The following is a 46,293-nucleotide window of genomic DNA, read 5'->3' as shown; positions in this document are numbered from 1 at the left end:
CCCTGCGGTCGAACGCCAAGGCCCATCAGGCCATGCACGAGCAGATGACCAAGGGCGGCATGCCGTCCGCGTGGCCGGACCGGCTGGCCGTCCAGCAGAAGGTTCTGGAGACCCGGCTCGACGCCATGAAGGCTATTGAGGCCGCCGCCAAGCCGCTCTATGCCGTGCTGACCGACGACCAGAAGAAGGCCGCCGACCGGCTGTTCGCCAGCCCGATGGGAATGATGTGAGAGGCCGCCCGGCACGGGTCCGTCGCCGCGGTTGGGGCGAGGACCCGGAAGCCGTTACGGTCGTCATGGTCGATGCAGGGATCGAGCAGCATGCCGATGGTCCGTCTCAATGAACGGCAGCGCCGCCGCCACAAGTTCCGGAATCTGGGGCAATCCATCCTGCTGGTGGGCAGCCTGGGTCTGCTCGTGGCGGCGATCGGCTGGCTGCTCTCCGGATGGTTCGGCGTCGTCTGGTCAGCCATCCTCATCGGTGCGACGGTGGCGTTCAGCCCGACCGTATCGCCGCGGACGATCCTGCGGCTCTACGGAGCCCGGCGCCTCGGCCCTTACGACCTTCCCGAGGTCCAGCAGGCCACCCGGCTGCTGGCCCGGCGCGCCGGGCTGCCCAGCGTTCCCGAGTTGCACTATCTGGCGACCCCGGTGCCGAATGCCTTCACGGTCGGCTCCTCGCGCGGCAGCGCCATCGTCCTGACCGACGGGTTGCTGCGAACGATGAGCCTGCGTGAACTGGCGGGGATCCTGGCCCACGAGATCAGCCATGTCCGCAACCACGATCTCTGGACCATGGGTTTGGCCGACATCATCAGCCGGGTCACCAGCGCCATGGCGACGACCGGAGTCGTCCTTCTGCTCCTGAGCCTGCCGCAGACGATGGAGCGGCACGGCACGGTCAACTGGCCGCTGATCGTGCTTCTTTGGGCGGCACCCCCCATCAACACGCTCATTCAACTGCGGCTCTCGCGCACTCGGGAGTTCGACGCCGATCTGGATGCCGCCGACCTGACCGGCGACCCGGAGGGTCTGGCATTTGCCTTGGCGAAGCTCCAGCGATACGATCCCGGCTTCTGGGAGCGTATTCTCTGGCCAGGACGGCGAAATCCGCATCCGTCCGTGCTGCGCACCCATCCCGAAATCGAGGAACGCATCGGGCGCCTGCTCTCGCTTCAGCAGGCCGACGAGGCGTTCCCCACCTCCGAAGCCCGCATGGTCGGGCTCCCCACCCATTGGGCGCGGCCGGCCCATCGGCCCCGCTGGCGCGCATCCGGTCTTTGGCATTGAGGTTCAACATGCGTTTTTCCAGAACGGCGGCGATCGGCATCGGCTTTGCCTTGGCCGCCGTGGTCGCGGTGGCCGGCGCGATCATGCTCGTCGGCCCGAAGGCGGGCGCCGACCCGGCGGATGCCGCGCAGGTCGCCCGCGGGAAGGTTGTGTATGCCGACCAGTGCGCGTCGTGCCACGGGGCCCGGCTCGAAGGCCAGACGAACTGGCAGAGCCGCAAGGCCGACGGCCGTCTGCCCGCGCCGCCTCACGATGCGTCCGGCCATACGTGGCACCACCCGGACGCGGATCTCTTCAAGATCACCAAGCAGGGCATCGCGGCGTTCGCCCCGCCCGGCTACAGCAGCGATATGCCTGCGTTCGGCGCCAAGCTGAGCGACGCCGACATCTGGGCGGTTCTCGCCTTCATCAAAAGCTCCTGGCCGGAAGACATCCGCCGCCGCCACGCCGCCATGAGCGAGCGGTCGAAGAACTGAGGAGAGGCAGCGCAAACAGAAAGGGCGGAGCCTTTGCGGCCCCGCCCTCTTCTTGCTCTCCGGTTACGGAGAGCGAACCGACCGCACCACCCGCATCACACGTCCAGGTTCGACACCTTCAGCGCGTTGTCCTGGATGAACTCGCGGCGCGGTTCGACGATGTCGCCCATCAGGGTGGAGAAGACCTCCTCCGCCTGATCGGCATGGCTGACGCGGACCTGCAGCAGCGAGCGCTTGGTCGGGTCCAGCGTGGTCTCCCACAGCTGGTCCGGGTTCATCTCGCCCAGGCCCTTGTAGCGCTGGATGGTGACGCCGCGGCGGCCCAGTTCCATCACCGTGTCGAACAGGGCGACGGGGCCGGTCAGGGCGCGGGTTTCCTTCTGCTTTTCGAAGGCCTTGCCGGCGGTGCCGAACACCCGCTTCAGGTCGGCGGCCAGACCGTCGAGACGGCGGGCCTCGCCGCTCTTCAGCAGGTCGGCGTCGAACAGGTGGCGATGGGTGACGCCGCGCCGGGCGCGGATCACGGCATAGCCGCCCTGGGGCAGCGCCTCGCCGCGCCAGCCGCCGTCGGCGTCCATCGTGTTCATCCGCTCGGCGACCGCCTTGGCCGCGGCCTCCGCCGCCGCCTTGTCGTCGGCCAGGGCGGCGGACAGGGCGCCGGCGACCGCCGCCTGTTCCACCACCATGGCGCTGCCGACCTTGCGCGACAGCGTGTCGATCGCCGGACGCGCGGTGCGGGCCTGATCGACCAGGCCGGACAGCTGATCGCCGATCAGCAGGGTGCCGTCGGACAGCTGGACCGACAGGTCGCTCAACGCGGCCTCGACCAGATACTCTTCGAGCGCCCGGTCGTCCTTCAGGTAGCGTTCCTTGGCGTTGCCGCGCTTGATGCGGTAGAGCGGCGGCTGGGCGATGTAGAGATAGCCGCGCTCGATCAGGTCGGGCATCTGCCGGAAGAAGAAGGTCAGCAGCAGGGTGCGGATGTGGCTGCCGTCCACGTCCGCGTCGGTCATGATGATGATCTTGTGGTAGCGCGTCTTGTCGGCGTTGAACTCGTCGCGGCCGATGCCGGTGCCGAGCGCCGCGATCAGCGTGCCGATCTCCGCCGAGCCCAGCATCTTGTCGAAGCGCGCCCGTTCCACGTTCAGGATCTTGCCGCGCAGCGGCAGGATGGCCTGGAACTGGCGCGAGCGGCCCTGCTTGGCCGAGCCGCCGGCCGAGTCACCCTCGACGATGAACAGCTCCGACGACGCCGGGTCGCGTTCCTGGCAGTCGGCCAGCTTGCCGGGCAGCGACGCCATGTCGAGCGCGCCCTTGCGCCGGGTCAGCTCGCGCGCCTTGCGGGCGGCCTCGCGGGCGGCGGCGGCTTCCACCACCTTCTGGACGACGCGGCGGGCGTCGGCCGGATGCTCCTCGAAATACTGGGCCAGCGCCTCGCCCACCACCGCCTCGACGACGGGACGGACCTCCGACGAGACCAGCTTGTCCTTGGTCTGGCTGGAGAATTTCGGATCGGGCACCTTCACCGACAGGACGCAGGTCAGGCCTTCACGGGCGTCGTCGCCCGACAGGTTGACCTTCTCCTTCTTGGCGATGCCGGATTCGTTGGCATAGTTGTTGATGGCACGGGTCAGCGCCGCGCGGAAGCCGGCGAGGTGGGTGCCGCCGTCCTTCTGCGGGATGTTGTTGGTGAAGCACAGCGTCGTCTCGTGGTAACTGTCGTTCCACTGCAGCGCGCATTCCACCGTCACCACGCCGCCATGTTCGGTCGGGCGTTCGTTCTTCAAGGTGATCGCCGGCTTGTGCAGCGGCGCCTTGGAACGGTCGAGCCAGTTGACGAAGGCTTCCAGGCCGCCTTCGTAATGCAGGTCCTGCACCTTCGGCTCCACCCCGCGCGCGTCGGTCAGAACCAGACGGACGCCGGAGTTGAGGAAGGCCAGTTCGCGCAGCCGGTGTTCCAGCGTGGCGTAATCGAACTCGATGTTGGTGAAGGTCTCGGCCGAGGGCATGAAGGTGACTTCGGTGCCCGACAGCTGCTTGCCCTTCTCCGGCACCATCGGCGCCTCGCCGACATCGGCCAGCGGCGCCTCGGCGACGCCGTGGCGGAAGCGCATGGTCCAGGTGCGGCCGCCGCGCCAGATGCGGAGATCCAGCGTTTCGGACAGCGCGTTCACCACCGACACGCCGACGCCGTGCAGGCCGCCGGAGACCTTGTAGCTGTTCTGGTTGAACTTGCCGCCGGCATGGAGCTGGGTCATCACGACCTCGGCCGCCGAGACGCCTTCCTCCGAATGGATGTCGGTCGGGATGCCGCGTCCGTTGTCGCGCACCGTGACCGATCCGTCGGCGTTCAGCAGAACCTCGACCTTGTCGCAATAGCCGGCCAACGCCTCGTCGATGGCGTTGTCGACCACCTCGTACACCATGTGGTGCAGGCCGGACCCGTCGTCGGTGTCGCCGATGTACATGCCGGGGCGTTTGCGCACGGCATCGAGCCCGCGCAGAACGGTGATCGACTCCGCCCCATAGTCCGCCTGTTGGGGCTCCGACTGCGGGAGGTCGTTCTTCAGTGCTTCCTGTGCCATGCGTCGACTATAACAGATTCGGTTGTGGATTCGGCGGTTTAGCGTGCGTGAACACGGCTTTTTTTTGGGTCTTGGCCCGAATTTCCACCCCTATCCGGGGCGGATGTGGGCGTCTTCGATGCGGAACCGGCGGGCATCCTCGCCAAGCGGGTCGAAAACCCCCTCGTCGGTGCCGGTCATCCAGGCCTGGGCGCCCAATGCCAGGATTTCGCCGAACAGCGCGGCGCGCCGTTCGGGGTCGAGATGGGCGGCCACTTCGTCCAGCAGAAGGATGGGTGCCGCCCCGCGTTCGGCCGCCAGCAGCCGGGCGTTGGCCAGCACGATGGCGATCAGCAGGGCCTTCTGCTCGCCGGTGGAGCAGAGCGCCGCCGGCATGTCCTTGGGCGCGTGGCGGACGGCGAGGTCGCTCTTGTGCGGTCCCGCCAACGCGCCGCCGCCATCGGCATCGGCGCGGCGGCCGATGCGCAGACTGTCGCGCAACGCATCCTCCGCTGCCAGCGCCGGGCCTTCGTCCAGCCAGCGCTCCACCGTGCCGGCGACGGCAAGGTCGGCGCCGGGAAAGGGACCGACCGAGCGGGCGCAGGCGGCACGGAGCCGCTGCACCACCTCCCGCCGGGCCGCGGCGACGGCGATGCCGGTGGTCGCCATCTGGTCCTCAAGCGCGCCGAGCCAGCCCTCGTCGAAGCGGCCGTCGCGCAGCAGCCGGGCGCGTTCGCGCAGCGCATGTTCATAACGGGACAGCCGCCCGGCATGGGCGGGATCGAAGCCGAAGACCAGCCGGTCGAGGAAGCGCCGCCGTCCGCTCGATCCTTCGAGGAACAGGCGGTCCATCTGCGGGGTCAGCCAGACCATGGCGACATGGTCGGCGAGTGCCGTCTGGCCTTTGGCCGGATGGCCGTCGATGCGGACCAGCCGGCGGTCGCGGTCGGAGGTGCGATTGCCGTCATGGGGTTCGCGGCCGGTGCCGATCTCCACCGGACCCATCGGGGTGTCGAGCATGGCCGCCACCGCCCAGCCGGCGCCGGGGGGCGATCCCAGCCGCTCCACCTCGGCCAGCCGGGCGCCGCGGATGCCGCGGCCGGGGGCGAGGAAGCTGACGGCTTCCAAAAGGTTGGTCTTGCCGGCCCCGTTCGGGCCGATCAGGGCGACGGGCCGGCGGTCGGGCTCCAGCCGCGCGGAGTCATAGCCACGGAAGCGCGTCAGCGTCATCCGCCGCACCGCCAAAGCGGGGGCCAAAGCCTGGGTTGGGGCGGACACCGGGGTACCGCCGCTCATCGAAACTGCCGTGTGCTGCAACTGGTCCGTTCCGCCTGGGGCGGGGACGATCCCCGCAGCCCCATCACACACGCATCGGCATCAGGACATAGAGCGCGGTGGAGTCGGCAACGTCGCGGATGATGGTCGGCGACGCGGCGTCGGCCAGCGTGAACTGGGCGCCCTCGCCCTCGATCTGCTGCGTGATGTCCAGCAGATAGCGAGAGTTGAAGCCGATTTCCAGCGGGGACTCGGCGTAATTGACCTCCAGCTCCTCGGTGGCGCTGCCCGATTCCGGGCTGGTGGCCGACAGGGTCAGGGCGCCGCGGACCAGGGACAGCTTCACCGCCCGGCTCTTTTCGGTGGAGATGGTGGCGACACGGTCGACGGCGGCGGCGAACAGCTTGGCGTCCACCTCCATCACCTTGTCGTTGCCGACCGGGATCACCCGCTCATAGTCGGGGAAGGTGCCGTCGATCAGCTTGGAGGTGACGACGACGCTGTCGAAGCCGAAGCGGATCTTGTTGTCGGACAACGACAGCTCGATGCGGTCGGCGGCCTCGTCCACCAGCTTGCGGATTTCGGTGACGGTCTTGCGCGGGATGATGACGCCGGGGATGCCCTCCGCCCCGTCCGGCAGCGGCATCTCGACCCGGGCCAGCCGGTGGCCGTCGGTGGCGACGGCGCGCAGCACCGGCGTCTCCAGGCTGCCCATCTTGCTCTTGGCGGCGTGCAGATAGATGCCATTCAGGTAATAGCGCGTCTCCTCGGTGGAGATCGCGAAGCGGGTGCGGTCGATCAGCCCGCGCAGATCGGCGGCGGCGACCGAGAAATTGTGCTTCAGCTCGCCGCTGGACAGCTGCGGGAAATCCTCCACCGGCAGGCAGGACAGCTTGAACTGCGACCGGCCGGCGCGCAGCGTCAGGATGGTCCCGTCGCCGCCGATGTCCAGCTCGACCTGGCTGCCGTCGGGCAGCTTGCGGACGATGTCGAACAGGGTGTGGGCGGGGGCGGTGGTGCCGCCGGGGCGCCCGACCGTCGCCGGGACGGTCTCGACGATCTCCAGATCCATGTCGGTGGCGGCCAGCGACAGTTCGCCGTCGCCCGCGCGCAGCAGGACGTTGGACAGGATCGGAATGGTGTTCCGCCGCTCGACCACACTCTGCACGTGACCCAGGGAACGGAGAAGGGCGGCGCGTTCGATGGTGATGTTCATGCTGGCGTCGTCTCGGCGGGAGGAGTGACTGAAAAGCGGGACCACCGGGGTTGCGGGCCGTTGTCCGGCCGTCCCGCCCCGAGCGGGCGCGCATCATACCACATCGATGGTTGCGTCGAACCAAATTGTTGCGGCCAAGGCCTTCGGCCGAGAGGGAGTCAGCCCTCCCCCCGCCGCCTGCCCTCATGCAGCCGCAGGATGTCGACGAAATCCGCGCTCTGCCAGTTGCGCGACCGGCTCAGTTCGCTGCGGACGCTGGCGACGAAGGCGTCGATCACCGCCCATTCGTCGTCGGCGATCTCCCCGACATCCTCAAGATAGCGGAAGACGACCCGGTGCAGGCCCTGGCTGACCGGGCTGATCCAGCCGTCCACCGTCTCGCCCATCGCCGCCATCAGCCGGCGGATGCGCAGCATGTGCGCCATGCGGTGGGCGGGCTTCTCCTGCGGTTCGGCCTTCATTGCCTGGATGAAGGCGAGGCGGCCGGTCTCCACCGCATAGAGGCGCAGCGACTTCAGCTCCGGGTTGGCGTAGCCGGCATTGCCGAGATAGCGGCCCCAGCGCCAGACCAGTTCCAGCAGCCAGACGATGTCCTCATGGTCGGGCACCGGGGCATGGCGGGCGTTCATCGCCGCCTGCAGCCGGGCGGCCAGCGCCGGCATCACCGTGCCGGTCAATTCGCGGCTGACCGCCGCCAGCTCCGCCCGCAGCGCCGGGCCGGTGGAGCGGCTGGCGAGGAAGCCGGTGCCGGACAGCGCCGTCAGCGCCCGGTCGAAGCGCTCCACCGCTTCGTGCAGCAGGGCGCGGGTCGGGGCGGGGGCGGACAGAACCCCGCCGTCCTGGATGTCCATGTCGCCGAACATGCCGTCCACCACCTCGCGGATGGTGGTGCAGGCGGCGTTGAAGTGGCAGAGCAGGGCGCGCAGCAGCGGGTGCGACTCGCGCACCGCCGGGCCGCCCGAACCGACATGCTCGCGCACATGGCGCAGGAACACGTCGTAGCGGCGCTTGAAGTTCAGCCCGTAGAGCGGGGCGAACCAGGCCAGCACCTGCGACTGGTCGCGGAAGGGCAGGCCGAGATCGCGCACCCGGCGGACGAAGCCGACCATCAGCGCCGACTGGCAATCGACCTCGGCGGACCGGGGATCGCCGGCGCCCTGCATCTCCTCAATGTCGCGGCGCATCCGCTCGGTCAGCGGCACCAGCACCTCGTTGTGCTCCAGCAGGGCGCGGACGAAGCCCAGCAGGTCGCCGTCGATCGGCGCCTTGCGGCCGAGATACTGGGTGCGCAGCCGGGCGTCGTGGTGCGCCTCCTCATTCGCCAGCGCCAGGAAGCGGTCGGTCAGCTTGCGGTCGCCGACCATGGTGTAGAGGAAGTCCAGCGCCTCTTTACGCATCAGTTCGCGCATCACCATGGCGTCGGGGCTGGCCAGCACGGCGTCCAGCATCGCCTCGCGCGCCATCGCGTCCAGCCGGCTCTGCACCTCCGCCGCAAGGCCGGGAAAGGCATAACGGGTCAGCGCCGCCCAGATGCCGCCCATGTCCACCCGCTGGATCAGCGCCGGCACCGACTCAGGCGAGCGGTAGAGGATCGGGTCGTCGACCAGGAAGGGTTCGAACAGGCTGGTGAACAGCCGCCGTGCCTTCATCGGCCGCAGCCGGTTGAAATGGTCGACCAGCGCGTCGCGCAGATGACGTGCCCGCTCGCCGTTCGGGCTGGGGGCCCCTTCAACCGCGTCCAGCACGGATCGGATGGCGTGCATGGGGATGCGGGCGACGACCTCGTCCATCTGGCGGCGGAAGGCGGTGGCATCCATCATGTCCCTGGCCGCCATGTCCCTGGCCGCCGGAAGACCGGCGGAGGGGAGGGAGGTCGTGACCGTCGGCGTGCTGCTCATGCGCCCAACACCTCGCAGGATCGTCGTCGCCTGGACGCTCATGATCCCGGGAGATTATTAAATAACCTTTGCTATTTCCATGCGTGTCTTCGGCCGAGTTTTATGATTATCGGAATATGACGGGCAATTGCTTTGTAATCTCAGGTTTACCTTTTTCCCGAGTCTTCGACTAAAGCCCGGCCGCCAGCTGCGCCTCCAACCCGGCGCGGTAGTCGGGATAGGTCAGGGTGACGCCAAGCTGGCGCTTGATGCGGTCGTTCTTCACCCGACGGCAATCGGCGTAGAAGCTGGCGGCCATCGGCGACATTTCCGCCTGATCGAAGGGCACCAGCGGCGGCGGCTCCACTCCCAGCAGGCGGCAGGCATATTCCACCACCTCGTGCGACGGGCTGGGCAGATCGTCGGCGACGTTGTAGATGGCGCCCAGCGTCGGCCGCGCCATCGACGCGCGCAGCGTGTTGGCGATGTCGTCGACATGAATGCGACAGAAGACCTGACCCGGCTTGTCCACCCGCTTGGCGATGCCGTCGCGCACGGAATCGATGGCGCTGCGGCCGGGGCCGTAGATTCCGGCCAGCCGGAACAGATGCATCGGCACGCCATACTGGCGGTACAGGTTCAGCCAGCCGCGCTCCGCCTCCACCCGCCGCTTCTGCCGCTCGCCGGTCGGCTTCAGCCAGGACGCCTCGCTGACCCACTCGCCGCCGGTGTCGCCATAGACGCCGGTGGTGGACAGGTAGCCGGCCCAGTCCAGCGTGCGCAGGTCGGCCAGATCGCGGGCATGCTGGTCCAGCACCGGGTCGCCCTTGCCGTCGGGCGGGATGCTGACCAGCAGATGGGTGGTGCCGGCCAGCGCCGCCTTGGCATCGGCCAGCGGCCGGCCGCGGTCGAACAGGAAAGGCTCGATGCCGTGGGCCTCCAACTCCGCCTTCTTCTCCTCGCTGCGGCAGGTAGCGGCGATGCGCCATCCCTCGGCGCGCAGCCGGTCGGCGAAGACGCGGGCGGTATAGCCGGGGCCGAAGACGAACAGGCGGGGATCGGTCATCACGGGCGTTCCGGTTGGGGCGGTGAACGGTGTAACGCCGGGCTCGGCCACCGAATTGGTGTGGGGGGCTTGCACCCTGCCCGGCGATGGCGGAGTGTAAAGGCACCATGACCCGACGCAATCTTTACCTTTCCGCCGCCCTCGCCCTGGGGCTTCTCGCCGTCCTGCTGGCTCCCTCGCCGGCCGCGCAGGCGGCCTCCGCCGGGCCGTCCTCTGGGCCGTCCTCCGGCCTCGACCGCAACCGCGAGCTTCAGGCCTGCGCCGCCAAGGCGGAGGCCAATCCCGACGGCGCCAAGGCCGACGCCAAGCGCTGGCAGGAGCAGGGCGGCGGCGACTTCGCCAAGCTCTGCTACGCGCTGGCGCAGTTCCATGCCGGCGAGTTCAAGGCGGCCGGAACCCAGATGGAAGCGCTGGTGCCGACGCTGGGCAAGGACGACCCCAGGGCCGCCGCCTCGCTGCTCGGCCGGGCCGGCTGGGCATGGCTGCGTGCTGGCGACCAGGGGAAGGCGGAGCGGCTCTACAGCGCGGCGCTCGACAAGACGCCCGGCGACGTCGACCTGCTGATTGACCGCGCCTTCGCCCGCGCCGAGGGTGAACGCTTCTGGGACGCCATCACCGACCTCGACGCCGCGCTGGCCCGCGATCCCCGCCGGGCGGACGCCTATCTCTACCGCGCGACCGCCAATAAGGCGCTGTCCAACTACCGGCAGGCGCTGTCCGACATCGACCATGCGCTGGAACTGAAACCCGGCGATCCGGAGGCGATCCTGCTGCGCGGCAACGTCAAGGCGCTGGGCGGCAACCTGCCGGCGGCGCGCGACGACTGGTCACTGACCCGCCGCGTCTCCCCCGACAGCGAATGGGGCCGCGCCGCCGCCGACAACCTCGCCCGCACGGCGGAGCTTGCCGGGGGCAAAGGCAAGGACGCAGGTAAGGATACGGGAAAGCCAAAGTCTCCCTGATATGAAGTCTCCCTGGTAAGGGGCGTCCGCTGAACGACGGGTGGCCTCAAGGCTTATCCGATGCAGGCACGGGCTGTCGGAGACCTTCCGGCGGCCCGTTTTGCCGTCCGGCCTTGCCACCGTCCTGACCGAGCCTGCGGGAGGAACCCCGCCGCCCATGCCGCGGTTCTCCCAGGCAAAGCCGGGGAGGGCACGATGTTCGAAGGATTCACGCTGGAGACCGTCGAACTGCCGGACGCGACCCTGCGGGTCCGTCATGGCGGGCAGGGGAGTCCGGTCCTGCTGCTCCACGGCCATCCGCGTACCCATGCGACCTGGCACCGGGTCGCGCCGCTGCTGGCGGCCTCCCACAGCGTGGTCTGCCCCGACCTGCGGGGGTTCGGCCGGTCGTCGAAGCCGGCGGACCGGCCCGACCATGCCAACTCCTCCAAACGGGCCAAGGCGCTGGATTGCCTCGCCCTAATGCGGCACCTCGGTTTCGAGCGCTTCGCCGTCGTCGGCCACGACCGTGGCTCCTACACCGCGTTCCGTCTGGCGATGGATCATCCGGCCGCCGTCACCCGCCTCGCCCTGCTCGACGGCGTGCCGATCCTGGAAGCCCTGGAGCGGTGCGATGCCCGCTTCGCCCAGGCATGGTGGCACTGGTTCTTCTTCGCCCAGCCGGACAAGCCGGAACGCGCCATCCTGGCCGATCCCGACGCCTGGTACGGCGGTTCGGCGGAGGCGATGGGGGAGGAGGCCTACCGTGATTTCCGCGCGGCCATCCATGATCCGGCCACCGTGCATGGCATGCTGGAGGATTACCGCGCCGGGCTGGGCATCGACCGCGACCATGATGCGGCCGATCGCGCGGCCGGCCGGCGGCTGAGCTGTCCGGTGCTGGCCTTATGGTCGTTGCGGGACGATCTGGAGGAACTTTACGGCGACGTTCTGGCGGTCTGGCGGCCCTGGGCGCCGGACCTGCGCGGGCGCGGCCTGGATTGCGGCCACCACATGGCGGAGGAGGCGCCCGAAGAGCTGGCGCGGGAGCTTCTGGAATTCCTCGGCACCTGACCGGACAAACGAAAAAGCCCCGCCGCGGTGACCGCGGGCGGGGCTTTTCCTTGAGCTGGACCTGTATCCGGACCTGTCGGACCGCTTACAGCGCCGAGTCGACCCACTGGAACAGCGCACCCTTGGGCAGGGCGCCGATCTTCGTGGCGGCGACGCTGCCGCCCTTGAACAGCATCAGCGTCGGGATGCCGCGCACGCCGTACTTGGTCGGGGTGTCCGGGTTCTCGTCGATGTTCAGCTTGGCGACGGTGACCTTGCCGTCATACTCGCCGGCCAGCTCGTCGAGCGCCGGGGCGATCATCTTGCAGGGGCCGCACCATTCCGCCCAGAAATCGACCAGGACCGGGCCGGTGGCCTTCAGGACGTCCTGCTCGAAGCTGTCGTCGGTAACCTTGATGGTGGTGCTCATGTGACCTCTTGCCTGGATTCGGAAGCGCCGCGGACCGGTTGTGGAAGGCCGGCGGCCATCGCCCCGTCAGTGGAATTGAGCAAAATGTAGGGCGGAGGCGCCCGGCCGGTCAAGTCACCCCATCTTTCGGGGGACCCGCCGGCCGCTCCTCATCCCACCCTTGGTGCCAATCCGGCCGCCGCCGCGTCCAGCACCGAGGGCGGCAACTCCATGGTGTAGGGGCCGTCGGTCCACAACAGCACGCAACGCACCCGGCGGCCTGGGTAAACGGCGCGCAACGCCTCGCGGTAGGCCGCCATCTGGCGCCGGTAAACCATTGGCACGTCTTCCAGATCCCGTGGCGGCGGCCGGTTGGTCTTATAGTCGACGATCCACACCGTATCGCCGGTCAGCGCCAGCCGGTCGATGCGGCCGGCCAGCGCCCGGCTGCCGTCGCCCAGCGCCACCACGCCGACCAGCGGCACCTCCGCCCGCGAGTCCGGGCCGAACAGATGCGCGAACTCCGCATGGCTCAGCACCGCCAGCGTCTCGCGCGCGATGGCGTCCTGCTGCTCCGGCGTCAGCTTGTGCGCCGGCCGGGCCAGGAAGCGGCGGCAGGCGGCATCCCGCGCCTCCCCGGCCAGATTGGGCAGGGTCTGCAACAGCCGGTGGACCAGCAGGCCGCGGCGGAAGCGCTGGCCGTCGTCGTTGCCGAGCGGGGAGCGCACCGCCGGTTCCTCGCCGTCCGGCCGGGACGGAGTCAGCGGCCGCGACGGTTCCGGCTCGCCCGGCGCCGGTTCGGCGATCCAGGGCGGCGGCGGCTCGGCCGATGCGCTTTCCTCCGTCTCGACATGGCGGGGCACCGCGGCGGTCTGGGGGCCGATCAGCCGCCAGCCATCACCGGCCCAGCCGTCGGGGCAGAGGCCGGTGAAGTCGAAGTCGTGCGGCACGCCGTTCTCGCGCATCGCCTCCTCGACCAGCCGGTACCAGCAATCGTCGGACGGCTCGCGCTTGCCCTGATGGCCGCAGATGTAGAGCCGGTCCTCCGCCCGTGTCAGCGCGACATAGAGCAGCCGGCGGTATTCCTGGTCGCGCCGCCGGTTGGCCCGCGCCCGCGCCTCGGCGCATAGCGCGTCCTCCTGGGACCGCCGGGCGGCGAACAGCGGGACCGGGCAGTCGTCGTCCGGCCACAGGATCGGTGGGCTCTGGGTCGGGCTGCCCAGCGTGTCGGGGAGGAAGACGATCGGAGCCTGCAACCCTTTGGAGCCGTGGACGGTCATGATCCGCACGGTGCCGCCGCCCTGTTCCAGCTCGCGCTTGATCTCCGCGTCGCTGGCCGCCAGCCAAGCCAGGAAATTCTGCAGGGACGGCGGCTCGGTCTTCTCGAAGGCGAGGCAGACGGCCAGGAACTCCTCCAGCGGATCCTGGGCGTCGGGGCCTAGCCGCTTGAGGATCGCGCGCCGTCCCGAGCGGTCGTCGGCCGGGCAGGGCCGGTTCAGCAGACCGGCGAACAGCTCGTACGGTGCCGAGAAGTCGGTGCGGGCCAGCAGATCGCCCAGATAGCGCCGGGCCGGGCGGAACTCCGGCTCGGTCTCCGCCAGGGCCACCAGCGAGCGCCACAGCGTACCGCGCCGGCCGTGGGCGACGCGGAACAGCTCCTCCTCCGTCAGCCCGATCAGCGGCCCCTTCAGCACGGTGGCGAGCGTCAGATCGTCGTCGGGCAGCAGCAGGAAATCGGCCAGCGCCACCAGATCCATCACCGCCAGCTGTTCGGTCAGCACCATGCGGTCGACGCCGGCCACCGGCACGCCGCGGTCCTTCAGCGCGCGCACCAGCTCGGTGACGAAGGCGGTGCGGCGGCGGACCAGCACCATGACGTCGCCGGGCTGCACCGGCCGTCCCTTGGCCTCCAGCGTCTCGCCGCTGTCGATCCAGCGATGCACCGTCGCCGCGATGACCGAGGCGAGGCGGGCCGACGGCGAATCGGCGGACTCGCGCGCCACCGGCGGCGCCCAGGCCGGCGCCTCGATGGCCTCGGCCGGCTTCACCGGCGGCCACAGCTCGACCAAACCGGCCTGCCCGCGGCGGAAGGCGCGGTGGCGGATGACCGGGCTGGCGTCGGACGCCACGCCGTCGCGGGCGCGGTCGATGGCGAAGACGGCATCCACCGTTTCCAGCACCGCGGCGGTCGAGCGGAAGGAGATGTCGAGATCGACCCCGGCCCACAGCCGCTCGGCCGATTCCGCCTTGTCCTGGAAATGGCGGCGCATGCGGGCGAATTCGGCCGGATCCGCGCGCTGGAAGCTGAAGATCGACTGCTTCTCGTCGCCCACCGCGAAGACGGTGCGGATCTTGCCGTCGGGGGCGGCGGCCTCCAGTTCGGCGAAGAACTCGCCGGCCAGCGACGCGACGATGGACCACTGGTCGGGGTTGGTGTCCTGCGCCTCGTCGATCAGGATATGGTCCAGGCCGCCGTCCAGCTTGTACAGCACCCAGGGCACCCGCGGTGCCATGCCGTCGCCGCCGCTCAGCAGCCGGTTGGCCGCCAGGATCAGGTCGTCGTAATCCAGCAGCGCGCGCGCCGCCTTGCGGTCGCGATAGGCGTCCAGCATCGCCTGCGCCAGCGTCAGCAGCGCGGTGGTCGAGGCGGCGACCCCGGCGGCCTTCACCCGCTCCGAAATCTCCACCAGCCGCTCCGCCTCCTTCTGCAGGGACAAGAGCGCCTGCGGGTAGGCGGTGGCCGGCTTCTTGGTCATCAGCGTCTTGCGCGGGCTGCCCTCGGTGGTCAGGAACAGGCGCTTGTAGGCCTCGAAGGCGCGCACCCGGCGGTCGGCGGCGTCGAGCCAGTGCTGGATGGCGATGCCGCGCTCCTGGTCGCCGGCGCTGCCGCCCGACAGCGCCCGGCAGGCCTCGCGCAGGGCCGGCGGGTCGCACTGGTCGTCGTGGCAGGCGTGGGTCAGGATCGACTCCTCGGTCACGCCGGGGGGCACCCCCAACCTGTCGTGGATGGCGTCGATCAGCCCATCCAGCCCGTGGAAGTCCTTGAGCAGCCGTTCCACCTGCCCGCGCTGGCTCGCCAGCTCCGCCAGCAGCCCGGCGAAATCCTCGGCGTTCAGGTCGCCGGTCAGCCGGCCCATGGCGCGGCCGAGCGGGCTGTCCGGTTCGGTGCGGCCGGCATGCAGCACGGCGTCGCGCGCCTCGGTCAGCAGCCCGTCGGCGGTGCGGTCGTCCATGACGTCGAAATGCGGCGCCAGTTCGGCTTCCAGCGGGAAGCGGCGCAGCAGCGACTGGCAGAAGGCGTGGATGGTCTGGATCTTCATGCCGCCGGGGCAGTCCACCACCTGGGCGAACAGGCGGCGCGCGTTCAGCCGCGCCTCCATCGACGGGCGCTCGCCGCACAGGTCGGCCAGCCGGTCCTCCAGCGCCTCGTCGGGCAGGGTGGCCCACAGGCCGAGCGTCCGGTTGATGCGGATCGCCATCTCCGCCGCCGCGGCCTTGGTGAAGGTCAGGCAGAGGATGCGCGCCGGCGGCGTGCCGGACAGCATCAGCCGCAGCACCCGGTCGGTCAGCACCTTGGTCTTGCCCGAGCCGGCGGACGCGCCGACCCACACCGACGCCGTCGGATCGGACGCCCGCCGCTGCGCCACGTTGGGATCGAGCGGCAGGGTACGGGGGGGCAGGTCGGTCATGGTCATGGGTGATGCTTCCGGTGCCGGGGCAGGGCCGGATGCTGGTCCAGATGCCGGGGGCAGGGCAAGGGCGAAAGATCAGGTGGTTGGGTCGGGCGCCGAAAGGGCAGGGTTGCCGCCTTTCATCACGGTGCCGCGGGCAAACATTTCGCCGGTGATTTCTGGTATTTCGTCGTATTCAGAAAGCTGGATGACGTGCCTATCGATCTTCGCCAAATCACTTCCCAGATCACGCTTGGTCTCGGTCATTGGGCTTCCTCATCGAAATAATGCGACGCCTGCCAAGATCGGATCGCCGTCGGAAATGTCTATGATCCAATTGGTGAAGAAGTGGCCAGCGCTTCTCACTCCCTCTCCCGTCCCGGGAGAGGGAAGGGGCCCATGGCATCGCCATGGGAAGGGTGAGGGGTGAGGCAAGGAGCCATGCGGTTCTCGCCTTTTGGGCCACCCCTCACCCTCCCCACGCCTGCAGCGCGGGTCCCCTCCCTCTCCCGGGGCGGGAGAGGGAGGTTTCACGCCAACACCACCCTGCCTCACTCTCCCTCTCCGCCGCCCGACGACCATTCCTGGACGCGGGCGAGATGCGCATAGTCGGTGTAGCGCGGCGCCATCGCCGGGCGCGGGCGGGAGCGGTAGGGGGTGTTGGGGTCGTCGAACTGCGCGATCAGCGCCTCCAGCCCGGCCCGCGCTTCTTCGCCCAATACAGCCGGGTCGCCCTTCACAGGCTTTTCCTCGCCGGCCGGGTCGCCGCCGGACAGGCGCCAGAAGGTCAGCTCCGCCACCTCGCCCTTGTCCACCCCGCTGAACCCGCCGGTTGCCGCGATGGCGGCCTCCAGCGGCAGCTGCGGGGCGAAGCCAAGCTCGATCTCCCGCGTGCTCGGCGGGGTGCCAGTCTTGTAGTCGATCACCACCAGCCCGTCGGGGCCACGGTCGACGCGGTCGGCCTTGGCGGTCAGGGTGAAGGGGCCGCCGGGGCCGGACAGCTCCAGCCGGCCCGGCACCTCGGTCGCCAGCGGACGCAGGCGGGGACGGCGCTCGCGCTCCAGATCGACGAACCAGCCGGCCACCCGCTCGAAGCGCGGCCACCAGAAGGCCCAGACGTCGGGATGGCTGCGCAGCAGCGGCCCGAAGCGCTCCCGCCCCAGCGCGATCAGCCGGTCGAGCGCGTCATGGGGCAGCGGGCCGGGATACTCGCGGACGAAGGCGTCGAGCGTGTCGTGGATGATCTGGCCGCGGTCCGACGCCCCCGGATCGGCGGCGATGGGATCGAGCGCCCGCAGCCGCAGGGCGTGCCGGGCATAGATGGCGTAGGGGTCGCGCATCCAGGTCTCGATCTCGGTCACCGACAGCTTGCGCGGCCGGGCGGTCAGCGGCGGGCGCGGCTCGGGCGCCGCCACCGGCTGCACCCGCTCCGGCTCGTCCAGCCCGCGTGCCCAGCCGAGCCAGCAGGCGCCACGGTCCTCAATGGCGCCGTCCAGCCCCAGCGCCTTCAGCACGGTTTCCAGCCGCAGGAGCCAGCGCGACGGCACGGTCGGCGTGCCCTCCACCCGCGCGGCGCGGGTCAGCACCACCTCCGGCGCGCCGCAGGCGTGGGCGAAGTCGTGAGCCGACATGCCGACCAGCCGTTCCGGGCTGGGCAGACCGAAATCGCGCCGCATCGGCCGCGACATCCACGGATCGGCGGATGCCGCCGGTGGCCATGTCCCCTCGTTCAGCCCGCCCAGGATGGTCAGGTCGAGATGCTGGAGACGCGCCTCCATCGGACCCAGGATGAACAGGCGCGGATGCAGGCCGTAGCGCGGACGCACCGCCCGCGCGCTCATCAGCGCATCGAGCAGCGCCGGGTAATCCTTGGCCGGGATCGCCGGAAAGCCTTCCGCCGCGTCCAGCAGGTCGTGGACGAAGCGCGCCGCCTCCTCGCCGTCGTCCTGGCGCCACAGCCGCTCCGCCCCGGTCAACTCATCGTCGGCGGCCAGCGATTCGCAAAAGGCGACATGGGCGCGGACGAGGTCGGCCAGCGGGGTGTCGGTGGTCAGCGCCTCCAGGAACGGGGCGGCGCGCTGGCCAATGTCGACCAGCCATGTGCGCAGGAACTCCTGCTGTTCCTCATGGTCGAAGCGGTCGGCCTGCTCCAGCGCCGCCAGCACGCCGTCGAAGCCCTCCGCCGGGCGGGGGCCACGCAGCACGATGCGTTCCAGCGCGCGGGCGGCGGCGCGGAAATCCGCCGAGTCGCGGCCGCCTGCCGCCATCGGATGCTTGGCCAGCGCCAGCAGGGCCAGCGGATGAACGCGGCTCGCCACCAGTTCCGCCGTCAGCCGCAGATAGGTGCCGACCGCGGTGTGGGCGAGCGGCTGGCCGCCCGAGTCGTTGACCAGGATGTCCCAGCGCGCCAGCGCCATGGCGACGCGGCGGCCCAGGTTGCGGTCGGGGGTGATGAGGGCGGCGGTCTTCGTCGGCGTTTCCAGGGCATGGCGCATCAGCAGCGCGATGACCTGGGCCTCCTCCTCCGAGGTCGCGGCGTCGATACGGGTCAGCCCGTCCAGCGCGGAAGCATCCACCCCGGACAGCTCGCGCCATCCCTCGGTGGTCGCCGCCGGGCGCATCGCTTCGGCGATCAGGCGGGCGCGGGCGCCGCGCGGCTCGGTCGCGTCGGTCCAGGGCTGCACCTCGGCGCGGGTGACGCCCAGCAGATGGATCAGTTGCGACAAGCCGTGCTGCGGATGGGATTCGTCTTCCGCGATGGCGTCCCAGATGACGTCGTCGGCGCCGGTGTCGAGGCCCGGCAGCACCACCGCCCCCTGCGGCAGCCGGGCGATGACCGCCAGCAGTTCCGTCGTCGCGGCGATGGAGCCGGTGGAGCCGGCGGCGATCACCATGCCCGGCGGCGGGGCGGCCTGCCAGAGCGCGGCCTGCGTCTCCAGCGCCAGATTGCGGCGTTTGGCCGGGTCGGTCTCGCCGGTCGACTCGAGGATGGCGGGCCAGACCTCGGTGATGATGCGCAGGAATTTCAGGGTGACCTGCCAATGCTCGGCATAATCCTCCGGCACCAGCGACTCGAGCTTCTCGAAGCCGGCGCGCTCGGTCCACACCGCGTCGATCAGCCGGCCCAGATCGGCGCCCAGCCGCACCGCCTGCGCCGTGGTCGCCGACAGCCCGTCGGCGCCCAGGATCAGCCGCGCCAGCGTCATCTGCCGGTTCAAAGGCGAGATCGCTTCCGGCAAATCGAGCGGGACGTCGGGCAGTTCCTCCTCGGTCAGGCTGAGGTCGCCGGCATCCAGTTCGCCCAGCGGCGCCATCCGCGGCAGCAGGGTCGGCTGTCCGCCCGACCGCCGCAGGAAGGCCGCCTGCAGCGCCCGGCAGGCGCGCCGCGTCGGCAGCAGCACGGTGACCCCGGCCAGCGCCATCGGGTCGCCGCCCACCCGCTCCATGATCCCCGCCGCCAGCATGTCGACGAAGGGCGCACCCGCGGGGATGCTGTAGACTTTGGGGGTGGAGCTATCGGGAAGCATGAAAGGTCCGTGTATCGCTTGCCCCCACCCCAACCCTCCCCCGCTCTCGCGGGGGAGGGGGTAAGTGCTTGGGCGGGAGAGTGGCGGCAGTCTCCTCCCCCGCCCAGCGGGGGAGGATCAAGGTGGGGGCAAAACTCCCCATCGATTGTACCTTATTCTACTCCCTCAATGCGCCACCGCCCGCACGCCGCCGATGGCCAGCAGATCCTCCGCTTCCCGAAGTCCGGCGGGCGTGCCGATGTGGAACCACAGCCCGTCATGGGCAAGGCCGAACAGCCGCCCCGCCGCCTGCGCGCGGTCCCAGATCAGGTTGGTGGAGAAGGCGCCGTCCGGCGTGTCGGCCGCGAACAGCTCCGGCTTGACGATCTGCACCCCGGCATAGACGAAGGGCGCCAGCTCGCGCTCGCCGCGACGGGTCAGGCCGCCCAGCGGGTCCATGTGATAGTCGCCGAGCCCGTCATAGCCGACCGACTTGGTCGTCGCCATCAGCAGGAGCAGCGCGTCCATCTCCGCCGGGTTCCAGTGCGCGGCGAGGCGGCGCAGAGCGGGCACCGGCCCGTCCAGCCAGAAGATGTCGGCATTCACCGTATAGACCGGCGCGGTGCCGAGATGGGACAGGGCCTTCTTCACCCCGCCGCCGGTCTCCAGCAGCGTGTCCTCCGGCGACAGGGTGATGGCGGGGGTGGTGCGGTCCTTCAGATGCTCGCCGATCATCGCGCCGAGATAGTGGCTGTTGACCACCGCGCGGCCGACGCCGGCCGTGGCCAGCCGGTCCAGCGCATGGTCCAGCATCGACTTGCCCAGCACCGGGATCAGCGGCTTCGGGCGGTCGTTGGTCAGCGGGCGCATGCGCAGGCCCTGGCCGGCGGCCAGAACCATCGCTGTCTGGGGAATGGTCACGGTCATCTCAGATCGTCTCCGGTACGACGAAGGCGGCACGGGTGTCGGGCGGCAGATGGCGGTCGAACCAGGCGGCGACCGGCGCCAGCTCCGGCTTCGCCAACTGGGCCTCCAGCAGGCGCCAGACCCGCGGCAGATGGACAAGGTAGGATCGCCGCCCCTGGCTCAGCGCCAGACGGACGAAGATGGCGACGATCCGCGTGTGGCGGGCCGCCCCCAGCACCGCCATGGCACGGCGGAAGGCGGCGGCATCGGTATCGGGGCAGGCGGCGAGATAGCGCGCGACCATCGCCTCGGCCAGATCGGGCGCCACGTCGCGCCGCGCATCCTCCAGCAGGGAGACGAGGTCGTAGGCCCGTGGTCCCCAGCCGGCGCTCTGGAAGTCGATCAGCCCGGCGGCCTTCCCCCCCGGCCGATCCAGCCGCATCAGGTTGTCGACGTGATAGTCGCGCAGCAGAAGCGACGGTGCACCGGCGCAGACCGGCTCCAGCACCGTCCGCCAAGCCGTTTCGAAGGCCGAACGATCCGCATCGCTCAGGGGCCGCCCCAGCGCCACCGGCACATAGGCGTCGATGAACAGGCGGGTCTGTGCGATGAACAGCGCCGGATCGTAGACGGGCAGGGCCAGCCGCTGCGCCGCTCCCTCCGGCCAGCCGCGGTGGATGGTGATCAGCGCGTCGGTCGCCATCTCGTAGAGCGGCTGCGGATCGGCGCCGTCGGCCAGCAGGCGGGAGAATGTTTCGCTTCCGAAATCATCCTGGATCGCCAGTCCCCGCTCCACATCCGCCGCAAGCACGGCGGGAACCGACAGCCCGATGGCCGCCAGTTCGGCGCCGATGGCGATGAAGGGCACGAGGTCGTCGGCGGGGGCGGGCGTGTCGACCAGGATCAGGGTTTCGCCATCCGCCTTGCGGAGGCGTTCGTAGCGGCGGGCGGAGGCATCGCCGGCCAGCGGCTCCCGCGCCGCGCCGGACAGGCCGTTGGCGGCGAGGAAGACAACGATCTCCGCTTCCCGCGCAGAAGAGACGACGGACATTACAGGGGGCATCACAGCGTCCAGTCGGCGGCGGCCACCCGCGCCGCCAGCGCGCCATGGCCGGTCAGCGTGGCGCGGCGGGCGTCGGGGCCGTCATGCTCCATCGTCACCTCGATCCGGTCGGGCGGCAGCAGCGGACCCAGCCGGTCCGGCCATTCCACCAGCGCCACAGCCTCGGCCCGCGCGTCGTCCCAGCCCAGCTCATACACCTCGTCCGGCCCCGACAGGCGGTAGAGGTCGAAATGCCAGACCGGGCCGATGGCGGTGTCGTAGGTCTGCACCAGGGTGAAGGTGGGGGACGGCACCTCGGCGTCCTCATGGGTGACGCTGCGGATCAATGCCCGCGACAGCGCCGACTTGCCGGCGCCGAGGTCGCCGCGCAGGGCCACGAGGTCGCCCGGCCGCAGCATCGCGCCCAGCCGGCGGCCCAGCGCCGCGGTGGCGGTCTCGTCCGGCAGCGGAAGGGTGACGGTATGGTGGGGAGTGTCCGACATGGCGCGGATACTGTGCGAAGCCGCCGCCCGCCCGCAAGCCGGAAAGAGGGGTGGGTCGGCGGCAGGCCTACCGGCCGATCCTTACCGGCCGATCCGCCGCTTGGGCGACAGCCGGTCGGCCGCTCCCGATCCGGCGCCTTCTGCCGCGCCGGCCACCACCAGCCGCGGCGCCTTGTTGAAGTTCATGGTGATCATCAGCGTCAGCGCGCCGTTGATCAGGTGCAGCATCTTGTCGGACGCCACCGGCAGGGGGATGCGCCGGCCCATGCAATAGCCGACCAGCGCCGCCGTCACCTCGGTTTCGGCCAGCACCAGCTCGGTCACCGCACCGTCGTCGTCGGTGATGCTCAGGCGGGTTTCGATGCCCTCCTGCTCCGGCCCCTCGTTGCGGTGATAGACGATCTTGGACACGGTGCCGACCGGCAGTGTGTCCTTCACCCGCCGCCGGCGGTCCAGCACCGCCCGCACCACCTCCTGGTCGGTGAAGACCAGACACCGAAGTTCCTTCATTCCGGGCCTCCACCCGACCGGCCTCCAGGCAAAGAAAGCCCGGTCATCCGCCGCCGACCTTCACTTTCCGCTTCGCCACCGCCGCGTGCAATCGACAAATTTAAGCGAATTTATGCGAAATTGTTGCTCGGCTTCGACGGTCCGTCGTTCTGCCTCGCACGCGACACAGCACCGCTTTCCCCTTGCGGGGGGTTGACCCGGCCGGGAAATGCGGACAATGGAAGGACCGTTCGCCGACCATTCCGCATCATCCTCCACCCGGCACCCCGTCTCAAGGAATTGGCTTTCATGTCGCAGACCGCCTCCAGCCACGATGTCCTCACCACCGATGTCGTCATCGTCGGCGCCGGCCCCGTCGGGCTGTTCGCCGTGTTCGAATGCGGCATGCTGAAGATGCGCTGCCATGTGGTGGACGCGCTGGACATGGTAGGCGGCCAGTGCACGGCGCTCTACCCGGAAAAGCCGATCTACGACATTCCGGCCCATCCCTCCATCGAGGCGGCCGACCTGATCGACCGGCTGGCGGAGCAGGCCGCCCCCTTCTCGCCCACCTATCACCTGGGCCAGCAGGTGGAGAAGCTGACCCGCCAGGACAGCGGGCGCTGGCTGGTGGAGACCAGCATCGGCACCAAGATCGACACCCAGGCGGTCATCATCGCCGCCGGCAGCGGCGCCTTCGGCCCCAACCGCCCGCCGCTCGACGGGCTGGAGGCGTATGAGGGCAAGTCGGTCTCCTACATGGTGCGCCGCCGCCAGGACTTCGCCGGCAAGAAGGTGGTGATCGCCGGCGGCGGCGACAGCGCCGTCGATTGGGCCATCTCGCTGGCCGACGTGGCGGAGCGCGTCTATGTCGTCCACCGCCGGCCGAAGTTCCGCGCCGCGCCCGAAAGCGTCGCCCGCATGGAAGCGTTGGTGCGCGAGGGGCGGGTCGAGAAGGTGGTGCCCTACCAGCTGTCCGGCCTGGACGGCGAGAACGGCCAGCTGAGCGCCGTGCGCGTCGCCACGCTGGACGGCGAGGAAAAGGCGCTGCCGGCCGACGCGCTGCTCGCCTTCTTCGGACTGTCGATGAATCTCGGTCCCATCGCCGACTGGGGTCTGGATCTGGAGCGCAGCCACATCGCGGTGGCGCAGCCCGGTTGCGCCACCAACGTTCCGGGCGTCTTCGCCATCGGCGACATCGCGACGTATCCCGGCAAGCTGAAGCTGATCCTCTGCGGCTTCGCCGAAGCGGCGCAGGCTGCTCACGCCATCCGCCCGCTGGTCTATCCCGGCGAGGCGCTGCACTTCGAATACTCGACCTCGAAGGGCGTGCCGGGCGCCGCGTGAGTGAAATGCCCTCTCCCGTCCCGGGAGAGGGAAGTATCTTACTCCGCCTTCACCCCGTTCACCGGGGCCCGCACCGGCATGATGCAGCGGACATGGGCGCTGCGGTAGACCCCGGCGGCGCCGGTCTCGTCCAGCTCCAGCCGGCCGCCATGCAGTTCCACCACGTTGCGGGCCAGCGACACGCCCAGCGCCGCCGCCCCCTGCGGGTCGGCGTCGGGCGCGGCGGCGCCGCTGACCGACAGGGTGATGCTGCCGTTCAGCCGTTCGCCGGCCAAGCGGATGCGGCGGTCGGACGGCGGGTTGCGGATGGCGCCCACCACCAGGGTGAACAGCGCCTGCTTCAGCCGCTTGCCGTCGCCCTCCATCTCGCCCAACGCCTCCGGCGCCACCACTTCCAGCCGCAGCCCCTCGCGCCGCGCCCAGTCGCGGGTCAGGCCGGCCACCGACTCGAGCAGGTCGGGCAGGTTGACCGCGCCGCGGTCCAGCGTGGTGACGCCGGCCCCCAGGCTGGTCAGGTCGACCACGTCGTCGATCAGCTCCAGCAGGCGCTGGCCGGCCGTCAGCATGCTGCGGACATACTCCATCTGGCGGTCGTTCAGTTCGCCGAAATACTGGTTCGCCAGCATCTCGGCGAAGCCGATGATGCCGTTCAGCGGCGTGCGCAGATGGTGGGAGACGTTGGCGATGAACTCGCTCTTCAACTGGTCGGCGGCCTCCAGCGCCGCGTTGGAGGCGCGCAGCGCCGTCTCCAGCCGGGCGCCGTCGGTCACGTCCAGATAGCTGTTCAGCACAGCCCCATCGGGCAGCGGCAGGGTGGAGAACTCCACCACCGACCCGTCGCTGCGCTCCACCCGGCCGGAGCGGACGCTGCGCTCCAGCGTGGCGCCGATCAGCTCCTCCTTCAGCGCCTCCCAGGTGGCGGCCTCGCCCGGCCGATCCGCACCCTTTTCCGCGATCTTGTCCGCAACCTTGTCCGCAGGTGGCATCTCCAGCAGCGGGCGCATTCGTTCGATCACGTCGGCGATGTGCGGTGCGCTGTGCAGGTCACCGTCGGCCAGATCCCAGATGCGGGCGAAGGCCGGGTTGGACAGCTTCAGCCGGCCGTCGCCGCCGAACACGGCGATGCCTTCCGCCAGATTGTCCAGCGTCTCCTGCTGTACCGCCATCAGCGTGTTGTAGGAGGATTCCAGCGCCAGCGTGTTGGTCACGTCCTCCAGGATGGTGATCAGCCCGCCCTGCGGATGCGGCGCCGCCAGATGGCGCAGCGTGGTGCCGTCCGGCAGGTGCAGCATCTCCTCCACCGGCTCGACCAGATGGGTGTAGCGGGTCAGCCGCTCGCGCTTGAAGGTCTGGTAGTCGGCATATTCCGGCAGGCGTCGGCGGGCGCGCAGCTCCTCCAGCAGTTCGGCGTTGGTCGGTTCGGTGCGCAGCCACGCCTCGTCCAGCTCCCACAGCCGGGCATAGGCCTGGTTGAAGAAGGTCAGGCGGGTGTCGGGGCCGAATATGGCGATGGCGGTGCCCAGCCGCTCCAGCACCTCGGCATGGGCGGTCAGGTGGCGGTCCAGCTCGCCGCGCAGCTCCTCCAGCGGGGTGAGGTCGAGGGCATAGCCGACCACCAGCGTGCCGCCGCCGTCGGTCAGCGGCAGCGGCGCCTCCGTCACCTCCAGCAGGCGGCGCTCGGTGCCGATCACCACGGGGGCGCGGTCGGACTGGGCGAAGCCGCCGCTGCGCGCCCGTTCGGCCAGCGCGCGGCCGGCGGCGGTCAGCTCCCGCCCCTCCGTCACCACAATGTCGGGATCGCCGTCGACGGCGCGGGCATAGGCGCGGTTGCACCAGGACAGCCGCAGCGAGCGGTCGCGCATCCACACCGGCACCGGCAGCGCATCGGCCATCGCCTGCAGTTCGGCAAGGCGGGAGCGCGCGGCTCCCGTCGCCTGCTCCTGACGCCGCGTGGCATCGCTGGCGGCGTCGCGGGCGACGGTCACATCCTCGATCCACACCACGTCGCAATGGGTATCGCCGGCCCGTCCGCGCCGGCCGGTCAGCACCAGCCGCCGCCCGTCGGGCGCCGCCGCCTCGCAGCGAAAGGGCTCGCCGTCCCGGCGCAGGCGGGAGAGGGCGGGGCCGAGGTCCGGCACCGTCAGGCAACCGCTCAGCTCGTCGGCACTGGAAATGCCCAGAAGGGCCGCGGCTTCGTCCGATAACGCGCTGTCGCCCTGGTCCGTCCAGACGCACCAGGGGTGCGGCGCGGCGGCCAGCATGGCCCGCCAACGGTCACGGTCTGCTGCGGCGTGATCGGCTTGGCGCCGGGATTCCTTGTTCCAAAAGAAGCCAGCGAGACCGACCACGCTTTTCACCCCCGGGACCGCCGGGCTTGTCGCTGGCCCGGTCGAATCTGTCGAAATGAATCAAGAGGCGCAGAGTAGTTCAGCCCTCTCCCACCGACAAGCGAACACCCGTCCGCTTTGCGCCTTTTCGAGGTTTCCTTCCCGCCCAGGTAGTTTTCGCTCCGGCACGTCCGGTTACGCCATGGTCTCTTCCGGGCTGGGCACCGTCTCATTCGTGTGACGCAGGTCGTGAATCGCCTTTTCGACCTTCGGGAAGGCGGCGGCCATCGCGCGGGCGTGCCGCTCCACATCCGACGCGCGCGCCTCGACGATGGCGCGTTCCAGCGCGCTGCAGGCGGCGGCCAGCGCCCGCGCCCCCGCCGTCCGCGCCGCACCCGCCGCCGAATGGACCGCGGCCCGCGCCTCCTCCATGTCCCCGGCATCGAGGGCCTGCCGCACCCGCTCCAGCGTCGGCCGCGTCGTCTCGATGAAGAAGTCCATCATGTCGAGCGTGCCGGCATCCAGCCCGCTCCCTCCCATGCCGCCGCCCCCCGTGCATCCAAAGGTCTCGCGCACATGGTCGAGGTCGAGCACCGGCAGCGCCTCCTCCTCCACTATCGGTGTCGGCTGCGGCTTCGGCGTCCGCAGCTCCGGAGCCGCGCGGGGGTCGAGCCAGCGGGCGAGCACACGCGAGAGCTGGGCCAGCGTCACCGGCTTGGCGAGGTAATCGTCCATGCCGGCGGCAAGGCAGCGCTCCATCTCGCCGGACAGGGCGTTGGCGGTCATGGCGACGATGGGGGTGTGCCGCTGTCCGTCGTCCCGCTGCCCGTCATCCTCTTCCGCCCGGATGCGGCGGGCCAATTCATAGCCGTCCATCGCCGGCATGTGGCAGTCGGTGATGACCAGCCGGTGCCGTCCACGCCGCCATGCCTCCAGCGCCTGCTCGCCATCGGCCGTCAGCTCCGCCGCATAGCCCAGGCGGCGCAGTTGGCGCAGCACGACCTGCTGGTTGGTCGGGTGGTCTTCCGCCACCAGGATCGGGCCCGATTCGGCAGGAACCGGCGACGGCAGACAGGAGGGCAGACAGGGGGCCTCCACGGCGGGGCCGGCGGCGTCGGGTGCGCTGCGGCCGGTCAGGATCGCGGCGGCACGGATCAGGGCGGTGCGGTGGACCGGCTGCACCAGTCCCGCCATCTGGCCCGAAACCGTGTGGGGAGAGGCGACCGTACCGCCGCCTGCCGGCCCCGCCCCGGAGGCTCCCTGCCGCCCGTCGCCCAGCAAAAGCCGCGGCAGGCCGGGACAGCGGGCGCCGGCCAGCGGCTCCAGCCGCCCGGCCAGCGCCGTGGTGGTGACCAGCAGCCCGAATCCGCCGCGCCCAAGCTTCGATGCGGCATCGGCCATCATGGCGGCGGTCGTCACGGTCGCGCCGCCCTGCTCCAGATAGCGGGCCAGCACCGCGCGCTGCACCTCGTCCTCGTCGACGACCAGAACGGACAGGCCGTCCAGCGGCGCCGGAGCGGGCGATGGGGTGGGCGCCGGCTCCACCGCGCGCGGCAGGTCCACCGAGAACCAGAAGGTCGACCCGCGGCCGGGCACCGATTCGACGCCGATCCGCCCGCCCATCCGTTCGACCAGCCGGGTGCAGATCGCCAGACCCAGCCCGGTGCCGCCGAAGCGCCGGGTGGTGGAGCTGTCGGCCTGGCTGAAGGGCTGGAACAGCCGGGCCTGCCCCTCCGGCCCGATGCCGATGCCGCTGTCCTCCACCGCCACATGCAGGCGGACATGGTCCGGATCGGATCGGGTGGTGTCGGCCGCATGGACGCGCAGCACCACCCGGCCGCGGTCGGTGAACTTGATGGCGTTGCCGGTCAGGTTGAACAGGATCTGGCGCAGCCGGCCGGAGTCGCCGCGCAGCCGCTCCGGCACCGAGCGGTCGATGTCGCAGATCAGCGCCAGCCCCTTCTGGTGGGCCTGCGGCGCCAGCAGGTCGGCCACTCCCTCCACCAGCTCGGCCGGGCGCAGGTCGAGATCCTCCAGTTCCAGCTTCCCCGCCTCGATCTTCGACAGGTCCAGGATGTCGTCGATGATCCGCAGCAGCGCCGCCCCGCTGTCCCGCATGGTGGAGACCAGCGTGCGCTGCTCCTCGTCCAGCGGGGTCAGCGCCATCAGCTCCAGCATGCCCAGCACGCCGTTCATCGGCGTCCGGATTTCGTGGCTCATCGTCGCCAGGAATTCCGCCTTCGACCGGGCGGCGATCTCCGCCTGCTCCTTGGCGGCGCGCAGCGCCTCCTCCGCCTGCTTGCGCGCGGTGATGTCGTAGCTCCAGGCCAGCACCGCCGGTTCGCCCTCGAAGCTGGTGCGCTGGAGCGTCTTCAGCGCCCAGACCCGGCTGCCGTCGGGACGGACCACCGCCGCCTCGGCATCGCGCACCAGCACGCCGCCGCTCTCCGGCTCCCGGCCGCCCTGGCCGCCCTGACCGATTGCCCCGGCGGGCAGGGCCGGCGCATGGCGGCTGCCGACGAATTCCTCCAGCGGCCGGCCGGCCAGTTCGGCGGCGCGGGCGTTGGCGAAGGCGACGGTGCCGTCGGCGCGGCGGATGGAGACGCCGACCGGGCTCTGCTCCAGGATGGTGCGCAGCCGGCGCTCGCCCTCGGCCAACGCGCTTTCGCGGGCGCGGATGGCCGTGACGAAATAGGCCAGCGCGCGGGCCATCTCGCCGATCTCATCCCTGCTTTCGGCCCTGCTTTCGGCCGGAGTGACGGCGGGCAGGTCCAGATCGGGCAACGACCCCGACATCCCTGCCGGCTCGGCCGTCTCCACCGCCTGCATCGCGCTTCGCAGCCGGCGCAGCCGCGCCACCACGTTGCGGTGGATGTAGGCGAAGATGGCGGCGGCCCCCAGGATCGACAGCACCGCCATGGCGATCACCGCCCGCTTGCCGTCGCGGATCACCCGCTCGAACTCGCCGGAACGGCGGGCGACGTCCTGCTCCACCGCCAGGAAATAGTCGGACACGATGCCGACCAGCTGGTCCGAAACCGCTTGGTTGCGCGCGGCCGACCGTTTGATCGCCCGTTGCAGCGACAGCTCCGCCTCGCGCAGAGTGAACAGGGGGGACGGGCCGAATGCCTGCTCCGCCACCTCGCGCTGCAGCGGTTCCAGCCGCGCCGCCCGCTCGGTCGGCAGCAGGGCCAGCGCCTCGGCGGCATTGTCCAGCGCCGTGCGGGTGTCGGCCCGGAAGCGGTCGAGCTGGCCGTCGCGGTCGGACCTTAGCGCCGCCAGCAGCGTGGTCGCCGCCCCAGTCAGCTCGCTGCGCCAGCGCTCCAGCGCCGCGCGGCTGCGGTCAGCCGCCTCCGCGTCCGGCAAGCCGGCCCGCAGCTCCATCGGCCAGGATGCGTCGGCCTCCCGCGTGCCGGCCGCCGCCAGCCGGGCGGTCAGGGCGGCCAACGCCTGGGCGCGGGCGCCGGTCTCGGCACTGAGGGACAGCTGTTGCCGGACCTGGGCGTTCAGGGTCAGCAGCGTGCCGACCAGTTCGTTCTTGCGGCGGTCCAGCTCGCCCAGATCGGCCCTGCTGCTCTGGGCGTGGCCGTTCCCGGCCCGGTCGGCATGGCGCACCGCGCCTCCCCCGGGGCCGCCCCCGGTGCTACCAAGAGCGATCAGCCGGGCCGTCAGCTCCTCCAGCCGCGCCAGCTGCCCGTCCATGCGCGCCATCACCGCGTCGCGCGCGTTCTGGTCGGGCGCGGCGACCAGGGCCGGGGCGATGGCGGCGACGGCGCCGCTCTGCTGCACCAGCTGGGCAGCGGCGACCAGCCCCGGCACCTTGGCGGTGGCGATCTGCTCGTATCCCTGGTGGAAGCGGGAGAACAGCGAGACGGCGACGACGCTGGTCGCCGCGGCCAATCCGCCGATGACCGTCAACCCCGCCAGGATGCGGAACGCCACGCTCCGCCCCAGGAACCGCCGGGGACTCCGCATGCCCACCCCCTCGCCCGCTGCCGTTCCTACCCCGACCGGCTGGGTGATCATGCCCCGATCGGCTTGCCGATCATGCCATAGAAAGCGGGGCGGGGGAGGGGGAAGTCAGGCGACGCCGGTGGAGCCGAAGCCGCCCGCGCCGCGCGCGGTCTCGTCCAGCGAGGCGACCTCGACCAGCGCCGCCTGCGGCGCCTCGGCGATCACCGCCTGGGCGATGCGATCGCCGCGAGCGATGGTGAAGGGCTCCTCGCCCAGATTGATCAGGCAGACGCCGACCGGGCCGCGGTAATCGCAATCGACGGTGCCCGGCGTGTTCAGCACCGTGACGCCGTTCTTCACCGCCAATCCGGAGCGCGGCCGGATCTGCATCTCCCACCCCGCCGGCAGCCCGACGGCGAAACCGGTCGGCACCAGCACCCGCCTGCCGGGCGCCAGCACGACGGGAGCGTCGGCCGGCACCGCGGCGCGCAGGTCGAACCCGGCGGCTCCCTCGGTGGCATAGGAGGGCAGCGGCAGGTCGTCGTTGCCGGGCAGGCGGAGGAAGGCGACGGTGGGAGGCATGGGTGGGTCCTGTGGTGTTGACGTTCAGGCTTACGATTGCCCCCACCTAACCTCCCCCGCTGGGCGGGGGAGGGACTGCCGCCGCTTTCCCGTACAAGCGCTTGTCCCCTCCCCCGCCCAGCTCTCGCACAAAGCTTTGCTTTGTGCTGACGCGGCAGGCGGACCGTTGGTCCGCCGAGAGCGGGGGAGGGTTAGGGTGGGGGCACCGCAGAGTGGGGGCTCTAAGTAGACGCTACTTCCCCGTGAAATACTCCGCCACCGCCTCGGCCAGCCGGGTGGCGACGGCGTCCTTGGGCATGGTCGGCCAGGACTCGACGCCGTCGGCGCGGATCAGGTGGACGGTGTTGTCACTACCGCCGAAGGTGCCGGTGCCGGGGGAGACGTCGTTGGCGACGATCCAGTCGCAGCCCTTGCGGGCGCGCTTGGCGGTGGCATAGGCCAGCACGTCGCCGGTCTCCGCCGCGAAGCCGACCACCAGCGCCGGGCGGCGCTCGCCGGGCCTGGACAGGGTGGCGAGGATGTCGGGGTTTTCGGTCAGGGCCAGGGCCGGCGGAGCGCCGCCGTCCTTCTTCAGCTTGCGGTCACCGGCGCCGTCGACGCGCCAGTCCGCCACCGCGGCGGCGCAGACCGCGATGTCGGCCGGCAGCGCCGCCTCGCAGGCCGCCAGCATCTCCCGCGCCGTCTCGATGTGAGCGACGCGGCAGCCGGCGGGGTCGGGCAGGCGGGTCGGGCCGCTGACCAGCGTCACCTCGGCCCCCAGCGCCGCCAGCGCCGCGGCGATGGCGTGCCCCTGCTTGCCCGACGAGCGGTTGGCGATGTAGCGCACCGGGTCGATCGGCTCGTGCGTCGGGCCGCTGGTGACGATGGCGCGGCGGCCGGCCAGCGGACGGTGGGACTCCGCGGCGAAGACGCCGGCGATGGCGTCGACGATCTCCATCGGCTCGGCCATGCGGCCGGGGCCGTATTCGTTGCAGGCCATCACCCCGTCGTTCGGGCCGATGCGCCGCACGCCGCGGCTTTCCAGCAGCGCCATGTTGGCCTGGGTCGCCGCATGCTGCCACATGCGCACATTCATCGCCGGGGCGACCAGCACCGGCTTGTCGGTGGCCAGCAGCACGGTGGCGGCGAGATCGTCGGCCATGCCGGCGGCCATGCGCGCCAGCAGGTTGGCGGTGGCCGGCGCCACCACCAGCAGGTCGGCCTCGCGCGACAGGCGGATGTGGCCCATCTCCGACTCGTCGGTCAGCGACCACAGGTCGCGGTAGACGGTATCCTCGGTCAGCGCCTGTACCGACAACGGTGTGACGAAGCGGGCGCCGGCCTCGGTCAGCACCGCGCGCACCGTCACGCCGCGTTCGCGCAGGCGGCGGATCAGCTCCAGGCTCTTGTAGGCGGCGATGCCGCCGGCGATGACCAGCAGCACGCGCTTGCCGGCCAGAATGGCGTGATCGGCCATGGCGAACCCCCTCTTCCCGCCGCCCGTATTCAGACGCCCGTTTCCCGACGTCTCCTGCCCGCTGCTGATAGTTCATCGCGGCGCCCCCGGCAAGCGGCGGCGCCGCGACACACTCTTTCCGACAGCGATTTCGATGTGTTCGCACGGCCGGCCATGCGCGTAAGGGTGGGATTTTCAGAATTATCTGTTAGACAATAGGAGCTGCCCCGTCCCACCTCTCGCGTGTCGCCACCAGCATGCCGCCCGGTGCCATTCCCGTCCTGCTGATCGAAGACACGCCGTCGCTGGCCCGTGTCTATGCGGAATACCTGAAAAAGGAATCCCACACCGTCATTTCGGTGGAGACCGGGGCCGACGCGCTGGCGCAGCTGAACGACGGCGCGCCGATGGTCGTGCTGCTGGATCTGCAACTGCCGGACATGAACGGGATGGAGGTGCTGAAACGCATCGACGCCCAGGCGCTGCCCTGCGCCGTCATCGTCATCACCGCCCACGGTTCCGTGAAGGCGGCGGTGGAGGCGATGCGCTACGGCGCCTATGATTTCCTGGTGAAGCCCTTCTCCGCCGACCGGCTGGTGGTGACGGTCCGCAACGCGATGGAGCGGCTGCGGCTGGCCCAGCTGGTCGACACCTTCGAGAAGGACCTGAACCGCGCCCGCTATCACGGCTTCATCGGATCGTCGCTGGCGATGCAGGCGGTCTACCGCATCGTCGACAGCGCCGCCTCCTCGCGCGCCACCGTCTTCATCACCGGCGAATCCGGCACCGGCAAGGAGGTCTGCGCCGAGGCGATTCACCGCCAGAGCCAGCGCGCCTCGCGCCCCTTCATCGCCATCAACTGCGGCGCGATCCCGAAGGATCTCATGGAAAGCGAGATCTTCGGCCATGTGAAGGGCAGCTTCACCGGGGCGGTGTCGGACCGCGAGGGCGCGGCCGCGCGCGCCGACGGCGGCACCCTGTTCCTGGACGAGATCTGCGAACTGGCGCCCGACCTGCAGACCAAGCTGCTGCGCTTCATCCAGACCGGGACCTTCACCCCCGTCGGCGGGTCGAAGCTGGAGAAGGTCGATCTGCGCATCGTCTGCGCCACCAACCGCGATCCCCTGCGCGAGGTGGAGGAGGGGCGGTTCCGCGAGGATCTGTACTATCGCCTGCACGTCATCCCCATCCACCTGCCGCCGCTGCGCGAGCGCGAGGACGACGTGCTGGAGATCGCCCGCCACTATCTGGCGGAGTTCGCGAAGGAGGAGAAGAAGGGCTTCACCCGCTTCTCGCCCGAGGCGGAACAGGCGCTGCGCCATTACCACTGGCCGGGCAATGTCCGCCAGCTGCAGAACGTCGTGCGCATCGTCGCCGTGCTGCATGACGGCGACACGGTGATGCCGGAGATGCTGCCGCCGCCGCTCGGCACACCGCAGCCGGTCCCGGCCCATGCCGCCGCCGCGCCGGCCGGCGCCCTTCCGGTTCCACGCCCGCATGTCCCGCCCTCCCCGGACTCCATCAAGCCGCTGTGGGAGGTGGAGAAGGACGCCATCGAGGACGCCATCGCCGCCTGCGACGGCAACATCCCGCGCGCCGCCGCCCTGCTGCAGATCAGCGCCTCGACGATCTACCGCAAACGTCTGGCCTGGCAGGCGGAAGGGAAGCTGTAGCGCCCCTGGTCGATCGGAGACACGCCTCGGATCGATTCCGATCTCCCGCGAACCGATCTAAGCCTTTATTTCGGCAAGGGTTTCTTGCTTTACCGCGCACACATACAAGAAACGGGCTAATACTCTTCGACCAAGCCTTGCCGCCTTGGTCGTAATTCCACTCTGAAGTCGGCCGTCGTTAGACCTATGCCGTGAGATGGAATTGCCCGCAACCACAGCATGCGGCTAGCCTCCCCGCACAATGTCTTGGTTCCGCTTGCCCGGCAGGCCTCACGGCGCGGCCGATGCCGGCGATTCCGGACCCATGGTTTGCCAAAGATCCGCTTCGCAGTGACTAGGGGGAGGCCCATGACAAACGGCACCGTCAAATGGTTCAACACCACCAAGGGGTACGGCTTCATCGCGCCGGAGGCCGGTTCGAAGGACGTGTTCGTTCACATCACCGCGGTGCAGCGCTCCGGCCTGCATGCCCTGTCGGAAGGCCAGCGCGTCCAGTTCGAGGTCGCCCGCGGCACCAACGGCAAGGATTCCGCGGTGAACATCAGCGTCGTCGAGTGACCTGTCCGAACTGAGTCAGACCGGATATCCGGCGGCGCGGTAGGCCGCGATGGCGTCCCCGGCCAGTTGGGGAATCTCGCCGCGCAGCCTCTCCACCGCGTCCGCCGCCCCGTCTCCCGTGCCATCTTCCTTTACCCCCTTCGCCTCCGCGACGGATGCCCGGCACGCCATCTCCAGCGCGCGGGCGGCGCTGCACAGGGCGCGGGCGCCGAAGGTCCCGGCGGTGCTTTTCAGCGTGTGCGCCTCGCGCGTCAGAACGGCACGGTCGGTCTCCCCGGCGATGCGCGCCACCCGTTCCCGCGTCTCCTCCACGAACTGCCGCAGCACGTCGGCCAGCAGCTCCGCATCCAGATCCTGGGCCAGCTGGGCCAGCACCTCGCGGTCCAGCACCTCGCCCGCCGCCGCCGGCGCCGCCTGGGCGCAGGGGCCGAAGCCGGCCGACCGGTCCGGCGGCGCCCGCAGCCACTTCTCCACGGTTTCCAGCAGCAGCACCCGGTCCACCGGCTTGGCGACATGATCGTTCATGCCGGCATCCTGGCAGCGGACACGGTCGGCCTCGTCGGTGTCGGCGGTCATGGCGACCACCGGAACCCGGCCGGCCGGTCCCGGCAGGTCGCGCAGCAGCCGGGTGGCGGTCAGCCCGTCCATTTCCGGCATCGACAGATCCATCAGGATCAGGTCGTAGCCGCCGGCCTGCGCCGCCATCACCGCCTCCAGCCCGTTGTTGGCGGTGTCGGTCCGGTGGCCGGCCTGGGCCAGGATGGCGGTGACCAGCATCTGGTTCAGCGGACTGTCCTCCACCACCAGAATCCGGCAAGGAACCGGCTGGACATCCGTGGGGAGAAGCGACGGCGGCGTCCGCTGCGTCATCGGAAGAAGGCTCCGCAATAAAGGAGGCGCCAGTGTAAGGGTGCGGCCTTGCCGCTGCAAAGCCCCGCTCCATGTATGCAGACTGATCCGGGCGGGTCGATTTCGTGGGGGCTCGCGGCCCGGCGCTTCAAATCGGCGCGTCCCGCCGGTATGGTGTCGCGCTTGGCCGGTGTCCGGACCCGATGCCGCCCACTTGACTCCAGCTTCCCTTCGACTTCAGGCAGTGCCGCAGACGATGACCAAACTGAACACCTACCGCTCCGGTCCCGACGAGCGCGGGCATTTCGGAATCTTTGGCGGCCGCTTCGTCGCCGAGACGCTGATGCCGCTGATCCTGGAGGTCGAGAAGGCCTATCGCGAGGCGCGGGCCGACCCCGCCTTCGAAGGCGAGATGCGCCAGCAGCTGAAGCAGTATGTCGGCCGTCCCAACCCGCTCTATTACGCCGAGCGCCTGACCGAGCAGCTGGGCGGCGCCAAGATTTACTTCAAGCGCGAGGAGCTGAACCACACCGGCGCGCACAAGATCAACAACTGCATCGGCCAGATCCTGCTCGCCCGGCGCATGGGCAAGACCCGCATCATCGCCGAGACGGGCGCCGGCCAGCATGGCGTGGCGACCGCGACGGTCTGCGCGCTCTACAACATGCCCTGCGTTATCTACATGGGCGAGACCGACATCGCCCGCCAGCAGCCCAACGTCTTCCGCATGAAGCTGCTGGGCGCCGAAGTCCGCCCGGTGACGTCGGGCAGCGGCACGCTGAAGGACGCGATGAACGAGGCGCTGCGCGACTGGGTCACCAACGTCGCCGATACCTTCTACATCATCGGCACCGCCGCCGGCCCGCACCCCTATCCCGCCATGGTCCGCGACTTCCAGTCGGTGATCGGCGACGAGGTGCGCACCCAGATGCAGGAGCAGGAAGGCCGCCTGCCCGACAGCCTGGTCGCCTGCGTCGGCGGCGGGTCGAACGCCATCGGCCTGTTCCATCCCTTCCTGGACGAACCGACCGTGCAGATGGTCGGCGTCGAAGCCGCTGGCCGCGGCATCGAGAAGGGTCCGCTCGACCATGCCGCCTCGATCAACGGCGGCCGTCCCGGCGTGCTGCACGGCAACCGCACCTATCTGCTGCAGGACGAGGACGGCCAGATCTTGGAAGGCCACTCGATCTCCGCCGGTCTCGACTATCCCGGCATCGGGCCGGAGCACAGCTGGCTGCACGATGTCGGCCGCGTCGAATACGCCTATGCCACCGACCAGGAAGCGCTGGACGCCTTCCAGCTCTGCGCCCGCACCGAGGGCATCATCCCCGCGCTGGAATCCGCCCACGGCCTTGCCGAGGTGATCAAGCGCGCACCGAAACTGCCCAAGGACCACCTGATGGTGCTGTGCCTGTCGGGCCGCGGCGACAAGGACATCTTCTCCGTCGCCAAGCATCTGGGAGTGGAACTGTGAGTGCCGACATCTTGGCCGATGGCCGCATCGCCCGCCGGTTCAAAGCGCTGAAGGCGGAGGGGCGCGCCGGTCTGGTCACCTTCATCACCGCCGGCGACCCTGATCCCGCCGTGTCGCAGGCAGTGCTGAACGGCCTGCCGGCCGCCGGCGCCGACCTGATCGAACTCGGCATGCCCTTCACCGACCCGATGGCCGACGGCCCGGCGATCCAGGCCTCCTCGCTGCGGGCGCTGAAGGCCGGGATGACGGTGCGCAAGACGCTGGAGATGGTCCGCGGGTTCCGCAAGCTGGATGCCGACACGCCGATCATCCTGATGGGCTATTTCAATCCGATCCACGCCTATGGGGTGGAGCCCTTCCTGGCCGCCGCGCGCGAGGCCGGGGTGGACGGCCTGATCGTCGTCGACCTGCCGCCGGAAGAGGACGAGGAGCTGTGCATCCCGGCGCTTCAGGCCGGGGTCAGCTTCGTCCGCCTGACGACGCCGACCACCGACGAGGCGCGCATGCCGGCGGTGATGCGTAATACCTCGGGCTTCGTCTATTACGTGTCGATCGCCGGCATCACCGGCACCGCCAGCGCGTCGAACACCGCCATCGACGCGGCGGTCGCCCGGCTGAAGCGCCACACCGCCCTGCCGGTCGCCGTCGGCTTCGGCATCAAGACGCCGGACCAGGCCGCCGAGGTCGCCCGCGTTGCCGACGCCGCCGTGGTCGGCTCCGCCATCGTCACCCGTCTGGCCGATGGCTTCGACGCGTCCGGCGCGGTCAAGCCGGGCACGGTCGAGGATGTGCTGGGCTTCGTCGGCGAACTGGCCGCCGGGGTGCGCGCGGCGCGGAGCTGAGGGACGGACGGTTTACAACGACGGCAAACAGCTTTACGACACCTGCAACACGATCGCTCATGGCGACGAACGGCTGAAGAGCCCGGTGCGGCACGGACCAGAAGTCCAGCCGCCGCCGGGCTTCGGCGTACCGCCATGTCGTTGAAAGGCGTTCCATGAACTGGCTTACCAACTACGTCCGTCCCAAGATCCGCGCGCTCTACGCCCGCAAGGAAGTGCCCGACAACCTCTGGCACAAGTGCCCGAGCTGCGAGTCGATGCTGTTCCACCGCGAGCTGGAAGAGAACCTGCACGTCTGCCAGCATTGCGGCTTCCACATGCGGCTCGACCCGGTCAAGCGGCTGGAGTCGATGTTCGACGACGGCGCCTATGAGGGTGTCGAGCTGCCGAAGTCGGTCGCCGACCCGCTGAAGTTCCGCGATCAGAAGCGCTACACCGACCGCCTGAAGGAAGCCCAGACCAAGACCGGCCGCACCGACGCCATTGTGGTGGGCGAGGGCCGGATCGGCGGCCATGCCGCCGTGGTCGCCGCCTTCGACTTCGGCTTCATGGGCGGGTCGATGGGCATCGCCGTCGGCGAAGGGCTGCTGACCGCTGCCCGTCTGGCGGTGGCGAAGAACGCGCCGCTGATCGTCGTGCCGGCGTCGGGCGGGGCGCGCATGCAGGAAGGCATCCTGTCGCTGATGCAGATGCCGCGCACCACCATCGCGGTGGAGATGGTCAAGGAAGCCGGCCTGCCCTACATCGTCGTGCTGACCGACCCGACCACCGGCGGCGTCACCGCCAGCTTCGCCATGCTGGGCGACATCCACATCGCCGAGAAGGGCGCGCAGATCGGCTTCGCCGGCGCCCGCGTGATCGAGAGCACGATCCGCGAGACTCTGCCGGAAGGCTTCCAGCGCTCCGAATATCTGATGGAACACGGCATGGTCGACATGGTCGTCCACCGCCGCGACCTGCGCCCGACGCTGGTCCGCACCATCGGCCTGCTGATGACGCCGCGCCTCGACGCGGTGGCGGAGGACATCGATCTGTCCGCCGCCCAGGCGGCCGACGGCGAGCCGGCCCAGTTGCCCCAGTCGGCGACGCAGCCGGTCACGCAGCCGGCCACCCAGGCGACCGCGGCCCAGCCGGCGGCGACGCAGCAGGCGTCCTCCCAGCCGGCGGCTCCCGTCCAGGCCGGCGACGACTGACCGGCACCCCCCGTCCATCCGACCAGAGACGATCATGATCGATGCCGCCCTTCCACTCACCCGCCCAGCCGCGACCCGTTCCGACCCGGTGCTGGACCGACTGAAGGGGCTTCATCCCAAGGTCATCGACCTGTCTCTGGACCGGGTGCGCCGTCTGCTGGCGGCGCTGGACCATCCGGAGCGGAAGCTGCCGCCGGTGGTCCATGTCGCCGGCACCAACGGCAAGGGATCGACCGTCGCCTTCCTGCGCGCGATGCTGGAGGCGGCCGGCCACCGGGTCCATGTCTACACCTCGCCGCACCTCGTCCGTTTCCACGAGCGCATCCGCCTGGGCGGGCATCAGGGTGGGCGGCTGATCGACGACGACCATCTGGCCGCCCTTTTGGAGGAGTGCGAGGTTGCCAACGCCGGCAACCCGATCACCTTCTTCGAAGTGACGACGGTCGCCGCCTTCCTCGCCTTCTCCCGCGTGCCGGCCGACGTGGTCCTGCTTGAAACCGGGCTGGGCGGGCGGCTGGACGCCACCAACGTGGTGGACAAGCCGGCGGTGACGGCGGTCACCCGCATCTCCTACGACCACCGCCAGTTCCTGGGCGAGTCGCTGATGGAGATCGGCAGCGAGAAGGCCGGCATCTTCAAGCCCCACGTCCCGGTGGTTCTGGCCCCGCAGCCGGAAGCCGACGCGCTGAAGGTGCTGAAGCTGCGTGCCAACGCCATCGACGCGCTGATCCAGAGCTGGTCGGTGGAGGAGCGTCCGGACGGCTTCCGCTTCGAGAGCGCGAAGCGCAAGCTCGACCTGCCGATGCCGGGGCTGGCCGGCGTCCACCAGATCACCAATGCCGGCGTCGCCATCGCCTGTCTCGACCACCTGCCGCTGGCGGTGGACGACGACGCGGTGCGCCGCGGCCTTGCCACCGTCGAATGGCCGGGACGCCTGCAGCGCCTGACCCGCGGCCCGCTGGCCGAGAGCCTGCCGCCGGGCTGGGAACTGTGGCTGGACGGCGGCCACAACGATTCGGCGGGCGAGGTTCTGGCCCGTCAGGCGGTCGACTGGTCGCGCGGCCAACCCAATGACGACCGGCCCAACGAGGGATCGGGCGGCAGCCCCGCCCTGCCGCTTCTGCTGATTTACGGCATGCTGTCCAGCAAGGACCCGTTCGAGTTCCTGGGTCCGCTGGCTCCCTTCACCCATGCCCTGCGCGCGGTGGCGATCCCGGGCGAGGAGGCCAGCTTTACCGCCGAGGAGTCCTGCGAGACCGCCAAGCTCTGCGGCATCCGCGACCACGGCGCCGCCGACAGCGTGAACGCCGCCCTGGCCGATCTGGTTGCCGGCCGCAAGAGCCCGGCGCGCGTGCTGATCTGCGGCTCGCTCTACCTCGCGGGCTCGGTACTGGCGGAGAACGGCTGATCATCCCTACGTCTGGGATTGCTTCTCGCAGAGTGTACATGATCTGGTAAAGTGGACCGATCTTTATACACCTCTAAAGCGATCCCAGACCTGTGATGGCCATTCCCGATTTTCAGACTCTGATGCTGCCTGTGCTGAAAACCGCTGCCGATGGCGGGGAGGTCCGCATTGGCGATGTGGTAGACCGGCTTGCCGACACGTTCAGCTTGACCGACGAGGACCGAGCCCACCTATTGCCCTCAGGTCGGCAAACGACCTTTGCAAACCGGGTCCATTGGGCGAAGAGCTATCTCAGCAAGGCCGGGTTGGTTGAGTTGACGCGGCGGGCGCATTTCCGCATCACCCCAGCGGGGCGCGAGGTGTTGAGGGCGCCGCCAGAGCGGATTACCATCCGCTTCCTTGAGCAATTTCCAAGCTTCAAAGGCTTCCGCGACGGTGAAACTGAGATAGCTGACGCTTCGGGCGTTGCCGAGGTGGTGCTGCCGGTCACCGAGAGTCCCCTGACCCCCGATGAGGTGATGCGGCAGGCCCATCTGCGGATCGAGGCGTCGCTGGCGGAGGAGATCCTCCAGCGGGTGCGATCCGGCACGCCTGCCTTCTTTGAGAAGACCGTGGTCCACCTGCTGATCACAATGGGATATGGCGGGTCGGTGACGGAACTCGACAAGGCTCTGGTCGGCAAGTCGGGTGATGACGGCGTGGATGGCGTCATCGACCAGGACCCGCTCGGGTTGGACCGGGTCTATGTCCAGGCCAAGCGGTATGCCGACGGCAACACCGTTGGGGCGGGGGCGATCCGCGACTTCTTTGGCAGCCTGAACCTGTTTAAGGCGACCAAGGGGCTGTTCGTCACCACCTCCGCCTTCACCACGTCGGCCCGGGAGACCGCTGACAGGCTCGGCACCCGCATCGTGCTGATCGACGGCATCCAACTGGCCAAGCTGATGATCCGCCACGAGGTTGGCTGTCGGATCGAGGAGACCCTGCACATCAAGCGTGTGGATGAGGACTTCTTCGAGTAGCAGGGAAGTGCTTGGGTCGCTGGCGGGCCATCCGGTCCGCCGGCGCAACCTGCTGCCGGCCTGACGCGCGAACACAAAAAAGCGGGCCAGATGCCGTTCCCGGCAACGCCCGCTGACGATCCATCAACTTGTCTCACCCTTCCGGAGAAGGGGAAAATGGTGGAGCCGAGGAGGATCGAACTCCCGACCTACGCATTGCGAACGCGTCGCTCTCCCAGCTGAGCTACGGCCCCACACTCACACCGTGGCGTCTTCGTCGCCCCGGCGTGGCGCGGATATTGTCCATGACGGGGGGTGCTGTCAAGCGCTTGATTCAGAAAAAATGAAGTGGGTGTGGGATGGCGCAGGAAGGGGCATAGGACGGCCGATCCGCCGCAGGCCGCTCGGGCGATCGGCGGGCCGCCGTACTGGACAGGTCTCGCCGCTTATGCTTAGGGTGCCCGGAAAAGGCTGGCGCCCGTCGCGCAGTGCGCTGCGCGCGGCCGTCGCAAAAACCGCACTGGAGCTGGCCCGGCATGATCGCGCTGTATTTGCTCATCAACACCATCCTGGACCTGTTCTTCTGGGTCCTGATCCTGTCGGCGATCCTCAGCTGGCTGGTGGCCTTCAACGTGGTGAACACGCGCAACCGCGCGGTCTATCTGATCGGGGATTTCCTGTACCGCATCACCGAGCCGGTGCTGCGCCCGATCCGCCGCGTCCTGCCCAACATGGGCGGGCTGGACCTGTCGCCGATCGTCGTGCTGCTGGCGATCTCCTTCATCCAGAACCTGCTGGCGCAATACTGGCCGCGCTTCTGACCGTGGCGGCATCCTCCCCCATCGAGGCGGTGGCCGACGGCCTGCGCGTCGCGCTTCGGGTGACACCCAAGGCGTCGCGCAATGCGGTGACCGGTACGGCCGACAAGGCCGGTGGGGGGAAGGTTCTGAAACTGGCGGTCACGGCGGTGCCGGAAAACGGCAAAGCCAACGAGGCCGTCATAAAACTGTTGTCGAAGGCATGGAAACTGCCCAAGACCAGCCTGACGGTGGTGGCCGGCGCCACCGACCGGAACAAGATTCTGCATGTGGCGGGCGACCCGGCGGCATTGCTGGCGCGGCTGTCGCCCCTGATCGACGATGTGGGTAGCGAGGGTGGAGAGTAGCATGGCGGACGCGAAGATCATCGACGGCAAGGCCTTTGCGGCCGGCCTGCGTGCGCGGGTGGCGGACGGCGTGGCGGCGCTGAAGGCCAGCCATGGCGTCACCCCCGGTCTGGCCGTCGTGCTGGTGGGCGAGGATCCGGCCAGCCAGGTCTATGTCCGCTCCAAGGAGCGGGCGCTGGTCGAACTCGGCATGAACAGCTTCGACCATCACGAGCCGGCCGACATGGCCGAATCCGACCTGCTGGCCCTGATCGACCGGCTGAACGCCGATCCGGCCGTGCACGGCATCCTGGTCCAGCTGCCTCTGCCCAAGCATATCGACAGCCAGAAGGTGCTGGCCCGCATCGTCCCGGAAAAGGACGCCGACGGCTTCCATGTCGTCAATGCCGGCCTGCTCGCCACCGGCCAGCCGGGCGCCATCGTGCCCTGCACCCCGCTGGGCAGCCTGCTGCTGATCCGCGACACGCTGGGCCGCGACCTGAAGGGCAAGCGGGCGCTGGTGCTGGGCCGCTCCAACATCGTCGGCAAGCCGATGGCCCAGCTTCTGCTGCAGACCGACTGCACGGTGACGATGGCCCATTCCCGCACCGTGGATCTGCCGGCGGAATGCCGCCGCGCCGACATCCTGGTCGCCGCCGTAGGCCGCCCGGAGATGGTGCGCGGCGATTGGATCAAGCCCGGCGCCACGGTGATCGATGTTGGCATCAACCGCGTCGCGGCGGCGGAGCCGGGCAAGACCCGTCTGGTCGGCGACGTCGCCTTCGACGAGGCGGTCAAGGTCGCCGGTGCCATCACGCCCGTCCCCGGCGGCGTCGGCCCGATGACCATCGCCTGTCTGATGCTGAACACGCTGGCCGCCGCCTGCCGCGCCGCCGGCGCACCGGTGCCGGCAGAGGCTCTGATCGGGGCTGCCCTTTGATCACCGTCCATGCCCGTGCCGAAGACGGGCGGGTGGTGCGCCAGCCGCTGGAACTCGGCGAGGACTTGCCGGGCGGCGCGGTCTGGATCGACCTTCTGCGCCCGACGGAAGCGGAGCGGGCCCATGTCGGCACGCTGACCGGCTGCGACCTGCCGACGCGCGAGGAGATGAAGGAGATCGAGGCCTCCAGCCAGCTCTATGTCGAGGGGGAGGGGATCTACATGACCTCTCCCATCATCTCGCGCGCCACCTCGCCCCATCCGGAGCAGGGCGAGCTGACCTTCGTGCTGACCCCGCGCCAACTCATCACCCTGCGCTACACCGAACCGCTGCCGGTCATCACCTTCGCCGCCCGCTGTGTCCGCCAGCCGGAACTGCTGGCGACGGGGGAAAGCGCGCTGTTCGGCCTGCTGGACGCGGTGATCGACCGGGTGGCCGACGTGCTGGAACTGGTCGGCGGCCGCATCGACGAGCTGTCGGCCCGTGTCTTCGACGATTCGCTGGATGGCGGCGGCTTCGGCAGGGCGGCCAAGAAGCCGGACGAGTTGCAGGACGTGCTGCGCGGCATCGGCCGGGCCGGCGACCTCACCCACAAGGTGCGCGACAGCCTCGCCGGGCTCGACCGGCTGGTGGTGTTCATGACCTCGGTCAGCGGCGGCCGGCTGAACAAGGAGCAGAAGACCGCGCTGAAGACGATGACGCGCGACTTGCGCTCCCTGACCGAACATGCCGGCTTCCTGGCGCACGAGGCGAACTTCCTGCTCGACGCCACGCTGGGCCTGATCAACATCGAACAGAACGCCATCATCAAGATCTTCTCGGTCGTCTCGGTGGCGCTGATGCCGCCGACGCTGATCGCCTCGGCCTATGGCATGAATTTCAAGCACATGCCGGAACTGGACTGGGACTTCGGTTATCCCATGGCCATCCTGCTGATGGTGCTGTCGGCGGTGGTCCCGCTCTGGTACTTCCGCCGGCGCGGCTGGCTGTAAGTATTTATTCTTGATATTAAAGAGACTTTATTGCTTCTGATTTGGGAAATTGCAAGATGTTCTATTGAGTACATCGACAGGCGAAGTTTTTAGGATTTTCTACAATTTACTCGCATCATGCATCTCGTACCAGTTGACTATATTGTGATGATTGGTAATCCTAGTGCTTGTTTGCCGCAGGATCGTTGATTGTATCGCTGCACTATAGATGGATTGGGTGGGAAATATGAGGAAAAACCTTGAAAAAGTTAGGGTGTTGGATTTATCAATAAAAAACGTGAGTTGCTTTGAGAATATATCTATTAGCTTCAACAAGAAATTCAATTTTATCTGTGGCGCGAACGGTATAGGGAAAACTTCAATACTTAATATTATAGGAGCTAGCTTTATTAGTTTGCACCACATTAGGGGTGTGCATCGAAATGCTCTCTCTTCTCAGCCCGGAGAATGGTCAATAGTCTGTAAACTTGATCGTAGAATTGTAGAGAATAAGCTAGAAACCAGATCTTTCTATCCTGACGAACAAACCGCACCTCATGGTTTTTATAGAGATTATGCAAAGCATATAATTCACCTAAAGACGAATAGAGATTTTCAATATGAGGGTCTCCATTCAATTGATCGAGATCCGGTAGGAGATGAAAGCTCTTACCAAATGGCTGCTTTGGTCGGAGTTAAGCAAGGAAATATAAAACCATGGCTTGCTAACAGGTTTATATTTAAACAAATCCCAGATAATGGCTGGGATGCCGATATGATTGAGAACAACGATCTTGCATTAAAGTGCTTCTCTTTGCTCGATAGATCAGTTGAGTTCTCTCACATAGACACGATGTCTCTAGATATTTATGTTAAGACAAAACATTGAACAATTCCCTTTGAATATCTTTCGTCAGGATTTCGTGCTTCCTTATCAATTCTCCTTGGAATCATAAAAGAAATAGAACATAGAAAATTGGAAACTTCAGCATCAGAATTTTCAGGTCTGATTATGATTGATGAGCTTGACCTTCACCTTCATCCAACTTGGCAGAAGGTAATATCGGGATCCTTGCGACGAGCATTCCCTTATGCACAATTCATAGTAACCACACACAGTCCTCACATGATTCAAAGTGCAGAGTCTGAGGAAGTGATTGCTCTTGTTCCTGATGAAAATGGTAGGCCGGTACAATCAAAGCTTCCTATAAATAAATATGGTTTTAAGGGATGGACTGTGGAGGAAATTCTATCAGAGATTATGGGTCTGAGTGACGCTTCCTCAGATGAATATCAGCATGCCATGAATTACTTTGATAAAGCGATCGAGGATGAGGATGTAAATAGTTTGCGTTACTGGCTTAATGAGCTAGAGATAATGCTACATCCCTCAAATAATCTTCGGAAGTTACTGCGTATTCAAGCGGCGCCTGTGCTCGGAGAGTTTGAATGATAAAGCTTACACGCCCTAACGCTCCTGCTGAATTAACAGCGGAACTAGTTTGCAGTTTGACTGATGAGTTTAAGTCTGATTCTAAAAGCCAAGTGTGGAACAAAGACTTTATTAGAAAATCTCTGATTGCGATGTCAAATGGAAAATGTTGTTATTGTGAAACTAAAATAGACGAAGAATCTAAATATATGGAGGTTGAGCATTTTTTCTGTAAATCATTGTATAGAGATATGGTTGTTGAATGGTCTAATCTGCTTCCCTCTTGTAAGAGGTGCAATACTCAGAAAGGTAATCATGATGTTCTGATGGACGGAATGATTATTGATCCGGCTAAAGACTTCCCGAATCACCATATAAAGATGAACTCTAACTACCGGTTTTCTGGCAAGGATGAGCTCGGCGTAAGAACAATAGATACAACCTATCTAAATGATACCCGTAGAATTGTTCGGAAAAGGTTTGAAATCGGAAATCAAATTTGCGAGACCCTCGAGAAGTTGCATGATGACTTAAAATCATGCATGAAGGATATAAAGTCAGACAAAAAAATAAAAAAGATAATAAGGTCTCTGACCAAAATTCTTGAGGAAGCAAATCCGGCGGAGGCGTTTAGCGCAACGGTTGCAACAGTCATTTTAAAAAATAGAGACTATATCGAAATGAAGTCCCAGCTCGAGTGCTTTGGTCTGTGGGATGAATGTTTGTCAAGGCTTCATAATGATGCTCTGTGCATTGCCATGATTTAGCGCTGCGCGCTATTTTCATTTGCTTTTATTTACGGAAAATCTCTGAACGAATGCTCGGAATATAAGGTGGCAGCGCGGCGGGGATGGCGGACTGGCCGCCATCCCCGCCGCTT

At 68.3% G+C, this 46,293-nt stretch carries 38 protein-coding genes and 1 tRNA gene; 20 read left to right on the top strand and 19 right to left on the bottom strand.

The genetic code is table 11. The features are described from left to right. From TSH20_RS02680 to TSH20_RS02670, 3 genes are all read left to right on the top strand, one after another. A partial coding sequence (locus TSH20_RS02680) for a Spy/CpxP family protein refolding chaperone (RefSeq protein ID WP_199232430.1) occupies positions 1-230 on the top strand: 230 nt, incomplete at its 5' end. A 90-nt stretch (positions 231-320) separates the two neighbouring features. Next, positions 321-1,289: a zinc metalloprotease HtpX gene (locus tag TSH20_RS02675; RefSeq protein WP_158281941.1), complete on the top strand. Its 969-nt coding sequence runs from the start codon at positions 321-323 to the stop codon at positions 1,287-1,289. Between the two features lie 8 nt (positions 1,290-1,297). Then, the gene (locus TSH20_RS02670) at positions 1,298-1,765 is read left to right on the top strand and encodes a cytochrome c (protein ID WP_109073271.1); all 468 of its coding nucleotides are present in this window, start codon (positions 1,298-1,300) and stop codon (positions 1,763-1,765) included. 95 nt (positions 1,766-1,860) lie between these two features. Here the strand turns inward: TSH20_RS02670 and gyrB are convergent, their stop codons facing one another. The 5 genes from gyrB to TSH20_RS02645 form a co-directional block, all read right to left on the bottom strand. Next, entirely contained in the window at positions 1,861-4,350 is a 2,490-nt protein-coding gene (gyrB, locus tag TSH20_RS02665) for a DNA topoisomerase (ATP-hydrolyzing) subunit B (RefSeq protein ID WP_109073270.1), read from the bottom strand. A 90-nt stretch (positions 4,351-4,440) separates the two neighbouring features. Then, a complete protein-coding gene (gene recF, locus TSH20_RS02660) occupies positions 4,441-5,625 on the bottom strand; it encodes a DNA replication/repair protein RecF (protein ID WP_109073269.1) in 1,185 nt (394 codons plus the stop codon). A gap of 64 nt (positions 5,626-5,689) precedes the next feature. After that, complete coding sequence (gene dnaN, locus TSH20_RS02655) at positions 5,690-6,820, bottom strand: DNA polymerase III subunit beta (protein WP_109073268.1); 1,131 nt, start codon at positions 6,818-6,820, stop codon at positions 5,690-5,692. Between the two features lie 158 nt (positions 6,821-6,978). Further along, positions 6,979-8,718, bottom strand: a complete 1,740-nt coding sequence (locus tag TSH20_RS02650; protein ID WP_109073267.1) for a hypothetical protein — start codon at positions 8,716-8,718, stop codon at positions 6,979-6,981. Between the two features lie 169 nt (positions 8,719-8,887). Continuing rightward, a complete protein-coding gene (locus TSH20_RS02645) occupies positions 8,888-9,763 on the bottom strand; it encodes an SDR family oxidoreductase (RefSeq protein ID WP_109073266.1) in 876 nt (291 codons plus the stop codon). Positions 9,764-9,870: 107 nt separating this feature from the next. Here TSH20_RS02645 and TSH20_RS02640 point away from each other — a divergent pair, with 107 nt between their 5' ends. Together TSH20_RS02640 and TSH20_RS02635 are read left to right on the top strand one after the other, a co-directional pair. After that, positions 9,871-10,725, top strand: a complete 855-nt coding sequence (locus TSH20_RS02640) for a hypothetical protein (protein ID WP_109073265.1) — start codon at positions 9,871-9,873, stop codon at positions 10,723-10,725. A 195-nt stretch (positions 10,726-10,920) separates the two neighbouring features. Further along, complete coding sequence (locus tag TSH20_RS02635; protein WP_109073264.1) at positions 10,921-11,778, top strand: alpha/beta hydrolase; 858 nt, start codon at positions 10,921-10,923, stop codon at positions 11,776-11,778. An 85-nt stretch (positions 11,779-11,863) separates the two neighbouring features. On the opposite strand, the gene trxA is transcribed toward TSH20_RS02635, so the two are convergent. From trxA to TSH20_RS02600, 8 genes are all read right to left on the bottom strand, one after another. After that, the gene (trxA, locus tag TSH20_RS02630) at positions 11,864-12,187 is read right to left on the bottom strand and encodes a thioredoxin TrxA (protein ID WP_085087204.1); all 324 of its coding nucleotides are present in this window, start codon (positions 12,185-12,187) and stop codon (positions 11,864-11,866) included. 149 nt (positions 12,188-12,336) lie between these two features. After that, positions 12,337-15,861 (bottom strand): double-strand break repair helicase AddA, encoded by a 3,525-nt coding sequence (gene addA / locus TSH20_RS02625; protein ID WP_109073263.1) that lies wholly within the window; start codon positions 15,859-15,861, stop codon positions 12,337-12,339. Positions 15,862-15,933: 72 nt separating this feature from the next. After that, complete coding sequence (locus TSH20_RS34850) at positions 15,934-16,104, bottom strand: hypothetical protein (protein WP_158281940.1); 171 nt, start codon at positions 16,102-16,104, stop codon at positions 15,934-15,936. A 284-nt stretch (positions 16,105-16,388) separates the two neighbouring features. Beyond that, positions 16,389-19,364 (bottom strand): double-strand break repair protein AddB, encoded by a 2,976-nt coding sequence (gene addB / locus TSH20_RS02620; RefSeq protein WP_109073262.1) that lies wholly within the window; start codon positions 19,362-19,364, stop codon positions 16,389-16,391. Positions 19,365-19,529: 165 nt separating this feature from the next. Further along, positions 19,530-20,270, bottom strand: coding sequence for a nucleotidyltransferase family protein (locus tag TSH20_RS02615; protein WP_109073261.1), 741 nt, complete (start codon positions 20,268-20,270; stop codon positions 19,530-19,532). 1 nt (position 20,271) lies between these two features. Then, positions 20,272-21,300 carry a phosphotransferase gene (locus tag TSH20_RS02610; RefSeq protein ID WP_109073260.1) on the bottom strand — a complete coding sequence of 343 codons (1,029 nt, stop codon included), beginning with the start codon at positions 21,298-21,300 and terminating at the stop codon, positions 20,272-20,274. 11 nt (positions 21,301-21,311) lie between these two features. Beyond that, positions 21,312-21,794, bottom strand: coding sequence for a tRNA (adenosine(37)-N6)-threonylcarbamoyltransferase complex ATPase subunit type 1 TsaE (gene tsaE / locus TSH20_RS02605; protein WP_109073259.1), 483 nt, complete (start codon positions 21,792-21,794; stop codon positions 21,312-21,314). Positions 21,795-21,875: 81 nt separating this feature from the next. After that, positions 21,876-22,304: a hypothetical protein gene (locus tag TSH20_RS02600; RefSeq protein WP_109073258.1), complete on the bottom strand. Its 429-nt coding sequence runs from the start codon at positions 22,302-22,304 to the stop codon at positions 21,876-21,878. A gap of 288 nt (positions 22,305-22,592) precedes the next feature. Here TSH20_RS02600 and TSH20_RS02595 point away from each other — a divergent pair, with 288 nt between their 5' ends. Further along, positions 22,593-23,630 carry an NAD(P)/FAD-dependent oxidoreductase gene (locus TSH20_RS02595; RefSeq protein WP_109073257.1) on the top strand — a complete coding sequence of 346 codons (1,038 nt, stop codon included), beginning with the start codon at positions 22,593-22,595 and terminating at the stop codon, positions 23,628-23,630. Positions 23,631-23,668: 38 nt separating this feature from the next. On the opposite strand, the gene TSH20_RS02590 is transcribed toward TSH20_RS02595, so the two are convergent. The 4 genes from TSH20_RS02590 to coaBC all read right to left on the bottom strand — a co-directional run bounded on the left by TSH20_RS02590 (position 23,669) and on the right by coaBC (position 31,949). Next, a complete protein-coding gene (locus TSH20_RS02590) occupies positions 23,669-25,891 on the bottom strand; it encodes a PAS domain-containing sensor histidine kinase (protein WP_247871084.1) in 2,223 nt (740 codons plus the stop codon). Between the two features lie 261 nt (positions 25,892-26,152). Next, complete coding sequence (locus tag TSH20_RS36095) at positions 26,153-29,899, bottom strand: PAS domain-containing hybrid sensor histidine kinase/response regulator (protein WP_282183562.1); 3,747 nt, start codon at positions 29,897-29,899, stop codon at positions 26,153-26,155. A 138-nt stretch (positions 29,900-30,037) separates the two neighbouring features. Beyond that, on the bottom strand, positions 30,038-30,493 hold the full coding sequence (gene dut / locus TSH20_RS02580; RefSeq protein ID WP_109073254.1) for a dUTP diphosphatase: 456 nt from the start codon (positions 30,491-30,493) through the stop codon (positions 30,038-30,040). Positions 30,494-30,725: 232 nt separating this feature from the next. Then, positions 30,726-31,949 (bottom strand): bifunctional phosphopantothenoylcysteine decarboxylase/phosphopantothenate--cysteine ligase CoaBC, encoded by a 1,224-nt coding sequence (gene coaBC, locus TSH20_RS02575; protein ID WP_109073253.1) that lies wholly within the window; start codon positions 31,947-31,949, stop codon positions 30,726-30,728. A gap of 236 nt (positions 31,950-32,185) precedes the next feature. Here coaBC and TSH20_RS02570 point away from each other — a divergent pair, with 236 nt between their 5' ends. Beyond that, positions 32,186-33,601, top strand: coding sequence for a sigma-54 dependent transcriptional regulator (locus TSH20_RS02570; protein WP_109073252.1), 1,416 nt, complete (start codon positions 32,186-32,188; stop codon positions 33,599-33,601). A 348-nt stretch (positions 33,602-33,949) separates the two neighbouring features. After that, complete coding sequence (locus TSH20_RS02565) at positions 33,950-34,159, top strand: cold-shock protein (RefSeq protein WP_014249082.1); 210 nt, start codon at positions 33,950-33,952, stop codon at positions 34,157-34,159. Positions 34,160-34,174: 15 nt separating this feature from the next. Here the strand turns inward: TSH20_RS02565 and TSH20_RS02560 are convergent, their stop codons facing one another. Then, positions 34,175-35,029, bottom strand: a complete 855-nt coding sequence (locus TSH20_RS02560) for a response regulator (RefSeq protein WP_109073251.1) — start codon at positions 35,027-35,029, stop codon at positions 34,175-34,177. Positions 35,030-35,264: 235 nt separating this feature from the next. Here TSH20_RS02560 and trpB point away from each other — a divergent pair, with 235 nt between their 5' ends. The 5 genes from trpB (at position 35,265) to TSH20_RS02535 (ending at position 40,947) form a co-directional block, all read left to right on the top strand. Next, positions 35,265-36,482: a tryptophan synthase subunit beta gene (trpB, locus tag TSH20_RS02555; protein WP_109073250.1), complete on the top strand. Its 1,218-nt coding sequence runs from the start codon at positions 35,265-35,267 to the stop codon at positions 36,480-36,482. Beyond that, a complete protein-coding gene (gene trpA / locus TSH20_RS02550; RefSeq protein WP_109073249.1) occupies positions 36,479-37,324 on the top strand; it encodes a tryptophan synthase subunit alpha in 846 nt (281 codons plus the stop codon). The genes trpB and trpA overlap by 4 nt, the downstream gene beginning before the upstream one ends. A gap of 155 nt (positions 37,325-37,479) precedes the next feature. Further along, positions 37,480-38,517, top strand: a complete 1,038-nt coding sequence (accD, locus tag TSH20_RS02545) for an acetyl-CoA carboxylase, carboxyltransferase subunit beta (protein ID WP_109073248.1) — start codon at positions 37,480-37,482, stop codon at positions 38,515-38,517. Between the two features lie 34 nt (positions 38,518-38,551). Next, a complete protein-coding gene (locus tag TSH20_RS02540) occupies positions 38,552-39,925 on the top strand; it encodes a folylpolyglutamate synthase/dihydrofolate synthase family protein (protein WP_109073247.1) in 1,374 nt (457 codons plus the stop codon). A 95-nt stretch (positions 39,926-40,020) separates the two neighbouring features. Next, on the top strand, positions 40,021-40,947 hold the full coding sequence (locus TSH20_RS02535) for a winged helix-turn-helix domain-containing protein (protein WP_109073246.1): 927 nt from the start codon (positions 40,021-40,023) through the stop codon (positions 40,945-40,947). Positions 40,948-41,104: 157 nt separating this feature from the next. On the opposite strand, the gene TSH20_RS02530 is transcribed toward TSH20_RS02535, so the two are convergent. Further along, a tRNA-Ala gene (locus TSH20_RS02530) sits at positions 41,105-41,180 on the bottom strand. A gap of 282 nt (positions 41,181-41,462) precedes the next feature. Between TSH20_RS02530 and TSH20_RS02525 the strand changes: the two genes are divergently transcribed. The 7 genes from TSH20_RS02525 (at position 41,463) to TSH20_RS02495 (ending at position 46,180) form a co-directional block, all read left to right on the top strand. Continuing rightward, positions 41,463-41,747 carry a YggT family protein gene (locus tag TSH20_RS02525; RefSeq protein ID WP_109073245.1) on the top strand — a complete coding sequence of 95 codons (285 nt, stop codon included), beginning with the start codon at positions 41,463-41,465 and terminating at the stop codon, positions 41,745-41,747. Positions 41,748-41,749: 2 nt separating this feature from the next. Then, positions 41,750-42,091, top strand: a complete 342-nt coding sequence (locus tag TSH20_RS02520; RefSeq protein WP_158281939.1) for a DUF167 family protein — start codon at positions 41,750-41,752, stop codon at positions 42,089-42,091. 1 nt (position 42,092) lies between these two features. Next, positions 42,093-43,010: a bifunctional methylenetetrahydrofolate dehydrogenase/methenyltetrahydrofolate cyclohydrolase FolD gene (gene folD, locus TSH20_RS02515; protein ID WP_109073244.1), complete on the top strand. Its 918-nt coding sequence runs from the start codon at positions 42,093-42,095 to the stop codon at positions 43,008-43,010. Next, positions 43,007-44,002 carry a magnesium transporter CorA family protein gene (locus TSH20_RS02510; RefSeq protein WP_109073243.1) on the top strand — a complete coding sequence of 332 codons (996 nt, stop codon included), beginning with the start codon at positions 43,007-43,009 and terminating at the stop codon, positions 44,000-44,002. Before folD ends, TSH20_RS02510 begins: the two co-directional genes overlap by 4 nt. A gap of 226 nt (positions 44,003-44,228) precedes the next feature. Beyond that, on the top strand, positions 44,229-44,870 hold the full coding sequence (locus TSH20_RS02505) for an ATP-binding protein (RefSeq protein WP_158281938.1): 642 nt from the start codon (positions 44,229-44,231) through the stop codon (positions 44,868-44,870). A gap of 3 nt (positions 44,871-44,873) precedes the next feature. Beyond that, positions 44,874-45,434 carry an AAA family ATPase gene (locus TSH20_RS02500; RefSeq protein ID WP_109073241.1) on the top strand — a complete coding sequence of 187 codons (561 nt, stop codon included), beginning with the start codon at positions 44,874-44,876 and terminating at the stop codon, positions 45,432-45,434. Continuing rightward, positions 45,431-46,180: an HNH endonuclease domain-containing protein gene (locus TSH20_RS02495; protein ID WP_109073240.1), complete on the top strand. Its 750-nt coding sequence runs from the start codon at positions 45,431-45,433 to the stop codon at positions 46,178-46,180. Before TSH20_RS02500 ends, TSH20_RS02495 begins: the two co-directional genes overlap by 4 nt. Positions 46,181-46,293 lie beyond the last annotated feature (113 nt).

The sequence above is a fragment of the Azospirillum sp. TSH20 genome (genome assembly GCF_003115935.1).
Classification (GTDB): domain Bacteria; phylum Pseudomonadota; class Alphaproteobacteria; order Azospirillales; family Azospirillaceae; genus Azospirillum.
This window is presented reverse-complemented; position numbering and strand designations above follow the sequence as displayed.

Coding starts and splice junctions, on each gene's coding strand:
- TSH20_RS02675 (WP_158281941.1), top strand. CDS start 321: ATGCCGATGGTCCGTCTCAATGAACGGCAGCGCCGCCGCCACAAGTTC.
- TSH20_RS02670 (WP_109073271.1), top strand. CDS start 1,298: ATGCGTTTTTCCAGAACGGCGGCGATCGGCATCGGCTTTGCCTTGGCC.
- gyrB (WP_109073270.1), bottom strand. CDS start 4,350: ATGGCACAGGAAGCACTGAAGAACGACCTCCCGCAGTCGGAGCCCCAA.
- recF (WP_109073269.1), bottom strand. CDS start 5,625: ATGAGCGGCGGTACCCCGGTGTCCGCCCCAACCCAGGCTTTGGCCCCC.
- dnaN (WP_109073268.1), bottom strand. CDS start 6,820: ATGAACATCACCATCGAACGCGCCGCCCTTCTCCGTTCCCTGGGTCAC.
- TSH20_RS02650 (WP_109073267.1), bottom strand. CDS start 8,718: ATGAGCAGCACGCCGACGGTCACGACCTCCCTCCCCTCCGCCGGTCTT.
- TSH20_RS02645 (WP_109073266.1), bottom strand. CDS start 9,763: ATGACCGATCCCCGCCTGTTCGTCTTCGGCCCCGGCTATACCGCCCGC.
- TSH20_RS02640 (WP_109073265.1), top strand. CDS start 9,871: ATGACCCGACGCAATCTTTACCTTTCCGCCGCCCTCGCCCTGGGGCTT.
- TSH20_RS02635 (WP_109073264.1), top strand. CDS start 10,921: ATGTTCGAAGGATTCACGCTGGAGACCGTCGAACTGCCGGACGCGACC.
- trxA (WP_085087204.1), bottom strand. CDS start 12,187: ATGAGCACCACCATCAAGGTTACCGACGACAGCTTCGAGCAGGACGTC.
- addA (WP_109073263.1), bottom strand. CDS start 15,861: ATGACCATGACCGACCTGCCCCCCCGTACCCTGCCGCTCGATCCCAAC.
- TSH20_RS34850 (WP_158281940.1), bottom strand. CDS start 16,104: ATGACCGAGACCAAGCGTGATCTGGGAAGTGATTTGGCGAAGATCGAT.
- addB (WP_109073262.1), bottom strand. CDS start 19,364: ATGCTTCCCGATAGCTCCACCCCCAAAGTCTACAGCATCCCCGCGGGT.
- TSH20_RS02615 (WP_109073261.1), bottom strand. CDS start 20,270: ATGACCGTGACCATTCCCCAGACAGCGATGGTTCTGGCCGCCGGCCAG.
- TSH20_RS02610 (WP_109073260.1), bottom strand. CDS start 21,300: ATGTCCGTCGTCTCTTCTGCGCGGGAAGCGGAGATCGTTGTCTTCCTC.
- tsaE (WP_109073259.1), bottom strand. CDS start 21,794: ATGTCGGACACTCCCCACCATACCGTCACCCTTCCGCTGCCGGACGAG.
- TSH20_RS02600 (WP_109073258.1), bottom strand. CDS start 22,304: ATGAAGGAACTTCGGTGTCTGGTCTTCACCGACCAGGAGGTGGTGCGG.
- TSH20_RS02595 (WP_109073257.1), top strand. CDS start 22,593: ATGTCGCAGACCGCCTCCAGCCACGATGTCCTCACCACCGATGTCGTC.
- TSH20_RS02590 (WP_247871084.1), bottom strand. CDS start 25,891: ATGCTGGCCGCCGCGCCGCACCCCTGGTGCGTCTGGACGGACCAGGGC.
- dut (WP_109073254.1), bottom strand. CDS start 30,493: ATGCCTCCCACCGTCGCCTTCCTCCGCCTGCCCGGCAACGACGACCTG.
- coaBC (WP_109073253.1), bottom strand. CDS start 31,949: ATGGCCGATCACGCCATTCTGGCCGGCAAGCGCGTGCTGCTGGTCATC.
- TSH20_RS02570 (WP_109073252.1), top strand. CDS start 32,186: ATGCCGCCCGGTGCCATTCCCGTCCTGCTGATCGAAGACACGCCGTCG.
- TSH20_RS02565 (WP_014249082.1), top strand. CDS start 33,950: ATGACAAACGGCACCGTCAAATGGTTCAACACCACCAAGGGGTACGGC.
- TSH20_RS02560 (WP_109073251.1), bottom strand. CDS start 35,029: ATGACGCAGCGGACGCCGCCGTCGCTTCTCCCCACGGATGTCCAGCCG.
- trpB (WP_109073250.1), top strand. CDS start 35,265: ATGACCAAACTGAACACCTACCGCTCCGGTCCCGACGAGCGCGGGCAT.
- accD (WP_109073248.1), top strand. CDS start 37,480: ATGAACTGGCTTACCAACTACGTCCGTCCCAAGATCCGCGCGCTCTAC.
- TSH20_RS02540 (WP_109073247.1), top strand. CDS start 38,552: ATGATCGATGCCGCCCTTCCACTCACCCGCCCAGCCGCGACCCGTTCC.
- TSH20_RS02535 (WP_109073246.1), top strand. CDS start 40,021: ATGGCCATTCCCGATTTTCAGACTCTGATGCTGCCTGTGCTGAAAACC.
- TSH20_RS02525 (WP_109073245.1), top strand. CDS start 41,463: ATGATCGCGCTGTATTTGCTCATCAACACCATCCTGGACCTGTTCTTC.
- folD (WP_109073244.1), top strand. CDS start 42,093: ATGGCGGACGCGAAGATCATCGACGGCAAGGCCTTTGCGGCCGGCCTG.
- TSH20_RS02505 (WP_158281938.1), top strand. CDS start 44,229: ATGAGGAAAAACCTTGAAAAAGTTAGGGTGTTGGATTTATCAATAAAA.
- TSH20_RS02495 (WP_109073240.1), top strand. CDS start 45,431: ATGATAAAGCTTACACGCCCTAACGCTCCTGCTGAATTAACAGCGGAA.